The following is a 55755-nucleotide window of genomic DNA, read 5'->3' as shown; positions in this document are numbered from 1 at the left end:
TCTGGATGCGGCGATAACCGATCGGCCGTTACAGCCGCAGTTAAAAAATGTGAGTCAGGCGCGTTTTGCGGTACCGCAAACCCTGGTGCTGGACGGCCTGGATGAAGAGGTCGCTGCGGCGTTTCACTTCAGCCTGCAGCGGCTGGCGCAGGCCGGCGCGCAGATTGAAACCATTCCCTGCACGGAATTCGCCGAACTGGCGGCCATCAATGCCGCCGGCGGTTTTAGCGCGCTGGAGTCCTGGCGCTGGCACCAGGCGCTGATCGCTGAGCATGCCGAGGAATATGACCCACGGGTGCTGTCGCGCATTTGCCGCGGTCAGCCGCTGGGGGAGGAGGATTTGCAGCGGCTACAGCAACTGCGTGCCGATTGGCAACGGCGGGTGACTGCCGCCGTGCAAGCGTTTGACGCGTTGCTGATGCCGACCGTACCGCTGGTCGCGCCGACCATTGCCGAGCTTGAAGCGGATGAAGACGCCTATTTCCGTATCAATGGCGCTGCGCTGCGCAATCCTTCGGTGATCAATTTCCTCGACGGCTGCGCGCTGTCGCTGCCTTGTCAGCGGCCCGGCGGAGCGCCGGTTGGCCTGATGCTGGCTGGGCTACCTATGCATGACGAGGCGTTGCTGGGCTGGGCGCTGGCGATTGAACGCTGTCTCGCCGGTGCGTGATTTTCCGGTGGGGCATAGCCCCGCCATACTTTGAGCTAACAGGAGAGTACCCATGACCGGTTCCCCGAACGGAATGCTGTTTGTCGCAACAGATGTCGCCGCGCAGGACGAGGCGGATTTCAATCAGTGGTACGACCGTGAGCACGTGGAAGAGCGGGTACGTGTTCCCGGTTTCTTGTCGGGCACGCGCTACCAGGCGTTGCAGGGCGGGCGTAAATACCTTGGGTTGTATAAAACCGAATCCCTGGCCAGTTTTACCTCTGCGGCCTACCGCGCCGCCTTTACCCAACAAACCCCCTGGTCGGTGTCGAGCCTCGATAAAATGCGTGATCCGATGCGTCGGGTGTGCGCGGTGGAGGCAGTAACCGGGCAGGGCTGCGGCAGTCATTTGGCCATCATCACCCTTGAGCAGGCAGAGCCTGAGGGGCTTAAGCTCGCCATTACACATCTGGGGAGCATGCTGGCGGAACAACCCGGTTTTGTCTGCAGCAGCCTGCTCTCGCCCGACGTTGAACTCAGCTCGCCGTTGCCAAAAGAATCGCGGGAAAACCGTCGCCTGCTGCCGATGCTGCTGATTGAAAGCAGCAGCGCCGCAGCCGGTCAGCGGCTAAATGAACTGGCCTGTCGCCAGTTGAAAACCGCTGCTGAGACCACTCAACACTATGTCCTTGGCTGGCAACTGACCAAGCAGGAGCTGACATCATGAGCACATCAACCACTGAAACGCCGATCGTCGATTCGTCTGCCGCCGCCTCTGCTGCCCATCCGCCGAAAACCGGCAGGCTGGCGGCTGCCAGTTCGATCGGCACCGCACTGGAGTGGTATGACTTCACCGTTTACAACATTATGGCGGCGCTGATTTTCAACCACGTGTTCTTCCCGTCGTTCGATCCGCTGGTGGGCACCATTCTGGCATTTTCCACCTATGCGGTCGGCTATGTTTCGCGGCCGATCGGCGGCATCGTTTTTGGCCATCTCGGCGACGTATTGGGTCGGCGATTTGTGCTGGTCACCACGCTGGTGATTATGGGTGTCACCACCGCACTGATGGGGCTGCTGCCCGGTTACGCCAGTTGGGGTGTCTGGAGCCCGCTGCTGTTGGTGACGCTGCGCTTTATTCAGGGCATCGCGCTGGGGGGCGAATGGGCGGGTGCGGTCTTGTTGTCGATGGAACACGGTAAATCGCATCAGCGGGGACGCAACGCTTCGTTTGCTCAGGTTGGCCCTTCCTGCGGCACGTTGATCGGCACAGGGTTGATCACGCTGGTGACGGTGGCGATGTCGGCGGATGATTTCCAGCAGTGGGGGTGGCGTATTCCTTTCCTGCTCAGCCTGGTGCTGGTGGTCTTTGGCTTGTGGTTGCGCCGCGGCGTGGGGGAAACGCCGGCATTCCTGAAGCTGGAGGCTTCGAAGGATGTGACTCAGGCTCCTATCCGTGAAGTCTTTACTCAACACAGGCGGCCGTTGCTGATCGCCGGCGGCTCGCGCATCGGTTCCGACGTGCTGTATGCGCTGGTGGTGGTATTTACCCTGACCTATGTCACTACGGTGCTGAATCTGCCGCGCCCGCTGGCGCTGACTGCCACCATGCTGGGGGCGATTGGCAATGCCATTACCGTGCCGATGTTCGGTGCGCTGTCCGATCGCTTTGGCCGTCGGCCGGTGTATATCGGCGGGGCGCTGGCGGCGATGGTTTGGGCGTTCGTGTTCTTTGCGTTGCTGGACAGCAGCCAGCCGGTGCTGATCTGCCTGGCGGTGGTGATCGGCTTGCTGATCCATGCGGCAATGTACGGCCCGCAGGCGGCATTTATCACCGAACAGTTCCCGACCCGGGTACGTTATGCCGGCTCGTCGCTGGCCTACACGCTGGCCGGCATTCTCGGTGGCGGCTTTGCGCCGCTGATTATCGCTACGTTGTTCAAATCCTACGACAGCACGTTGGCGATCTCGGCGTATGTGGTGGTGGCGTTACTGATCACGCTGTGGGCGGTGATTGCCGCGAAGGAGACGGCGCACAAACCGTTGTAAAGGAAGGCCGGGTGAGGGATTCACCCGGCTTGCTGCGGCTGAGGGATTACTTCAGCCAGCCTTTGCGCTGCGCATCCTGCAGGTGTTGCAGCAGGTGCTTCCACAGCTCCGGGTGGACTTCAGCGATCATCGCGTTGCGTGACAGCACTTGCTCCAGGCTGATGCCGTTCTCGACCCAGCTTTGGCCTTCGTTATGCAGATTCATCAGCATCGGCATGGTGCGGTCCAGCACCAGCGCAAAGCGCGCGTCGGCGCTCTCGCCATCTTCATACTCCTGCCATAAAGCGGTGAAAGACTCGCGTTGTGGCGTCGGCAGCATGCCAAACAGCCGCCGCGCCGCCGCCACTTCCTGATCGTGGATTGCTGCGCGCGCCGCCAGATCGTAAACCAGCACGTCGCCGGCGTCGATTTCCACGATGTCATGCAGCAGTGCCATCTGGATCACTCGCTGGATATCAACGCCTTCACCGGCGTATGGCGCCAGGCTGAGAGCGGCAATGGCAAAGTGCCAACTGTGCTCGGCGGAGTTTTCCTGGCGTTGGGTGCCGAGCACTTTGGTGCGGCGTTGCACGCTTTTCAACTTGTCGATTTCCATCAGGAACTGGATGACCTGGGTCATTGAGCCGAAATCTAACGCGGGTACAGCGGATGACATGGTGTAAACCTCAAGGTAGGTGGGTTGAAGCTCGTCGATTGTAGACCAGCGGGCAGGGGATTTCGATGTTTGTGGCGTTACACGCATTCACAGTTTTATTTTAGCGTACACGTGTACACTGGAATTGTTCTCAGTTAAGCTGGTTTGCGGTAATTTCGAACAATATTGTGCGTTTGAGGGTTTGTGATTTATGGGAAATACGGGCGTAGTGATGAAAGCCGAGAACGACAGAAATACCGCTACGGCGTATCCGTGGGCAGAAGAGATAGCCAATAGCATCAGCCACGGTATCGGACTGGTTTTCGGCATTGTCGGGCTGGTGTTGTTGCTGGTACAGGCGGTGGATACCGGCGCCGGTATCACGGCCATCGCCAGTTACAGTCTTTATGGCGGCAGCATGATCCTGCTGTACCTTGCCTCAACTTTGTACCATGCCATTCCGCATCAGAAAGCCAAACACTGGCTGAAGAAGTTTGACCATTGCGCCATTTATCTCTTGATTGCCGGTACCTACACGCCGTTTCTGCTGGTGGGGCTCAACTCGCCGCTGGCCAAAGGGCTGATGGCGGTTATCTGGGGGTTGGCGCTGCTGGGGGTATTGTTCAAACTGGCGTTCGCCCATCGCTTTGAGGCGTTGTCGTTGGTCACCTATCTGACGATGGGCTGGCTGTCATTGATCGTGATTTATCAGTTGGCGACCCGCCTGGCGATCGGCGGCGTAACGTTGCTGGCGGTGGGGGGCGTGGTCTATACCCTGGGGGTGATTTTTTACGCCTCCAAACGGTTCCGCTTCGGTCACGCTATCTGGCATGGCTTCGTGCTCGGCGGCAGCCTGTGCCATTTCATGGCGATTTATCTGTACGTCTGATTCCGCTAAATCTTTCACACTGCAGCGTTGTTGGTTGCGCGTGCGCACCCCAGTCACTTACTTGAATAAGTGACTGGGAATGTACTTGCTTGCTGCAGCGCGAAATCTGTTGCGGATGGGCTAAGACGCTCTGACTGATTCCCGTTTTTATTTTTCTTCTATCAACGAGTATGGCAAGGGTTTGATCGTCAACTGACTGGCGGCATCGTCACGTACCCGCAGCTTGCTGTCGGCATCCAAATCGTTATTCAACACCGCTTGCACCCAAAGCCGGCCATCGGTCAGCTTGCCGGCGGCCAGCACCGTACCGGTCCGGCGCCAGTTTTCGCCCAACTGCAGTTCGAGATCCTCAGCGGCCAGCGGCACCCGCCCGGCGTTGCCTTCCAGCCAGTACAGTGCACGCTTGTTGGCACCGCGGAACTTGGCGCGAGCTACCATCTCCTGGCCGGTATAGCAGCCCTTACTGAAGCTGATGCCCTCCAGCGCCTGCAGGTTGGTGGCCTGCGGAATCAACTGCCCGCTGTTGGCGGCGTCAATCACCGGGTAACCGGCTTCGATATCCAGCGTCAGCCATTGTTGGCTGTCGTTCAGTTCTGCCTGTTCGTTCAGCTTGTCGGCCAACTGTTCGGCGATGGCCGCGGTGGTCACCAGCAGAAAACGTTCCGCCGGCACAGAGAAGTGCAGCAGGGTGGTTTCACCGTCCTGCACCACCTGATGCTCAGCATCCGGCAGGCTGTTGAATACGCCCGCCAACGCTGCGCGTGCCTGAAAACCGGCTACCCCCAGCAGCACCGCTTCGCTATCGACGGCAATGGTGAGTTTGGAGAACACCGCGTATTTCTTGATTTCCGCCAGTTGGCTGTCCAGTACGCTGCGGCGTTCCAGATAGGCAAAGTCTTCACCGCGATGGAACAGACGCAGGTTGCTCCACATTTTGCCTTTGGCATCGCAGTGGGCGCACAGCACGTGACGATCGGCCGCCAGCGCTTCGATGTCTGCAGTCACCTGGCCCTGAAGGTATTTCACCCTGTCCGGGCCGCTCAGCGTCACCAGCGCCCAATCCTCCAAAGAGATCAGGGTCAGGGGCAGATGGGAAGAGGCGGAAGGCTGACGGGGTGGAAATGGAATTTTATACGCCATAGTAAGATCCTGCTTAACGTTTAGCTTACCTGAAGGTGTGTTGGCCCCATGGTAAAAGAGGCGGCGGGCTTTGCAAACTGTTATTCACGCTTGCCGCCTCGGCAGCGCTTTTTTTGACATTTAGCGCTTTATTCCACTTTACGTAGAGAACGTCCTTCCCGGCGAGTATGTCAAATTGTTACTCTATGGGATTACGGCCAAAGGTAACCCTTGCAGACAGATCTTTGGCCGATGGAATTATATCGCGCAGGCGTTGCCATACAGTGTGTCGGTTGAACCCTGCGATGGCTTTTGCCACGCCGAAAAGAGGTTAGTCATAACAACATGGATATTAATAATAAAGCACGTATTCACTGGGCCTGCCGCCGTGGCATGCGTGAGCTGGACATCTCAATCATGCCGTTCTTCGAGCATGAGTACGATCAGTTGAATGACACAGACAAAGCGTTGTTTATCCGCCTGCTTGAGAGCGACGATCCCGATCTGTTCAACTGGTTGATGAATCATGGCGCTCCGCAAGACAGTGAACTGCAGAGAATGGTGACACTGATCCAGACGCGAAATAAAGACCGTGGCCCAGTGGCGATGTAATGTCCGCATTTCCTGGCGCACCCAGTTACTTTCGCTGCTGACCCACGGCGTTCTTATCCTGCTGATCCTGATTTCGCCCTGGCCGGAAGGCTACGGCCCGATCTGGCTGGTGTTGTTGACGCTGGTGGTATTTGAATGCATCCGCAGCCAAAAGCGCATTGCGTCACGGCAGGGCGAGCTGCGTTTGCTGGCGAATAAGCGGTTAAGTTGGCACGGACAGGAATGGTTGCTGGTAAAGCAACCCTGGATGCCGCGTTACGGCATTTTGCTGACGCTGCAGCCGATACAGGGCAAAAAATGCCGCCGGCTGTGGTTGGCCTCCGACAGCATGGGCAAAGCCGAATGGCGGCATCTGCGCCAGTTGTTGCTGCACCCGTCGGCCGATGATGACGAGGAACCCTGATGAAGCCGACGCTCTGGCTGGTGGAAGATGAGCCCAGTATTGCCGATACGCTGATTTACACCCTGGAGAGCGAAGGCTTTCAGGTACGCTGGTTCGAACGTGGCGAACCGGCATTGCTGGCATTGGCGCAAGGAGCGCCCGCGCTGGCCATCCTCGATGTCGGCTTGCCGGACATCAACGGTTTTGAACTGTGCCGCCGTTTGTTGTCGCAGTCGGCGGATTTACCCATTCTGTTTCTGACCGCCCGCAGTGACGAAGTCGATCGCCTGATCGGGCTGGAGATTGGCGCGGACGATTACGTCGCCAAACCTTTTTCTCCCCGCGAAGTCAGCGCCCGCGTGCGTACCATTCTGCGTCGCCTGCAAAAACAGCAGCGTCTGCAACAGCCCGCGCTGTACACCTTTGGCCCTTTTGACCTGGATGAACCTGCGGCGACCCTTTATTACCATCAGCAGCCGCTGCCGCTGACCCGCTACGAATTTCTGCTGTTGAAAACGCTGCTGCTGGCACCTGGTCGGGTGTTTTCACGCCAGCAACTGATGGACAGCGTTTGGACGCAGGCGGAAGAAAGCCTGGATCGCACCGTCGACACCCACATCAAAACGCTGCGCGCCAAGCTGCGAGCGATCGATCCCGGTGAACCGCCTATTCACACCCACCGGGGCATGGGCTACAGCGTGAGCCGCCAATCATGAGAATCGGCCTGCGCCTGCTGCTGGGGTATTTCCTGATTGTGGCGGTGGCGGGCTATTTCGTACTGAGCATTTTCCTACAGGAAGTAAAGCCTGGCGTGCGGCGTGCGACCGAAGGCACCCTGGTGGACACGGCTAACCTGCTGGCGCAAATAGCGCGCCTGGACCTGCAGCGCGACGATGTGGCGCACGGGCAACTGGCGCAGGCATTCATCCAACTGAATCAACGGCCGATTGGCGCCAATATTTCCGGTATCCGCAAGGATCGCAGCGAATATCACGTGTACCTCACCGATGCGAGCGGCACGGTTATTTTTGACTCTGCCGGCCAGGCGGTCGGCCAGAACTACTCACGCTGGAATGATGTTTATCTGACGCTGCGCGGCCAATATGGCGCACGCAGTACGCGCAGCAATCCGCAGGATGAAAACAGCTCGGTGATGTACGTCGCCGCGCCGGTGCTGGAGCAGGGCAAGATTATCGGCGTGCTCAGCGTAGGTAAACCGAACAGCACCATGGCACCGGTGATCAAGCGCAGCGAGCGGCGCATTCTGTGGGCCGGCGCGCTGCTGCTGGGCATCGCCTTGCTGATCGGGCTGGGCTTCGTCTGGTGGATCAACCGCTCGATTGGCCGGCTGGTGCGCTATGCCGATGGCGTAGCGCAGGGTGAAAGCGTGCCGTTGCCAAAAATGGGCAGCCACGAGCTGACGCAACTGGCGCAAGCGCTGGAAAGTATGCGGATGAAGCTGGAAGGTAAAGCTTATATCGAACAGTACGTACATACCCTGACCCACGAGTTGAAAAGCCCATTGGCGGCGATCCGCGGCGCAGCCGAGTTGTTGCAGGAATTGCCGCCGCCGGCGACCGCCCGGCGATTTTTGACCAATATCGAGCAACAAAGCGTCCGTATTCAGCAATTGGTGGATAAATTGCTGGTGCAGGCGCGGCTCGAGAGCCGGCCCGGCCTGGAATTGGCACCACTGGCGATGGCGACATTGGTGCGCCAGGCAGTGGCGGGTAAAGAAGCTCAGGCGGCGCAGTGCGGCGTTGCGTTGCAGGTGGATGCGCTGGAGGAGATCACGCTGATCGGCGATGGGCTGCTGATTAGTCAGGCGCTGACCAATCTGCTCGACAACGCGCTGGATTTCACCCCGCCGGGCGGGGCCGTCAGCGTGTGCGGCGAACGCCAGGAGAGTCACTACCTCATCACCGTCAGTGACAACGGCAGCGGCATCCCGGATTACGCGCTGGACAAAGTGTTTGAGCGTTTCTATTCGCTGGCACGAGCCGATAAGCCCAAAAGCAGCGGGCTGGGCCTGAACTTTGTGCAGGAAGTGGCACGACTGCATCGGGGCGGCATTCAGTTGCACAACCGCCCACCACAGGGCGTGATAGCCGTTTTCACTTTATCGCTCTGACTTCACCGTCCCTTCACATAACCACATCCTGTTTTCACCTGCCGGTTTTATCGTGGTGCCATTACCTACAAGGAGCGCGCAGCGATGATGAAATCGGTACTGTTTTGGAAAATAACCACTCTGCTGGGATTGATGATTTTAATGATTATCCCGGTGACGCAGTTGATGAACGTGATTGAGGAGCGCAGTGGCTATCGCCAGAGCGTGGTTGGGCAGGTGAGCGAAAGCACCAGCCGGGCGCAGCGCATTTTGGGGCCGTTGATTGTCATCCCTTATATCGAGCGGGAAGAGAAGAAGGACGACAAGGGGCAACCGGTAGTGCAGAGAGTGAGACACTATCGTTATCTGCTGCCGGAGAGTTTACAGGTCAGCGGCAAGCCGAATGTAGAGGTACGCAAGCTGGGTATCTATCAAACTCAGGTATATCAGGGGCCGTTAAAGTTTCAGGTGAAATTCGGTCAGCCGGATTTGGCTGATTTGCAGCGCAGCAACGTGACTCTCGAACAGCCCTATTTGCTGGTTGCGCTCAGCGACTCACGCGGCATCAAGAGCATCTCGCCACTTGCCAGCACCCAGCCGCCAACCCCCTTTGAACCGGGCACGCGAGTGGATGCATTGCCGCAGGGCATTCATGCGCCGCTACAGCTTGCCGCGTTGCAAAAAGAGGGGCTGGATGCCGATTTTACCCTGACGCTGGCGGGTACCAGCAGCTTGTCACTGGTGCCGCTCGGCCGCAGCAGCGAATTAACGCTGCAAAGCAACTGGCCGCACCCCAATTTCCTCGGCAATTTCCTGCCGGATGAACGCAAGGTGACGGAAAAAGGCTTCAGCGCCCGCTGGCGTAGCACCTGGTTCGCCAACAACATCAACAGCGCGTTTCACTATGACGATGGGATCATTGACGAAGACAAGCTGCCGGCCTTCAGCGTCAGCCTGATTGAACCCGTGGATCACTATCAACTGACCGAACGTGCGGTGAAATATGCGGTGCTGTTTATCGGGCTGACGTTTATGGCGTTCTTCCTGTTCGAAACCCTGACCGGCTTGCGGGTGCATCCGATCCAGTATTTGCTGGTCGGTGCCGCGCTGGTGCTGTTCTACCTGATCCTGCTGGCGTTCTCCGAACATTTCGGCTTCGCCACCGCCTACCTGTTGGCCAGCGTGGCCTGCAGCGGCCTGATTGCCTTTTATCTCAGCGCGGTGCTGCGCGGTAAGCGGCGCGGGGCGATGTTCGCCGGTAGCCTGCTGATGCTTTATGGCGTGTTGTACCTGCTGTTGCAGTCGGAAGATAATGCGCTGGTGCTCGGAGCCGGGCTGTTGTTCGCTATTCTGGCGGGGATCATGCTGCTGACGCGTAAGCTGGACTGGTATCAGGTGGCTGATCCGGCGCGCTTGAGCGGCGAAACGCCGACCGGTGACGGAGAAAACCGCTTCCGGTTGTGGAAATAAGCAGAGGCGTTGGGCGCGGCAATCGCGCCCATTGGCATTACAGCAGCGGTTCCATCTCCAGCAGGATCTGTTCGCACCACTGTTGCAGGCGATCTTCGCTCATGTCGTATTGGTTCACCTCATCCAGCGCCAGGCCGACGAAGTGTTTGCCATCGGCGCTCAGCGGTTTCGGGCTGGTGAATTCAAAACCTTCAATGGGCCAGAAACCGATAAACTGCACGCCGAGCGGGGCGATGTGATCGTGCAACATACCGAGCGCATCGAGGAACCATTCACCGTAGCCGAGCTGATCGCCCATGCCGTACATGGCGACGATTTTTCCTTTCAGATCCAGCGTCGTCAGTTGCGGCCAAATCGCTTCCCAGTCTTCCTGCAATTCACCGAAGTCCCAGGTAGGAATGCCGAGGATCAGGATGGAATATTCTTCCATCAACTGCGGGGAGACGTCTTTCAGGTTGTGCAGGTCGACCAGGTCTTCGCCCAGAATCTCACGGATTTTTTCTGCCGCCATCTCGGTGTAGCAGGTGCTGGAGCCGTAAAACAGACCAATCTTCATTTTTAAACCGTTATGTTACCGTTCGTGGAATGGCATCGAGTGTACCAGATTTGTACTGGCTTAAGGCATAATGGCGCAGGTGGAAAGCTAACAAAGAGAGGACCGCGTGCAACAGCAAGAGAGTGCGCTGATTGAGCAATTCCTGGATGCGCTGTGGCTCGAACGCAATCTGGCAGAAAATACGCTGGCCTCTTACCGGCTGGATCTGCAGGCGCTGACCGCCTGGCTGAACCATCAAAATACCTCACTGTTACAGGCGCAGGCGCTGGATTTGCAGGCGTTTCTCGCCGAACGGGTGGAGGGGGGCTACAAGGCAACCAGCTCTGCGCGTTTGCTGAGCGCCATGCGCCGCCTGTTCCAGTATCTGTACCGTGAAAAACTGCGGGAAGACGATCCGACCGCGTTGCTCGCGTCGCCGAAGTTGCCGCAGCGGCTGCCGAAAGATTTGAGCGAAGCGCAAGTCGATGCCTTGTTGCAGGCGCCATGCGTCGATCAGCCTCTGGAGCTGCGAGACAAGGCGATGCTGGAGGTGCTGTACGCCACCGGTTTGCGGGTGTCCGAACTGGTCGGGCTGACCATCAGCGACGTCAGCCTGCGCCAGGGCGTGGTGCGGGTGATCGGTAAAGGCAACAAGGAACGGCTGGTGCCGCTGGGCGAGGAGGCGGTGTACTGGATAGAAAATTATCTGGAGCACGGTCGCCCGTGGATGGTCAACGGCCAGGCGCTGGATGTGCTGTTCCCAAGCAACCGCTGCCAGCAAATGACCCGACAGACGTTCTGGCATCGCATCAAACACTATGCGATCCTAGCGGGTATTGATAGCGAGAGGCTGTCACCGCACGTGTTGCGTCACGCATTTGCCACCCATTTGCTGAACCACGGAGCCGATCTCCGTGTCGTACAGATGTTATTGGGGCACAGCGACCTCTCGACCACGCAAATTTACACGCATGTAGCGACCGAACGACTTAAACAGCTACATCAACAGCATCACCCGCGTGCGTGACACGCCGGGCTCAAAAGGATTGGAAGAATGAATAAAGGTTTAATGCTGCTCTCTCTGCTGGTGGCTTCGGTGACCGGCGCGGCCCACGCCGACGATGCGGCAATCAAAAAAGCGCTCGGCAGCCTGGGCATTCAGCAGGCGGAAGTACAGCCTTCCCCGGTTAACGGCCTGAAAACCGTGCTGACCGATAACGGCGTGCTGTACGTGACCGAAGACGGCAAACACATTCTGCAAGGCCCGCTTTACGACGTCAGCGGCAAAGAACCGGTTAACGTCACCAACCAATTGCTTACCGGCAAGCTGGAAGCGCTGAAAGATCAGATGATCGTCTACAAAGCGCCAAAAGAAAAACACGTGATCACCGTGTTTACCGACATCACCTGCGGCTATTGCCACAAGCTGCACCAGCAGATGAAAGAGTATAACGATCTGGGCATTACCGTCCGCTATCTGGCGTTCCCGCGCCAGGGGCTGAACTCCCAGGCCGAGAAAGACATGCAGTCAATCTGGTGCACCGCCGACAAGGCCAAGGCTTTTGATTCCGCCATGAAAGGCGATGCAGTGTCCCCGGCGACCTGTAAAACCGACATCAGCAAACACTATGCGCTTGGCGTGCAGTTCGGCATTCAGGGCACCCCGGCGATCATTCTGGAAAACGGCATGATGATCCCGGGCTATCAGGGGCCGAAAGAGATGGCCGCCATGCTGGATGCGCATCAGACCGCAACCAAAACCGGTGGTTAATCGCCGGTGAGCATCAAAACACAACTACGCCGCCGTGCGGCGACGGACGACAGCCATCTGCCAGCCAGCCTGCACCCGCTACTGCGCCGTTTATACGCGCTGCGCGGCGTTAAGGCTGAGCAGGAACTGGAGCGCAGCGTCAAAGGCATGCTGCCCTGGCAGCAATTGGACGGTATCGACACCGCCGTTGGCATTCTGCAGCAGGCGCTGGCCGCGAGTCGCCGCATCATGGTGGTGGGGGACTTCGACGCCGATGGCGCCACCAGTACCGCATTGACGGTGTTGGCGTTGCGCAGCATGGGCGGCAGTGCGGTTGACTACCTGGTGCCGAACCGCTTCGAGGACGGCTACGGCCTGAGCCCGGAAGTGGTCGAGCAGGCGGCGGCGCGCGGCGCAGAGTTGATCCTGACCGTGGATAACGGCATCTCTTCTCACGCGGGCGTCGACGTGGCGCACGCCAAGGGCATGCAGGTTCTGGTTACCGACCACCACCTGCCGGGGGAAACCTTGCCGGCGGCGGAGGCGATCGTCAACCCGAACCTGCGCGGCTGTGAGTTCCCCTCCAAATCCTTGGCCGGCGTCGGTGTGGCTTTCTATCTGATGCTGGCGTTGCGTGCCCGGCTGCGTGACAGCGGTTGGTTTGAACAACGTGCGTTGGCGATGCCGAACCTGGCAGAGTTGTTGGATCTGGTCGCTCTCGGCACGGTTGCCGACGTAGTGCCGCTTGACGCCAACAACCGCATTATGGTGTATCAGGGCCTGAATCGCATTCGCGCCGGCAAGTGTCGGCCGGGCATCCGGGCGCTGCTGGAAGTGGCCAACCGTGATGCGCGCCAACTGGCGGCCAACGATCTTGGCTTTGCGCTGGGGCCGCGGCTCAATGCCGCCGGGCGGCTGGACGACATGTCGATTGGCGTGGCGCTGTTGCTGAGCGATGACATTGCGCAGGCGCGCATGCTGGCCAACGATCTCGATGCGCTTAACCTGACACGGCGTGAGATTGAGCAGGGCATGCAGGTCGAGGCCTTGCAGCTGTGCGATGAACTGGAGCGCAGCAGTACCGCCTTGCCGTATGGACTGGCGATGTATCATCCGGAATGGCATCAGGGCGTGGTGGGTATTCTGGCCTCGCGCATCAAAGAACGTTTCCACCGCCCGGTGATTGCGTTTGCGCCGGCGGGCGAGGGCATTCTGAAAGGTTCCGGCCGTTCGATAGCCGGCCTGCATATGCGCGACGCGCTGGAGCGGCTGGATACGCTGAATCCGGGCTTGATGATGAAGTTTGGCGGCCATGCGATGGCGGCCGGGTTGTCGCTGGAAGAGGCCAAATTCGACGAGTTTCGTCAGCGCTTTGGCGAACTGGTGGGGGAATGGCTCGATCCGGCGATGCTGGAAGGGGTGATTTGGTCTGACGGCGAACTGGCGATGCAGGAGCTTTCGCTGGAAACGGCGGAGTTGTTGCGCGAGGGGGGGCCCTGGGGGCAGGCGTTCCCGGAACCGACTTTCGACGGTAAGTTCCGTATCCTGCAACAGCGGCTGGTGGGTGAGAAACACCTGAAGCTGATGGTGGAGCCGCTTGGCGGCGGCCCGTTGCTCGACGGCATCGCCTTCAACGTGGACACCACCCTGTGGCCCGACAGCAGCGTGCGTGAAGTTGAGCTGGCCTATAAGCTCGACGTCAATGAGTTCCGTGGTAACCGCAACGTGCAGTTATTGATCCAGCACCTCTGGCCGCGTTGATTTTTCCTGAACGGGCGCGGTGATGCCGCGCTTGCTTCAGATACAGATCCTTCCCCCACAAAAACTGACCAACTCGCTATAAACTGACGCCCGGATCCGATAGAATTACCGGTTCTAATGGCATTTCGCCATCGACGACATCAACGTAAAAGAACGCTAAAAACCATGTTTGAAATTAATCCGGTAAAAAACCGAATTCAGGACCTGTCCGAGCGGACTGCCGTTCTTAGGGGGTATCTTTGACTATGATGCCAAGAAAGAACGCCTAGAAGAAGTCAACGCCGAGCTGGAACAGCCTGATGTTTGGAACGACCCCGAGCGCGCACAGGCGCTGGGTAAAGAGCGCGCGGCGCTTGAAGCCATCGTGGAAACCATCGATCAGCTGGAACAGGGCGGCGAAGACGTCACCGGCCTGCTGGAACTGGCGGTTGAAGCCGACGATGAAGAAACCTTTAACGAAGCCGTAGCCGAACTCGATCAACTGTCTGCCAAGCTGGAACAATTAGAGTTCCGCCGTATGTTCTCCGGTGAATATGACAGCGCGGATTGCTACCTGGACATCCAGGCCGGCTCCGGCGGCACCGAAGCACAGGACTGGGCCAGCATGCTGCTGCGCATGTACCTGCGCTGGGCGGAATCCAAGGGCTTCAAAACGGAAGTGATTGAAGAATCCGACGGCGACGTCGCGGGGCTGAAATCCGCCACCATCAAGATTATCGGCGACTACGCGTTCGGCTGGTTACGCACTGAAACCGGCGTGCATCGCCTGGTGCGCAAGAGCCCGTTCGACTCCGGCGGCCGCCGTCATACCTCGTTCAGCTCGGTGTTTATCTATCCGGAAGTGGACGACGATATCGATATCGACATCAACCCGGCAGACCTGCGTATTGACGTTTACCGCGCCTCCGGTGCGGGTGGTCAGCACGTAAACAAAACCGAGTCGGCGGTACGTATTACCCACTTGCCGACCAACATTGTGGTGCAGTGTCAGAACGACCGTTCTCAGCATAAGAACAAGGATCAAGCGTTTAAACAGCTGCGAGCCAAGCTGTACGAGTTTGAGATGCAAAAGAAAAATGCTGATAAACAGCAGATGGAAGACAACAAGTCCGACATCGGCTGGGGCAGCCAAATCCGTTCTTACGTGCTGGATGATTCCCGTATCAAGGATTTGCGCACCAACGTTGAAACGCGTAACACGCAGGCCGTATTAGATGGCGACCTGGATAAATTCATTGAGGCAAGTTTGAAAGCCGGGTTATGAGGAACAGAAATGTCTGAGCAACAACCACAGGGCGCCGATCAGGCGTTGGAACTCAATAATGAGTTGCAGTCACGCCGTGAAAAACTGGCCGGGCTGCGCGAGAACGGCATTGCGTTCCCAAATGATTTCCGTCGCGACACCACGTCCGACAAACTGCACGCTGCATACGGCGATAAAGATAACGAAGAGCTGGAAGCGCTGGGCGTAGAAGTTACCGTTGCAGGCCGCATGATGACTCGCCGTATCATGGGCAAAGCATCATTCGTTACGCTGCAGGACGTCGGCGGCCGTATCCAGCTGTACGTTGCGCGCGACGATCTGGCGGAAGGTATTTATAACGAGCAGTTCAAGAAGTGGGACCTGGGCGATATCCTTGGCGCTCGCGGCAAGTTGTTCAAAACCAAGACCGGCGAGCTGTCTATTCACTGTACCGAACTGCGCCTGCTGACCAAGGCCCTGCGCCCGTTGCCGGACAAGTTCCACGGCCTGGCCGATCAGGAAACCCGTTACCGCCAGCGTTATCTGGACCTGATCGCCAACGATGAGTCGCGCAACACCTTCAAGGTGCGCTCTCAGGTGATGGCGGGGATCCGTAACTTCATGGTGGAACGCGGCTTCATGGAAGTCGAAACCCCAATGATGCAGGTGATCCCGGGCGGCGCTTCTGCGCGTCCATTCGTGACTCACCACAATGCGCTGGACATCGATATGTACCTGCGTATTGCCCCGGAGCTGTACCTGAAGCGTCTGGTGGTGGGGGGCTTCGAGCGGGTGTTCGAAATCAACCGTAACTTCCGTAACGAAGGCGTTTCTCCGCGTCATAACCCAGAGTTCACCATGATGGAACTCTATATGGCTTACGCGGATTACAAAGACCTCATTGAGCTGACCGAGTCGCTGTTCCGCACCCTGACTCAGGACGTGCTGGGCAAAACTCAGGTGCAGTACGGTGACGAAGTGTTCGACTTCGGCAAGCCGTTTGTAAAACTGACCATGACCGAGGCGATCAAAAAATACCGTCCGGAAACCGAGCTGGCCGATCTGGCTGACATGGGCAAGGCGGTGGCTATCGCTGAATCCATCGGTATCAAGATTGAGAAGAGCTGGGGCCTGGGCCGTGTAGTCACCGAGATCTTCGAAGAAGTGGCGGAAAGCCACCTGATTCAGCCGACCTTCATTACCGAATACCCGGCGGAAGTGTCCCCGCTGGCGCGCCGTAATGATGAGAACCCGGAAATCACCGACCGTTTCGAGTTCTTCATTGGCGGACGTGAAATCGGTAACGGCTTCTCCGAGCTGAACGACGCGGAAGACCAGGCGCAGCGCTTTGCTGATCAGGTGAATGCGAAAGACGCAGGCGATGACGAAGCGATGTTCTACGACGAAGACTACGTCACGGCGCTGGAGCACGGTCTGCCGCCGACGGCTGGCTTGGGTATCGGCATCGATCGCATGGTTATGCTGTTCACCAACAGCCACACCATTCGCGATGTGATTCTGTTCCCGGCAATGCGCCCGCAGAAATAATCTTTTGCGGTGTGAACATCAACCGGTGCAGGCGACTGCGCCGGTTTTTTTTCGCATGTTGGAAAAAACAGGGGACCGATGCGGCTAACTGCTTAAAATATCGGCAATTACGCGCTATCTCCGCTTGCCCGACGTGGATAACCGGTTATAATGCCAGTCGCACACCGATGCGGGTGTAGTTCAATGGTAGAACGGCAGCTTCCCAAGCTGCATACGAGGGTTCGATTCCCTTCACCCGCTCCAAACACACTTCTCTCAACGTCTACCAAAGCCCACTAAACCCAGTAATCACAAGCCTCTCGGTAAAAGCTCGTTATCTCAACGTCTACACACATCTACCCAAATCTATACATCCATGTGTATAGTAATGAGTATAGGACGTTTGATTTACCTCGGAGCTATACACAATGCCCCTCACAGACCTTGAGCTACGGCGCTCTAAGCCGCAAGACAAGCCCTATACACTCAGTGATGGCGGTGGGCTTTCTATACTCATTGAGCCGAACGGTTCCAAAGGCTGGCGCTTTCGCTACCGCTTCGACGGTAAACCCAAAATGCTTTCCCTCGGCACATATCCCACAGTTTCACTAACCGACGCAAGGCAAAAGCGCGATGAGGCTAAAAAGCTGGTGGCATCGGGCATTAACCCCAGCGAAGCCAGGAAGCAGCAGAAACGAGATCGGCAAGATGTGACTGGCAATACCTTCGAGGGGATAGCGCGGGAATGGTACGTCAAGCGGCGAGATCGCTGGTCAGAGTCCTACGCAGAAGAGATGATGAAAACGTTTGAGAGCGATGTTTTCCCATACATCGGCCATCGGCCAATTGCCGAAATAAAGCCAATGGAGCTTATGGGGACGCTTTCTAAACTCGACGAACGTGGCGCAACAGAGAAGTTACGCAAGGTGCGCCAGCGGTGTGGGGAGGTATGGAAATATGCCATCGTCACCGGTAGGGCTGAATATAACCCAGCTCCAGATCTCGCCAGCGCGTTCTCACCGCATAAAAAAGAACACTATGCCTTCTTGTCAGTTGCCGAGCTGCCCGACTTTTTCCGCACCTTTAACACATACACCGGCAGCCTGATCGTTAAGCTGGCTATGCGCTTGCTTATTATCACAGGGACAAGGCCGGGAGAACTGCGTAAGGCTGAATGGTCGGAGTTTGATTTTGATAACCGACTCTGGGAAGTACCGCCCGAACGCATGAAGAAACGCCGCCCTCATTGTGTACCTTTATCCGACCAGGCCATCAGTATCCTGGAACAGCTTAAACCGCTGACCGGTCATTACAGCTACGTGTTTCCGGGCAGGATCCACCACAGCAAGCCAATAAGCGAAATGGCTATGAATGTTCTGGTTCGCCGTATTGGTTACGCTGGGCGTGTAACAGGCCACGGCTTCCGCCACACCATGAGCACCATTCTGCACGAGCAGGGCTATAACACCGCTTGGATTGAAACTCAGTTGGCCCATGTCGATAAAAATTCTATCCGTGGCACATACAACCATGCCCAATACTTGGATGGTCGCCGGGAAATGCTTCAGTGGTATGCCGATTATATAGATGCGCTGGAGCGTGGCGATAATGTTGTGCATGGCACATTTGGGAAAAGTGCATGACTGGACATATAGACAGTGCTGTTATACCGCAGTAGACTTGTGTAGAAGAACAAAGAATAGGCTATGTCTAGGCTGATCCCCGAAAACCCGTACACCTCTACGGGCTGGCATAGCCGCCAAAATTTAGAGGACGCGAGGTGGCGTATGGTAAATAATTTAAATATTCTTGCTGATCTAGAAGCAAAAGAGCAAGAGTTTATTTCAGTCAGAGAATTGTTTGAGCGTATTCGACTTCTTCAACCTCATGTGACTGATATTGAAATAGCTAAGTGGTTAGCTTGGTTGATAAAAAACAAACAACAACCTGAGTTTGTCTGGCGAAATAAGCGTGGAGATATAGAGACAACTAATTGGAATGAAGATCCTGACTTTGATCGCCTTATCGATATTGTTTTGGAGGAAGGGATAGTGCCAATTGTAAAAAGGGCACCTACCAACGTGGTGACAAACATTGCATTAGACGTGCCAATGGATTTTGATGATGATATTCCGTTTTGATTTGGAGGGTTAACTATGGCTGGCGGTTGGGGTAATAACGATAATACAAAGGCTAATTTATTTGATAGCTATGGATTTAGAAGGGATGAGTTGGCGGATTTTCTAGAGGGTACTGGTGTTTTTTTACACATACCTCTAGATGAAATTAAAGAAAGTATACGTCTTGAATATGATGAATCTAACTGTGTTGAAGAGAATGTATTGTTAGAGAAGTTAATGCAAGAGAATAAAACTCTTAAAGAACAAAACGAAAATCTTAAAGCTTCGATTCCTTTATTACTAGGGAAGTATAGGAGTGATGATCCGCTCCTATTAGCCATAGAGATAAGAAATAGCGAATGGAGAAAATACGATCCTGAAAACGATAGAGCTACCAGAGGCAACCAGGACTCCACTATCAAGTATCTACAGGACAAGGGTTACACGAAAAGACAAGCGGAGTCTATTGAATTGGTTGCTTGTCCGATCAAGCGATAACAGGTCTGTCTAGGGGTGAAGATCTTCAAATAATCTCTCACCCTAATAGTTAAGTTGGCCCCAATTAGGCTTACCCTCAGGGTGACTACTCAAGTTTCCTGCCATCACACCCTTAACCCTAAGGGTAAAGTGAACACAAAAACCCTCAAGCTTGAGCCTTTGAATTTTTTCGTTTTTTCTGTGCGACGATATCCCTTGTAAACGATAATAAACTTTATGAGGTATACATGAATCAATCTTTAATTCGTCTACCAGATGTCCAGCGCCGCACTGGCTACAGCAAGGCATGGATCTATCGCCTCATGTCGGAGGGAAAATTTCCTGCATCAGTAAAAATTGGCACTCGTGCCATTGCCTTCGTTGAAAGTGAAGTTGATGAATGGGTCAATCAGCGCATTATTGAAGCCCGTAGGGAGGTCATCTGATAAAAATATCATGTGCTCATGTTTTGCGGGTGTTTGCGATAAATTGAATCCAATATTCATCGGCAGAAAAATTTTTAACGAGGAATAACCAATGAAACTAAAAAATACGGCCAACACTGGCCGGGGCCAAACTCACCCCAAAGAAAGCCATAGTGCCATTAACGGCAATGACTTCGCCACCTTGGTGCCGGTTATTTCCGGTCAGATCGGTGGGCGTGAAAGCAATATTGTGAGCGCGAAGTCGTTACATAAAGCTCTGGGTGTGGGCAATGACTTCTCTACATGGATAAAGCTCCGCATTGATGAATATGGCTTCGTATTGGGAACGGATTACGCAGTTTTTGATTCCTTAGATTTCAGGAATCAAAGCGCAAATATTGACCAGCAGGAGGGCGGATGGGTATCGAAGCGTGGTGGTGATCGGCGTAGCAAGGATTACGGCTTATCGCTGGGAATGAGTAAAGAACTGGCGATGGTAGAACGCAACGACCAGGGTCGCGCCGTTCGCCGCTATTTCATCCAGTGTGAGGAAGCATTAAACCGCAGCGTGCCGGAAATTGCCGCACAGTATCGCCGTCAGCTCAAGGCCCGCATAGGGGCCGCCAACCTGTTTAAACCAATGTGCGCTGCACTGGATGCGGCCCGCGCCGAACAGGGTAAGCAGACGCTACAGCGCCACTACAGCAACGAAAGCAACATGATAGCTAAGATTGTGCTGTGCGGGCTGACGAGCAAGCAATGGGCTCAGGTGAACGGCGTAGCTGGCGATCCACGTGACGGTATGGACGCGGATCAACTGGATCACCTCACCTATCTGGAAAGCACCAATATCACGCTGATCGAGCTGGGGCAGGAATACCATCAGCGCAAAGCTGAGCTGATACGCCTGTCACAGCGCTGGCTGGCTAAACGTCTGGGAGGGCTGGAATGAGGGAGCATAAAACAAAAGCGGCCTTGCAGGGCCGCCAGTGTCATTACATGAAATCGAAACAAAGCCAGACTATCACACCGATCGATCAGGTCAACTCAACAGAAGGCGGTTTTAATTATAGGCCAGGCATACATTTTAATTATGTGGCCGGCACACATTTAGCGTTCCATCAACCTTTTGGCTCAATGCCCCGTTGCTGTAGTTCTTTACGTGCCAGCTCCTTTAGCCAGTTGGCTAGGCTAACCCCATCCTTTTGCGCTTCACTTTCCATCTGTTCTTTCAGATCCGGATTGATCCGCATGTGGAATGGAGGGGATTTTCCGGCCCCTCGAGATTGGCTATCTCGTATTGACATGTGTACACCTATAGGGATATGGTTTATATCGTTAGGTGTACACCTTAGCATGGTGGGGCCTGATAAAGAAACGCCCCCAAACAGTATTACCAGTACTGAATGGAGGCTCACCAAACCGTTAATTGAGGTAACGATTATGGCTGATACCCAGTCTACCCAAACTCGTCCAAAATATCACTTCCGCTTCCTGGCTCTCGATCGCGCCAATCGGAAAGCCGCCCCTTGCTGCATATCTGTTGACGCCAGTTCTGAGTGTGAGGCCCGCCGCGTTCTGGCACCGTATTTCATCCTATCGCTAGCTGCCCGACTACCGGTATATGGTGAAAGTCATCAGACTGCATCAACTGTTACGGAAATCGAAATGGTTGGAGGAATGGTCAAAATGCCCACACCTTCAGCCATAGAGAAAATCTCTACCCCTTCAGTCTGCATTTCGGAAATCGAAACAGAGGTGCGTAATGCATAGCATATCCCACGAACTCACTTCTTCGATCCTGTTGGTACGCCAATGCAAGGCTTTGAACTGGGTGCTCACCTCCGATATGGAGCCGGACATTGAAGACTTTGCAGCGCTAGGCATGCTTATGACTGAGAAATTGGCGGCCCTTGATTCCTTGCTTTGTCAGGCTGAAGCGGCCCAGATGAGGGGGAAATGATGGATCAGATGAAATATAGAGAGCTGGAAAAACGCGTAGAAGCGCTTGAGCTGGCATTAGTGACGATGCAGCGTAAAGGTGACGTGCCGGATGGCATGGCTCCATTAACCACGTTGGCGGCTGAGATGGGTTTATCCACCAGCAAGGCGGAAGAGCTGGCACGTAACTGCGGTGTGATGATTGTTCGCCAGGGGAACGGCTACCTTGCCCACGCGGGTAAATTCCGCGAGGCCGCTTCGCTGGTGATCCGTGGCGCCAAGCGTAAATACGGCAGCAAGTACTGGTATCACCCGACGCTCGGGAAATTCATCATGATTAAGGCGGCTCAAGCATGAGAAATGCCCCGAACGTCAAGCAACTGCCAAAGGATAAGCTCACCGAGGCCGTTATTTTTGCTGGCGCTGATGCATACGCCCACGCTCAACACTGGATAGAGAGCGAGGGGAAAAGGCACGGTGATAATGTTCCGCCTGTTTATCTGGACGGCAAGCAACTGGCTGAACTGGGTAACCTGCGCATTATCGACAAAGGGCGGCAATCTGCCCGCGTGTATCTGGCCGGTGATATTGAACAAATCCAGATTAATGCCATTGGCGAAAAGTTGGCGCTGGCGGGTGTGATGGAGGCGAAACTCTACAAGGGTATTCCCGACCGGGAGCCGGAGAACTGGCGAGAGTATTTAGCCAGGGTGCGAGAGCAGGCTGCACAGGGGGAAAGCCTGGTTGAAGATATGCGCAAAGCGAGTGGAAATCGTGCGCCAGCAGATGAGCTGGCCCCCCGCATAGAATCCCGCGCTGGCGGCCTGTATTGGGTTACGCCCAAAATCGATAAGCAATCTGGAGAAGTGATCCGCCCGGGCCAATGGCTGTGTGGACCGGTAGAAGTGCTGGGAATCGGTGAGGGAGATAACAGCGATTTTGTGATTCTGCGCTGGCAGCCGACAGGCGGCCGGCCTGAACGAATAGAAGCTATTCCGCCTGGCGATATTGGTAATCGTGAAGGTTGGACGCGACTGAATAACCGGGGATTGCGCGTCACGGCAAATCCCCGGCTGCGTGCCATCCTTGCCGACCATCTGACAGACAGTGATACCGGGGAGCTGTGGAGCGTGGCACAGGCTACCGGCTGGCAGTGCGGTGCATACATTATGCCGGACGGTGAGGTTATCGGGGAACCGAAAACCCCGGTTCTATTCAACGGTAGATCGGCAGCGGCGAAAGGTTACACCGTCAAGGGTACGGCAGAGAGTTGGCGCGGAAGTGTGGCGATGCTGGCGCAGGGGAACCCGTCAATGATGCTTGGCATTGCCTGTGCGCTTGCCGCGCCTTTGATTGGTGTTGCTGGCGCTGATGGTTTCGGCGTCCATCTCTTTGGCGGATCGTCCGCAGGTAAAACTACCACCGGCAACGCGGCCAGTACGGTCTATGGTGAACCAGACGCCCTAAAACTCACCTGGTACTCCACTGCACTTGGCTTGGTTAATGAGGCTGCAGCCCACAATGATGGCTTTATGCCGCTGGATGAGATCGGGCAGGGGAGTAACCGACGCGCTGTGGCTGATGCGGCCTATGCGCTGTTTAACGGTGTAGGCAAGATCCAAGGTGCTAAAGAAGGTGGCAACCGTGATATTAAGCGCTGGAGGGCTATGGCATTCAGCACCGGCGAGATCGACATGGAAAGCTATATTCGGGCCGATGGTGGCAAGGTGAATGCGGGTCAACTGGTGCGCCTGCTGAACGTGCCGATCAGTAAAGCAACGGTGTATCACGGCCATGCCGATGGTAAGGCCCATGCTGATGCAATGCGTGATGCCTGCAAAGACAACTATGGCGCAGTAGGTCGGGAGTGGATCAAGCAGTTGGCCAGCCAGAAAGAAGCCTCAGCCGAAGCTGTACGCAGTGCAGAACGTCGTTGGCTTGGTTTGCTACCAGATGAGGCCAGCGAGCAGGTACGGCGCGTTGCATCCCGCTTTGCTGTTCTTGAGGCCGCCCTTGTACTTTCTCTGCACCTCACCGGATGGTCAGAACAGGAAAGCCGAGACGCGTTACAGCATAGTTTCAATGCCTGGGTGAATGAGTTCGGTTTGGGAAACCGTGAGGCTAAAGCATGGGTAGAGCAAGCTGAGGCATTTCTGCAGCGTTTTGGCTATAGCCGTTACTTACCTCATCCTCAGACGGATCCACGCGACTTGCCGATCAAAGATCTCGCAGGGTACCGAGTAAAGCGAGTTAATGATGATTTGCTGGTGTTTCACACTTTCCCAGCAGTATTCCGGGATGAGATTGCCAGTGGCGCCAATGCGACCGCATTCGCACAGGTATTAGCAGATGCGGGTATGTTGGACAAACCCAACAAGGGGATTACAAAGAAAAATCTACGGATTGATGGTAAGCAGCTTCACCTTGTAGCTTTAATGCTTCCTGAGGATGAAGAGGGATAACTCTCACATGTAGAAAAAATAGGTCGGGTCGGTAGGGTCAGTCGGGGCAGTTTTTTATTGTAATGATTTTATTGGTTTTTAATGAGGTTACTGACCCGACTTTGACCCGACTTTATACAGTCTGACCCGACTTGGATTTGAGAAGTTTTTTCTGGCTGGCGATTTGACCCGACTTTGATGTGGTTGACCCGAACTGCAGGTCGGGTCAGCAAGACAGAGTTAACTATTAAATATCAAATAATTATGTAGATGACCCGACTAACCCGAACAACCCGACGCACTTTTGTTTATATAGAAGGAAAATCACTTTTTCATGGCAATTCAATATGTAGGGTAGTTTGTTAGTTGGCGGGTCTAGTGTCTATACTGTTCCACATAATTGATGGTCAGGAAAAAGGGATGAGCCCTTGTTTTTGGATGGTTTGAAAATTTATTTTAAGATGTATTTATTAGTTCGATTTAAAATAATTACATTAAGAAATTAATTTAAATGATATTTTATGGGTGAGGTAATGTTTAAATATTTCCCGCAATCACGTTTTGATGTGTTATTAAATAATCTTATTTGCTTCAGTAATCCTATTAACTTCAATGATCCGTTTGAGTTTTATTCAATATTTGAATTTAGTAAAATGCAAGAGTTTATTGAAGGTGAGTTTAATAATCTTGATTTTGTTAGTATCCTTGATAACCTCACAGAAGAACAACGGTTTTTTTATAATTCCTTAAGTGATGATGATAAACTTAAATTCTTAGAGTTGGTAAAGCCGGCAGCTAAGATACAATCATATTTTCTAAAAGATAATGTTGATGCCTTAGCCAATCAGTTATTCAAAAAATTCAATGAGTCATTAATTGATGTGGTAAGGGTTCTCTGCCTTAGTGAGAAGCCAGATAATCTACTTATGTGGGGGCATTATGCAGAGTCACATACAGGGTTTGTCATCGAGTTTGACGAAACCCATAGTTTTTTCAATCAACGTAGAAGCTTAAAGGATGAGTTTGGATTTCTCCGGAAGGTAAAATATCAGAAGGATATTAATGTAATAGATCCAACAAAAGAAGATAGTGCGGTTGAGCATTTTATCTTGAAAAGTGAGGAGTGGAAATATGAGAGTGAATGGCGAATGCTAATGCCTGTAAACATGGCTAGTGAAAGTAAAGTTTATAATAATATAGTCTATGATCTTTTTAGTTTTCCAAGTAACAGTATTAAATGTATTATTTTAGGCTGTAGGTCGGGGGATGAGTTCGACAGCAAAGTAAAGGATTTGATTAACAATGATGATAGGTACTCTCACGTTAAGTTATTTAAGTGTAAGCGTTCCGATGCTCGGTACGAGGTTTTAATCAACCCTATTGATGTTTAGATGCTAAATATTGATTGTGATTTTATCATTTCTGACGTGAATGAAATTTGGTCATAAAGGAGATAACGATGTTTGAAGAAGAAGCAAAAGCAGTACAAGAAGCATCGAAAGCTGTGGTGAAAGTAACGGATGCTGCTCAACAGTCAGGCTCTTTCATTGCAAAATTTATTTCAGGCTCTTTAGAACAAGGGGTTGGGATATTTGAGGATAAATTGAAATATATCCGTTTTGAAAGACAAATGCGGTTAATGAAAAAAACTCAGAGCTTGTTAGTTGAGTATGGCCTGCATGCACCAGATAAAGCGATACCACTTAAAATAGCTATACCGATATTTCAGGCTGCAACTATGGAGGAAGATGATTTTCTTCAAGATCAGTGGGCGAATTTACTGATTAATGCTTCCAGTAGCCAATTCGAACAAGAAGTAAAGAGGGTGCACATATCAATTCTTGAAAATCTATCCTCCCTAGACGCCCATATTTTAAATTTAATATATTCAATTCCTCTCGATGAGGGTTCTGCTACCAGAATCGCCACTACATCCTTGCCGGAACGGGTCTTCATTGCGAATGATAACAACAGATATGAAAAAAAGTTACCCAAAGAAATTATTCTGTCTTTGTCTAATTTAACTAGATTGGGATGTATAGAACCTTTATCGACATATGGCGGCGGAGCTTACTTTTATGAAGTATTGCCCACAGAGTTAGGGCGCGACTTTGTTAGGGCTTGCCAGTTGCAACAAAAAAATTAGGTGGCTGTCTGAATTTCGACAAATTTTGTACTCACAAATCATAAACACTAATAAAGTGCAGTAAAAGCAAAAAGAACTAGCCACCAACGTTAGTACGCGCTAAATTTCCGAATGATGCCGGAGTGAGCCTAAAAGCTGCTCCGGTTTTTTATTGCCCGCAATCCAGCCCTGACAGGTTCGCCTGTTGGGGCTTTTTTATGGAGATTTTTCATGTCAGAACACGAAACAGCGCTGGAGTCTTTAAGGCAGGAAGAAGAGTTCGCTGATGAGTATCAGAGGATTTTTGGCGGTGCCGATGAGGATGTGGTTTACATCGGTGATAAACCCAAGAAAGTAATAAATTATAAAGGTGGCAAGTTTACCTTCTTCAGGCTTGCTCCCATATCTGTACCTGCCACGGTTGCTACCTATCTGCTCGGATTCAAAGGGGTATTCTCAAGCGTTGGCGAGATGAAAGTTGAGCTGGAGCGCTGCCGGCAAGTTAAGCAACACAGTGAGTTAATCGGTGAATCGCAGCGCCTGGCCGCCCAGCAGCATCGACAGCAACAGGAAGAACGGCAACGAACAACGGTTCGCATCGGTAGTGACAAGATTGATCTGGCAAAAATGACCAGTGCCCGGATGCGTGATTTAGCCGAAGATAACGGTATTAATCCGTACCTCCTCCCGTCAGCGCCCGCCGACATGCGTACTTATCTCATCAATCATTTCAAACGTCAGGAGAAAAACCTATGAGCGAACAAATTCTGCGTGAAAAGGATGTGATTAGAAAGCTAAGTGTAAGTCGCGATTTGTTCCGCTATCTGTTGGAGAGCGATCAGTTTCCTGCCCCCTTTGATATTTCCGGTCGCGGTGCTATCGGATGGCGTGAGGCTGAGGTTGATGAATGGATCATCAAACAGTCCAAGGCAAAGCGCCGGGCAGCAGTTATAGCCAACAGAGCGTTCCAGAAAGGTGACGCTAAAGAACATGAAGGTGGGATCAGTTCAGCGCTGGCCTTGCTCTCTGACAACATGATTTAAGGGGCATGATATGGGTGTTCAAGGTTTAGCGGATGGTTTTCTGGCAGGCTTCAATACTGCCGATGCAGCCATTTCTCGCAAAAAAGAGCTGGGGCTGCGTGATGCGATGCTCCAACAGCAAGTTAAAGACTCAGATCGAAATTATGGCCTAGCGCAAGCAGGTTTTGATTGGAAAAAAGACACTGATAACCGTGACTTTGACAATTTGAAACAACAGCAGGCTCTCAGCCAACAAAATGCCGATCGCAATTTCTCCCTGGATGCACGACGGGTCAATATCAGTGCAGCCGGCGAGGCCAGACAATCCAGTCAGCAGCAAATGGATATCATGGAAAAGCGTTTCGGTGGCTCAGTTTCAGGGATCATGAATGCCGTAAGGGCTGGAGATTCTGAGACAGCTAATGCCTTATGGTCGCGGTTACCGAAAGAGGCTCAGCAGTTTTATAACATTGCCAACCCTGGCTACATTATGAATCCTAAAGCGGCCCAAGGCTCTGCTTATCTGGCAAGTATGGGATCCGCATTGATGAGCGGTCAGGTAAATCCCGATGATCCGAAAGTTATCTCTGCCGCCAATGAAGTGCTAGCCCCTGAACTGTCGGTTAAGCCTGGAGAGCTTGCCGATGATGGGAAGCCGATGAAAGCCAGGCGTTTGACGCATATCATGCCGGCAGGTCAGGCGGGAAATTATCATTTTGGCGTTGAGATAACGCGAGCGGATGGTTCCATCTACTCTGCGCCGATCACCAAAAACCGCTCCACCGACCCAAAGGATGAGGTCCTCTCGCTTTCCAGTGAAAAGGTAATGCAGACATTAGCCCAAAGGGCCGCAGCATTCCGTATGCTAAACCCTGCTGGTGCACAAGGCGGTGAAACATATACACCCCCGGATGAAAATCAACCGTTCATGCCGGTGCAGGATTTTATGCAGGTCCCCCAGCATATTCGCTTTCAGCAGATCAATGCCGGAAAAACTGCCGATGAGATTATGTCCGCTTACAACAATAGTGGAATGGAACGGCAGAAATATATCAATGACCTGAAGAAGAATGGCCAGCTTGAAAACCCTGATCCTAATGCTGAATTAAAGGGAGCTACCCAGGGCCAGCTAAAAACGGCGGGGTTTGCTTACCGATTACAAAACTCCCTCAATATGATGGATCAATTAGCGACCGATGGCGCTAGCCCGCGTACCGTTGGTACTGCTTTTGGCGCCGTAGGTGGGGGAGCTGTGTCCTCGATGTTACTTGGAAACAAAAACCAGCAGTGGCAATCAGCGGCACGAGATGCCATTGCTGCTGTATTGCGTCACGAGTCTGGCGCAGCCATTCCTGATTCTGAAGTTAAGACATATATGCAAATGTACTTTCCACAGGCCGGTGACACCGATGAAACGTCACAAGCCAAACGTGGGCTGCTACAAGCACAATTGAATCAACTTATCGCCCAATCTGGCGGTGCCTATGATGCGATGAGCCAGTCGATTGCGCAGCGTCAGGATGTTGCGGGTGTGGGCAAAGCCCCTTCAGCAGCAGGTGAACTAAGGCTGTTTGGCGACAAGCCATTTTCTACCGAGAGAATGGCCAGAGCATCGCGTTCAGGGAAAACACCAGGTGCCAAGATCGAGGCTGTTGAGGACGGTTTCGCCATTCGAATGCCACCAGCCGGCGAAGAGATTCAATCGACACCTAGTGATATTCAGCCCTCAGCAGCTCCGCAGTCAGCCTTACAGCCTGATGTACCTCAAAACAAACCACTGCAAGCGAGACAATTGATGGGCTCGGCTGGGGTACCGATTGTGCCTGAGGCCGTACAAATGTTAAGAAATAACCCTGCATCTGCAGCGCAATTCGATCAGACCTTCGGCGAGGGAATGAGTGAATATTTCCTTGGAGGGCAGCCAGGCCCAAAAGCTGAAGGGCTGACTGTTACCGATCAGCCCGCCCAAACGCCTTCTCCACAGCAATATGCCCAAAGCGCCAAGGTTGGTACTGGCATCGGTGGTGCACCTCAATCTGCGCCGGGGCTGCCTGCCCAAAGTACCCAGATTTCCATGCCCGCCTCGGCAAACCGTGCTTATGTCATGGATCAGGCCAGGCAATCGGGGTGGCACCCGGAATTAGGTGCCGCCCATGAGTTCACGTCAGTGGACCAGGAATCATGGGATGCGATGAGGACCAATATCCGCCGTCTGCCACCGGCGGATCAAATGCGCGTGGCTGGGATGATCACGGCCAAATTTGGCGGTAGTGCACGGCAGGACGAACAGGGGCGAATTTACGTTACAGTGCCCAGTGGTGAATATCTTCTCAATGCCCCGGGAATGACACGGCAAGCGGTGGATAATCTTTCGCAAGTGCAGCCCGCGCCGGCGCCTCAATCAGATAATTCGATAGTAGCTCCTGTATCCCCTGCAGATCCGAATCCGTATGCCCAATTTGCCCCTCGAGGTATTGCGGGGCAGGCGGAAGAACAAGACAGTGAAACTGAGAGCAACCCTTATGCGCGGTTTGCTACACAGCAGGCGGATCCGCAGCAACAAGGTGTAATGGGCGATATTGCTCTCGGGATGAGCGAGGCGGGCAAATCCATTGCCCAAGCCGGTGTTAATACGGCGAATATCATTCCCGAAGTCGGTGATGCCGTACAGAGTGCGGCTGCATGGACAGGTAAGCAGATGGGGATCGGTGATGGTACCTACACGCCGGCGACAAGGTTTGAGCTGCCTGAAAATCTGCGGCCACAAACCAATGAGGGGCAGATCGCTGCTGAAGCTCTCCCTTACCTGGTTAACCCGGCCTCATCGTTGGCGCGGAATGCAACGGGCGCTGGCGCGAAAATTGCCGGATTAGCTGCTGAGAATGCAACGGGGGTGCTGGCCGCCAACAGCAATCAGCATGATGCGGGTAAGTTGGCTCAGGATATGGGCACCTCGATGGCCGTTAGCGGTGCCACTCGCGTGGCAGCCAATGCTATCGGGACTGGATATCGGGCACTCAAAGGCCAGATCGCACCGGAATCCAAGGCTGCGATAGACTTCGCAGATCAGCATAACGCGCCGTTGATGACGAGCGATATAAAACAGCCACAAACTTTCGTGGGCCGCTCTGCCCAGCAGTTGGGTGAGAAGATCCCCTTGGTTGGGACGGGGCAAATGCGGGCCAATCAGCAACAGGCCCGTTCTCGCCTGGTCGATGACTTCTCGCAGCGATATGGTACCTATTCCGCCGATGATGTGGTCAACAGCCTGAAGAGCAAAACGGATGCGGTCAAAAAGGCTGCCGGCGCACGTTTCAATGAAATCCGCACCAGAATGGATAGCGTAGGCAATATCGAACCGCAAAAGGCTATTTCTGCCATCGATAGTGAAATTTCGCACCTTTCCAGATTAGGTAAGGTCAGTGATACCGACACGATCGCCCGACTGAAGGATTATCGTGAGGAGCTGTCGAACGGCAAGATCACCTTCAGCTTGCTGGATGACCTGCGAACGCAATTCAGGACGGATGTGAAAGGAGAGCGCATGGTGATGCCTGATCGCTCAACCGTTGCGCTCAATCGGGTCTACGACGGAATGACCAACGATCTCAACGCGGCAGTACGAAAAGGGCTTGGGAGTCGTGATGTAGGGCGCTGGGCCAACGCGAAAGCGGTATACGCGGAGGAAGCGCAAAAGGTTAAAAACACCCGGATAAAGAATATTCTGTTGAAGGGACACCTGACACCGGAAAGCGTCAATACCATGCTGTTTAGCAATAAGCCCAGTGATGTAAAAATTCTCTACGAGTCGCTGGATACTAAAGGGCGGCAATCTGCGCGCGCTGGGTTGATAGCCAAGGCTATGGACGGAGAAGCCTCTCCCGATCGGTTCCTGATGCGACTGAACAAGCTCTCCGCCCAAACCGGGATACTTTTCAAGGGTGAGGAACGGCAGTATCTCACAGGGCTTAAAAAGTATCTGGAGAGCACTAGGCGTGCTTCCCAATCATCGCTGACATTGCCCAACGGTCAGGTTGTTGCCCAGGGGGCTGCAGTGATTGGCCCTGGACTGGTTGGTATTTTTGCAGGTCCAGTGGCTGCTGCTAAAACAGTGACTGCTGGTCTGGCATATGCCGGCATGGCTCGTGCCTATGAAAGCACCGCGGTTCGTAACGCGATGTTGAAGTTGGCCAATAAGCCGAGGGGCAGTAGTGCGTTTGAACGAGATGCTGATGCTGTGAACCGAGTGCTTACCGCCACCCTGCAAGGGATGAAGGAATGATTGGGTGCCAAGGATGCTGAGGTATGGTCATTTTGACCATACCTGCGTGATACCAATGACAAGGTGCTAAAAAAACCTTGGAACAAAAATCAAATGGTTAACGATGTCACTTGTGGTAAACGATTAACCAATAAAACCCCCTCTAAACAGCAGCCCGGCGCAATTTTGCGCCCGCTGATTTGATTGATAAAAACGAATTGGCAAAGGTCGATATATGGCTTGGGAGAAGAGGCGTTTATAGGGAGTATAAAATTGCGCAGATCTGCGAATTGCGCACTGTGCAAGGATGGGACGGCCTAGTCTGCGCAAAGTGCCGCCGAGCTCTTAACTACAGTGGCTCTCAGCCATTCTCGACTCGGTGCGCAAATTTGCGAATAGTATATTTTTTCGTATTCATTCGAGGGGGAGAAATTGCGCAAGCAAACACGCCGCTATACCACATCATTACCTTACATTGGCCCCGAGAGCCTCGCATTTCTGAGGGGGTATATACCGAATGGAAATGCGCTAAAATATGAGGCTCTGCACGGTATCCTGGTCATTACCCGCCGCGGTGGTAACCTCATGGTGAGTATTGGCGGCCACAGCTTCCCACTGTTACTGACCACTACACAAGTGGGCTTCGGTGTACGCTATTGGTATCAATGCCCTCAATGCTGCAGGCGCGCCTCAAAGCTGTACATTAACCCTGATATTCTTGCTTGCCGAGAATGCTCTGGTCTTCACTACGCCAGTCAGAGCAAAAGCCCATTGCAACGCTGTCTGCAGTTGGGGCAAAGAGCAAACGCAAGGTCGCTGGCATTGTGGCCGGATTACTGGAACCAAATGGCACGTGTGAGATTTAAGCTTTCTCGGCTGCCTAAACCCGCTGGAATGAGATGGGACACGTTCAACCGGCGGCGCTTGGATATTCTCCGGCTTAGGGCGAAGCATTGCGAATTCAGGCAAAAACTTAGCCACCAGTATCACCTCCGTTAGGTGCGTTTTTTTCTTGCTGGAATTGGCATTTCGCTCATGATTTTAGCGAGCAATGGGTTTGCATTTTCCTGCTGAGTTTCGGCATAAAGCTTCCTTGCCAGAGTGAATGAATGCGGCTTGATGTAAATGGCATCCTCTCTGACCCGGTAGGATCGGCCATGCTTTTCTGGTGCCGGATAGATATTCCCGCTGTTAGCCCAACGCCGGAGTGTTTTCACCGCGGGTATGTTATCGGCGTAGGTTCTGTTTGCCCATTCTTCCAAAGTCAGTAATTTCACGTTATTGCCCATCCATCAGGATTCGCCTCGCTAGCGGGGAAATCTTCCTGCTTATCTCCGGTTTTGCCAGCATTCCGACATATCTTGCATTTGCTTCGACCATCCAATGTCTTCCAACTCTCACGGCTGGCGGATAAATCATATTTAACTTGGCGTATTTCTTTAGCGTTTGGGGTGATGGTTTGGCATCGCCAAACTCTTCAACTGCCCATTTGTGTAGTGTTTGCAACCTGGCCATTGAACCTCCTTATGCGTTCCTGATCAGTCTGTTAATTTCCGGGTGGTTATACCAAATAATACCGCGCCGAGCTCTTTCCCCACCGGGTGATATCCGCTTGAAATGGATACCCTCTATCCAGCACTCTTGGCGGTATCGCTCAATCTGCCTGGCACTAAGTCCAGTCTTTGCCGTCAGTGCATCTTCGACAATCCATTCATGATCAAAAACCAGCTGTTCTTTTAACACTCAAGTGGCTCACTTTTCATTCGATGTGGTTTGTTCATTCGGTGTTCAATGTTTTGGCCGGGATGTCCGGCTAACTGGAACAAACTTTAAGAGGTATCAAGAATGTCTACTATGAGCTGTAAAAAATGTGTAATGGCAGGGGCTAAGGTTGCTTCGAGGCAGCGTTCCACGCTAATGGCGAGAAAGCGGACGGGGAAAAATGGATTGCATTTCTATATGTTGCGCGAAGATCAGATCAAAACCAGATGGACGGAAAGTGAAGCGATGGCTATCAAGATTACAGCAGACGCGATGGCGTCCAACCCCGCAGTCGAAACCAACGTTGCCGCGATCCGGGGCTTCCTGGTTATGTTTGCCGAAGCTCCCGAAATGTTGGTGCACGTCCATAGCAAACTGAAGGCCGCCAGCCTTCCCATACCGGAATGGTTACCTGGTATTTCTGATGAATAAGTGATTCTTTACCTATATCTGACTTTTTGTCGGAAAGTCAGGCATGGGCCATCAAGCTTTTGCCTGACCTTTTGAGTAAAATACATACGTTTTGTATTTGATGCAGCCTCCCCTTTACCATATGGGAGAATAGACACAAAGTTACAGGGTCTTTACGTCAGTGGTGGAATCCTAGGCATGGTGGTTAGCATGATTGGTGCAAACCAAACATAGTATCGGGGATGCTGGCAAGTCGATGGATTGTTTTTCGGTGCGCTGAGCTTGACCTTTAATTTGGGTAGCATGCCGGATTGGCAGAATGAGAAGGTGGGCTTAACCCCACCACGCCCTTCTTGGGGCTTAATCCATATCTATAACTTTATTTTCAAAAGCGCGAATAGCCTCTTTTGATTTTTCATATGAGCGCTTTGCTGTAATTTGAAGTGCTAAATTAATTATGGTGTAGTTAGGTGACATCCCTTGAATCTCTCTCAGTTTCTTAATGTCATTATTAAAAAATAATGATATTACATCCAGTGATTCTGATAGCTCACTTTTGAGATTTGGGAAGTATATGTTTATACTCATATGTATTACACTTAGTGTTCTCCACCAAATCTCATCAATTTCCTCTATTTCATTTTCTTTTATATATTCTTTTTCAAATAAATTAATATATCTATTTATAGTCAAATCCAGTTCATAAATTGAAAGGTATAAGTTCTCTTTTTTTTGTTTTAAAATCTTTAGGTTGTCGTGTTTCTTATTGGCAAAATAAGTGATTGTAGATGTAGCAACCGCACCAGCTATCGCACATCCGCCACCGAAAAGAGCCCCGAGAAGTGTGCTGTCCATTTTAATACCTTATTATATATCTAGGGATATTATGTTTTTTTTGTAATTGCTTATTAAGTCTTTTGCCTCTGTATATCGTTCTTTTACCTTGAAGGTATCATAGTGCTTATTTGACTCCTCATGGTTAAATATGCTGATTACTGACTTCATAGATGCAACTGAGGAATAAAAAACCATTACCTTTCTTGTCATGTTTTCACAATCAACTTGTGTTTTCGGAAAGTAAATTGAATTAATTGTTATTATTTTGTTGGCTTTTCTTTCAATTGATGCTAGCGATCTAATGTCTTTTATTGCGTTGTCAACTGTTACTGCTGAGATGGCGTAGGAGTCACCAAGCGTATCAAAATGCTTCAATGAAATTATTTCATTCATTTCTTCGCAAAGTGATAGCACTTCCTCTCTTTTTGCCTGCAACAACTTCGTTCTTTCTAAATTACTATTTGATATTACCGTCCATATTACTGTTGTACATGCAGTAATAATCGCTGTTACTGCACCTATAACTGCTCCAATTAAAGTGCTATCAATGGTTATTGCTGTAGTCATTAATTAATCCTGCTGTAACACAATAATTCATTAAGCCCCTCGTGAGGCCTGTCTTTTATATCTTTTTATACCTGGCCCTATGCTTTTTTCAGGTTTCTGTATTGCAGAACCGTTTGTTTCCATGAACAAAGGGAAGTCAAACCAAGATATGCTGGATATTTCTTCTGATGAAATTATTAAGTCCATGTCATTTATTTGTTTTTTCTTCATCGTTCTTGTTGATAGGGCTGATTTTGTTTTAAATTCACTGGGGTAATTATTAGTGAATTCAATTGATAATGTAGAGCTATCTCTATAGCCTGACATTATTGGGAAAAGAGAAATATATTGGTTAGGTTTTTCATTCTCAGTTGGTTCATCAAGACCGTTAACTATTCCAATATAAACTTTTCTTGACGAAAGACTAATTAGTACAGGTCTTTTTGGTGTTTCTTCCATAGCATCCAGAAGCATGGCATCGAAAGTGCCGTGATTAACTGTCATTCTTAAAACACGCAACTTCATTGCGTGTGGAATGCTATAGTGGCATTGTTTTTCATACATAAATCCTAAGAATAGGTTTTTAATGAAAACAATTAAAACCCAAAGTAAAGATATAGCTATTGACCCAATTGATAGCATGGCCATCCAGGCATATATTCTATCGGTAGACTTGTTTTTAGTTACCTGGAATCCACTTGCTACATCAGTTATTAGATGGAAGTCAGGAAAGAAAAACTTAATTATTGCAGCAGATATTGCTGCACCAATAACACAAAAAGCACCAAAGCTTGCTACTTTTAAATACAAAAGCTGGCCATCATATCGGTGAAGTTTGTAATAGTGGAATAAGTTAGCGGTTACCATGATGTAACCGCTAACTAAAATTGGTATTAAAAGCAGAGCAATCAAATTTTACTTCCTGGCAGAAGCAGCTTTACCGCTGACGATCATTGCAGCCCAACGCTGCATCTCTTTTACTTCCGGAAGCTGTGCAATCTCTTCGGATGGTATGTAGGCAGCTCCGCGTCCAACAATGCGCATCTGAGCGACTTGACGCTCAGCATTGTCGGGCAAAGAGCTTACCTGCCCATAACGCTTTGTTTCTGCTTTTGAGTTACCCCAGAACCTTTTCATACACCCTCCTTTGGATTACCAAAAAGGTAATCTGTATGGTCAGTATACAACGTCCCTCACTTTTTTATCAAATGTGAGCTTCGTTTTTAGATGCGAAATAGAACTAAAAATTTATCGGGTTTCTAATCGGTTTAAATCATTGGTATGAGCGATCGTTATCGGTGTAAAAGGCCAACTCAAAACTGAGTTGGCCCTGCCTTTCCCGAACGCGTGCTCGATGCCGCGGGCGTGGGATACGTCCAGATTTGGATGCATCTTCAATCGGCGGACTTTTCCGTCGATTACTGCACCTTCGTCTGCTGTGCGATGAACGCTGGCAACGTTGTGGCTATTGTCTGCCAGTTCTTCAACCAGCGCGGTGATCTGCAAGTCGCGCTCGTTGCTGAGCAGGGCGGGAATCACCTTTTACCGTGGCTTAATCGCAATCACTTTGGCACAGAGTGCGTCTTGCGTTGCCTAACATCTAGCATGTTTACTGGTTGCTTTCCGGTGCTAGTCTCTTGACGGGCATCAAGCAAAATAACTATTTCATCGCTATTCCACGCGACGCGACTCTCTGTGAGGGCTAGTCGTTTAGGGAATTCTCCGGCTTTCTCCAGCGCGTTGATGGTGGACCAACTCAATGGCCCTCATTGCCAGGAGTTGTTGTTTTCCAATTGTTGCCCCCGCAGAGTCTCCTCCCTAAGATTGTATGGCTGAAAATTATACGAAACCGCAGCAAGCGGAAACAAATGTGTATAGGAATGTGTGTAGTTTCATTTTTATAAAGCCAGTAACTACCATATCTACTGGCTTTAAGTGCTTGTGTTCTACTCCCTTCACCTCTCAAACCTTCTTTTGTCGTGTCATGCTTACCTGCCGGTCAGCGTTATGAAATGGCGACCAAAAAAACGATAATTGCGATCGCCACGACCCAAAACCATTTAGAGGTTTTTTCCGGCTTCCATTCTTCGCCATATTCAACCCGATAATCGGGGCTGACATCCTTTCTTTTCATCACATTCCCTGGAAATTAACATCCCTAAATTCCTGTGGGTATATTTTAAGATGAATCTTAATGCTATTAAATTTAATGCGTATTTTTGGGTAAAAATCTTAATAAAACATAAGGGGTGGCCGATAAAATACCAACAAAAACAATGATTTTAATATGGTTTCGTTGGGTTGCTATCTTTCGCCGGTTTTGGTTGGAACCTAAAGTTCAATGGCATTTTCCTTCCTGTGCCTGCTCACCCTCTGCGCTGCCGGCTTGCATACAGGTTTTTGCGGCATATTGGAATGAACATAAAGCATTATCAATCTGACAGGAGAGCAGGTGAACTTATGGCAGGGGATTGGTCTATTGTTTCCTGCGATGACTGGCTTTGCGCTTTGGGTTTCTGGTTCGCTTTTCAACGGGAAAAGTGAAACACCGCGTTCCATTTTATGGGTTTAGAAGCATTTTTCTACATTACAGAAATGCAAAAACCCGCCATAAGCGGGTTTTTGATCACTAATACTTAACTGCTCAGGCTGTTGCCTTCATCGCGATTGTAAGTTTTAGCGAGATTATCGGCGATTAAAGCGCGATAACGTTTACAGCAGAAGGGCCTTTAGCGCCGCTCTCAACAGAGAACTCCACTTTCTGACCTTCGTCTAAGGTTTTAAAATCGCTGCTCTGGATAGCGGAGAAATGTACGAATACATCTTTACTGCCATCTTGTGGAGTGATAAAACCGAAGCCTTTATCTGCGTTAAACCATTTTACTAAACCAGTCATTTTAGTAGACATAGATAGATCCTTTTTCATTTTTGAGCCACTCATCGTGGCGAACATGGCCTGTTTTGCAGAATTTTACTTATGGGGCACTTAGGAGGAGGCTCATGAAGAAGGGGTATCTAGAGATAACGCTTGGACTGAGGACTGCTTTACTAAAACTGCTTTCATAAGGTCTGTGTTCCAAACCGATGACGTCATAGTAGGCTTGGTTTGATTTATTAAGCAAGGATTAATTTTATTAATGTCGTGGGTTGGCTATCACATTCCTGATGCTGTGTGATGATTGTCCGAGGGATTGGAGCGTGGGACAGGCATTTCTTGCCGTAATGTGGTTGATGCATAAAAGATAAAAGCCCTGACCGTTGCAGCCAGGGCTTTTATGGTACTATTGACTTCAGATTTAACATTAATGAACTTAATATTTCTTACTGCTAAGGTACTACTTTTAAATGTACACGTTTATCACAGATAATATTGGGTGCTAATACTAACTAAAACCTCCCCTCTATTTACCAGTTCACATTATCCGCCAACCTGAGTGAATATTCCAAGGTATGGCATTTTAAACAAGTACATCTCCCCTCGCGATATAGACTCTTGATGCGTAGCCTCACTTCCATTGCGATCTTGTTGCACTGTTTTCTACACTATCTTGAAAATCAATCGCAAACAAAAAACAATTAAATCATGGCCTTACATCATCGCGCTTTGGTCCACACCCTGCGATTGTAGATACTGACTACGTGGCCTTAAAGCGTCATCAAGCAAGGGTGTAAATTTTCCTCGGCATTGATGCCCATACAAAAAATACTTCGTGGCCTTTATCGCAAAATAAATTCAAATCAACTTGATTAACACTTTTGGTAATAACAGCTAGCTACCATTTCGCTGCTGCTGATAACCAATCTACGGGTTTTTAAAAGGGTGTCAATACTGTTTTTAATGACATGTTTTTAATAACATGTTTTTATTTACAGTGTTTATATGAAATAATTTATCCAGCGATAACGATCCTGGAATGCTTCATGATGAGTGTGCCCACAATGTGAATTCTGCTTTAACTTTTTCTATCTACCAACGAACCTGTTTAGTTAAGTTGTATGATTCTTCATGAGTCTCCTCGCCGAAAACAATGTTCAGGCGTTAGCCATAAAATTATTATAAACCAGTAACTTAATTAGCGTTCGGTGCTGGCAGCTTCAGGCCTGTACCTCGAGTAATGGCGGCTGCAAGTTCATGTGGATAAACCAGCGATATCATGTGAGGAGCATTTGCGATCATCTCGAAACTTGCTTTGGGTATGTCCAAAAAACCTTTCATCAATTCGGGGGGAGTTGACGCATCAAGCTCACCAGCGACGATATGTGTTGGGACCGTGATCTCATTCAGTCGTTTTCCTGTCTCGATAGTGGCAAGAGCCATCCAACCGGCTTGCCAGTCGGAAACGAAAACTCGCTGAACGTTATCGCGCGCATAGCGAACGCCCCAGCCATTCTCGGCCAGGTCTTCCGGCCTGAACCAACGGGTCAAGCTTGGAATGATCTGGGCATCCATACCGGTAAAAATGGCCGCGTCAGCGCGTTGTGCGAAAGCCTCGAATGGCCAAGCTGTCGTGGCGATAATTGTCAGCGAATGGAATCTGGAGGGGGCCTTCAGTGCCAAATGTTGAGCTATTGAACCACCCAATGACAAGCCTGCAATATGTGCCTTAGCTACACCAAGTTTATTCAGCAAGCTAGAGAGATCAAGCGCATAGGTTTCAAGACCCTGAGCAGGCGGCGCTCCAGCCGCGCAGCCAAAGCCGCGAATATCATAGGCTATCACCCGAAAGTTTGTGGTGAGATTTGGGATGACTTCTCGCCACATTCTCCAGTCCATTGCGAGAGCATGGATTAGCACCAAGGCAGGTTTGACGCCGCCACTGTCGAAAACGCGAGTGTTATGATCATTGAGGCTGACCTTACGCGTTTCCTTTAGAGTGCATAGATTTTTATCTGCCAAGATGGATCGAGTCTCACGCAATAGGTTCAATGCTCGTGGATAGCCAGCATAAACAGAAAGGTGTTCAGCAAGTGCAATAAGCTCATCTGGATCGGCACCGACGCGCAATGCGGCCTCAAGGTGTGTGCGCAGTTGCGGCTCTGCGCCGCCCATAGCACCGAGCAAACCGATGGTGACAAGTTCTCGCTCGCGGCGTGGCAGCGTTGATGCAGCTAATATGTTGCCAAAGGCATGTTCAACAAGGCTTTCCGCTAATAGAGGAGATATTTCTCTCATTTTCTTCACACTATTTTTACCCAGTGGGCCAGTGATTGCCGTCAATTCTTTCCGTCCGATCTGCTTATAAGTCATTGTTGCCTCTGTTCTGCTGGAAACTAGTAGAAGAACACTCTATCTTTCTATATATCGAAAGCGAACAGGCAGTTATTGATTATGGGTTTCGAAAAATCGAAAACGATCGGATGGGAAGGTGTTCCCATTTTTTTGATACTTGCCCGTCTTGGCACGCTCACTGCGACAGCTCAAAAACTAAAGATGGCTCCATCTTCGGTTGCTCGTCATATTGAACATCTTGAAGCTGAGCTTGGAACAATATTGTTTCAGCGTACCCCTCAAGGTTATACCCTTACTGATGCTGCAAGGATGATTCTCCAGCATGCTGAAACGGCCGAGTCGGCTATTGATGATTTCATCAGGAAAAGCTCCGGTTTTTCCCTCAATGTTGCGGGAAGTGTTCGCATTGCTCTCCCGGAAAACTTTGCCACAGAGCTGGTCATTCCATCCTTATCTCCTTTTCAGGAAAAATACCCAGACCTTCGAATTGAAATCGTGACACATGTTCGAATGGAGAATCTCACTCGCCGTGATGCCGATATGGCTATCCGTTTGTCGAGGCCGATCCAGGGTAATTTCTTTATGTTACGCGTCGGACAGATGGAGAGTAGGCTCTATGCGAGCCAAGCTTACCTGGCCGCCCATGCGGAAGCCCTGGCCGATGATGGTGCTGGCCATTTACGTATCGGTTGGGATGACACACTTCAGGATTTACCGCTTGCCCAATGGCTCGAAGAGGTCATTCCTGCGAGTAAAACATGTTTCACGGCTTCGTCACTGCGTAGTCAGATTGAGGCGGCAGCAGCAGGCATGGGGATTGCTGCATTGCCTTCATTTCTTGCTGACGGTCTTGTCCCGGTGGGGCAGGCACGATTGCTTCAGAACATATATCTGATTTCACATCGTGATATACGCCGAGTTCCACGCATTCATGCCACCATTGAATTTCTGCGCGGTGTTTTTTCGGATGCTCAACAGAAGTTGAGTGGCAGTGCTGATTTGTCTGACTAGATAATGGGCTGTCAGTATGCATTACGACCTTGAGTTGCTCAGAATTGCGAAGTACGGGGCGGGGAGACGTTAATGCGTCGATTTTATGTTGCCGCAGAAACCGCTATTCGGCGCCTGGCGTAGCCCGCTGCTGGCGCAACGGGCCGATCCCAGGATATCAGGGCCTGCTGACGAACCGTGCAAGCTGCTGGTGCAATTGGCTGTTTTCTTTACGTAAGTGCTCAATTTCCTCCAGCAGCGTCAAGGTGACCGCAATGCCGGGCCAGTCCAGCGCTAATTCGCGATGCAGCTGTTGAGCGCGATGAAAAATGGTCAGCGCATGATCGTCAAATACCCAGTCTGTAGCCGCCGGGTTACGAGGTTCGATCACCCCCAGCCCGACAATTTCCGTTAACTCATCCTCTGAAACACCGGTATGCAGGCAAAATTCGGTAATGGTTAAAGTGACTTGTACGTTAGCCATTTTGCTTACTCCACTCTTTGCGTGGGTCAAAAGCGGGTTGAGCCTCCGCCAGTTGTTGCCACAGCGCCGCATTTTTTTCGTCTGGTTTCGGTGGCATCACGACCTTGATCACCGCATATAAATCCCCGGTTTCTTTCTTGCCGACCAGGCCTTTCCCCTTGATACGCAGCCGCTGGCCGGTCTGGCTGCCGGCGGGAATGGTCAGCAGAATAGCGTCTTTCAGGGTCGGAACCGGTACCTTGGCGCCGAGCGCCGCTTCCCATGGCGCTACCGGCAAGACGATCTCCAGATTATGGCCGACGATGTCGAACAGCGGGTGCGGCGCGATGCGGATGATCAGATAGAGGTCGCCGTTGGCGCCGCCGTCAGTACCCGGCGCACCCTGGCCTTTCAGGCGGATGCGTTCGCCATCTCCCACGCCGACGGGGATCTTCACATTAAGGGTTTTGGGTATTTCCTGCTCCACCATGCCGAAAGCGTTATAAACCGGCAGGCTATAACGGATGGTCCGGGTTTGCTCGGCCAGGGTTTCCTCAAGGAAAACCGCCACTTCCATCTCGATATCTTGCCCGCGCATGGCGCGGCTTTGGCGCCGGTGTTGCGAACGCGTGCGCTCGCCAAACATGGAGGAAAAGATATCGGAAAAATCTTCGGGGTTATTGGCGTTGCCGTGCTGTGTCTGGCGGCCATAATTGGGGTCGTTGCGGTGTTGCACCAATTGATCGTATTCGGCGCGACGTTCATCGTCTTTTAACACCTCATAGGCTTCCGCGACCTCCTTGAACTGCGCTTCGGCATTCGATTCGGTGCTGACGTCGGGGTGATATTTTCGCGCCAGACGACGATAGGCCGTTTTGATAGCCTTGAGATCGTCCGAGGGCTTAACCCCTAAAATGGCATAATAATCCTTGAATTCCATAACGTTATCATCTCATTTCAATCTTTCATCTGAGGGAATGGCTGAGCCTGCATTGCATGAAACCTTACTCATGGCGGGGCACTTGCCACCGGGACGTCGACATAATTGTGCGGTTGGGCGCCAATGAGCGAAAAAGCCGGGACGATAACTCCCCCCTTATGCCGGCTAATGGACTGGTGATGAACCGGTAGCCGATAATCAGATAAGCCTCGCCCAGTAATATGCCGCCGATCAGCGGCCAGGCGTTTTGCGCCCAATTGGCTATCATGCCTGCCACCAACGTTGTGCCGCTCAGCAGCAGTAATACGCCGACCAGAATGCTCAGCACTGTGCCGGATGCCTGGGGGATAATCAGGCGCAGAATACCGCCCACCAAGAGCAGGAAGGCAATGATCAGCAGGGCAGTGCGTTGCTTTTTGAGACGTTCTTCACTCAGGAGGGGCAGATTTTTATAGTCAACACTTAACATGACAGTCCTCCATTTGTCGTCTGGCACTCAGTAATCCCTACTTGTTTAGCATAGTCCTTTTGGCGCTTTTTGACTGCCCCGGTGCAAATGTTACTATTGACGGCTGACGCGTATCAGCGCCCGGAAATATGATTGAGGACAGGATTTGAGCACAGGAAGCAAACTTGCGTGGTGGCGCCGCGCCGCAGTGTGTCTGACATTGAGCCTGCTGTTGGCCGGTTGTTCGGGCAAAAACAGCTATAACCGCGACTACGACAAACTGCCGAAGGGCAGCTACAGCGGCAAATCCTATACCGTCAAACGTGGCGATACGCTGTATTACATCGCCTGGATCACTGACAGCGAAGTCAGCGAACTGGCCCGAATCAACAAGATACGCCCGCCTTACGGGCTGGAAGTCGGGCAAAAGCTGCGCCTGAGCGGCAGCGCGCCAACCAAAACTGCGTCAAACCGGCGTAAAAATACCTCGTCCGGTGCGGTGTTGGCTAAATCGACGCCGCCGCCGGGGGCTTCCCGCTGCTGGCGCTGGCCGGCTACCGGCAAGATTGCCCAAAAATATTCCACAGCAGACGGCGGCAATAAAGGCATAGATATCGCCGGCGCTCGCGGCCAGCCGATCTTCGCTTCCGCCAAGGGCAAAGTGGTGTACGTCGGTAACCAGCTGCGCGGCTACGGCAACCTGATCATGATTAAGCACGGCGAAGACTTCATCACCGCCTATGCGCATAACGACACCACGCTGGTGCGCAATGGTCAGGATGTGAAGGCAGGGCAAAAGATTGGCACCATGGGTAGCACGGGTACCGACTCGGTGTTCCTGCATTTCCAGATCCGCTATCGCGCCTCCGCACTCGATCCACAGCGCTATCTGCCGCCGCAGGGCTCTTCGCCATCTTGTTAAGCGTGGAGATAACGGCCCGTTCCCTCAGGGAGCGTGCCGTTATCGCGGGCTATTTCCGCTTCCTTCCACATAGCCAGATCAACGCCAACAGCACCACGACTGCAACTCCGATGGCCGGAGCCATATAAGGCTGCAGCTTCGCCAGCAGCGGTACCGGGCCGCCGGTGCGCAGCATCGCCACGTCCTCCTCGCTTACCGTCACCTCCGGGTTGCCGTAGTTTTTCAGCACATAATTGCTGATGGCGGCGATTTGCCGATCGGTTAATGGATTGACGTAGGATTGCGGGCCAAAGTTCGGCATCAGCACGTCCTCGCTGCCTGCTTTGCGCTGCACGCCGAATAAAATGGCGGAGATCAGGTTGGCCGGGTTGCCGGAACCGGTGGCGGTATTGTTGAACAGCGAAGGATAGGCCTGGTTTTTGCTGCCGCTGCCGTCCGGTTGGTGGCAACTGGCGCAGTTGCCGCTGAATAAGGCCGCACCGTCGCTGACGGTATTATTGGCATTGGACGGATGCAGGCCGCGTAGCGTCGGTTCGACGTTCAGCGGTTGACCAAAGCGGTCCGCCGCCTGCTTATCCTGAGCATCGCGGATCGGTACGGTACTTTTCAGGTAGACGGCAATGGCCATCAGATCCTGTTCAGGCAGGTATTGCAGGCTGTTTTCCACCGCCTCTGCCATGCCGCCAGCGGCCTGATTTTTCCCGGCGACCCGCCCGGTTTTGAGATATTGCACCAGTTCTTCATTGCTCCAGCCGCCGATGCCGCTGACGGCGTCCGACGTAATGTTCGGTGCATACCAACTTCCCACCATGCCCCCCGCCAGCGGTTTATCGGCGCTTTCCGCCATCAGCAGGTTGCGTGGCGTATGGCAGGTATCGCAATGCCCAGGGCCGTTGACCAGATAGGCGCCGCGGTTCCACTGCTCGGTTTTCTCGGCATTGGGCTGAAAGCGGTTCTTATCCAGAAACAGCAAGTTCCAGCCGGCCATACTGAAGCGCATATTGAACGGGAAGGGCAGTGCGGTCGGCGTATTCTTCTGCTCTACCGGCTTCACTCCCTGCATAAAGTAGGTGTAGAGCGCGTGGATGTCCGCATCACTCAATTTGCTGTAGGAGGTATAGGGCATTGCCGGGTAGAGATAGCTGCCGTCGGCGCGTACCCCATCGCGCAGTGCACGAGCGAACTGTTGTTCCGTGTAGCCACCGATGCCGTCTTGCGCCGAAGGGGTGATATTGGTGGAGTAAATTACGCCCATCGGCGAGTTGATGCCGTAGCCGCCGGCAAAGGGCTTGCCGCCGCCAGGTTGGGTGTGGCAGGCCTGGCAGTCCGACGCTACGGCAAGCTGCTCACCCTGTTTAAGTAACGCGGCGCCATTGTCGGTCGCCAGGGCGGCGCCGCTCAACCCCAGCAACAGGGCCAATCCAAGCTGTATCTTCATGATTTTACCGCCAGCGATTGGGCGATGTCGTCGGCGGCCTTGATGCCCAACGCCGCCATGGTTAGCGTGCTGTTGACTACGCTGGCGGAAGGAATGGCGCCGCCACCCGGCAGCCAGAGGTTGGCATGGTCATGGGTGCGGCAGTTGCCGTCCACCACCGAGTCATGCGGATCGCGGCCCATAATGGTGCCGCCCATGATGTGATTATTGGCGTTCAGGCTGGTGGTGATTTTGAACTCATCGGCATCGAACAGGCGTCCAATATGCTCCAACTGTTTATGTGCGGCCTCGGCGCCCTTGCGCACGTAATCGCCTACATCGTAATGAATATCCGGACACGGCAGGCCGTGAGCGTCCTTGCGGTTGGCGCTCAGCGTCAGGCGGTTGTTCGGGTCTGGTAACGGTTCCAGGCTAATCGACAAATCAACGCCATAGGCCGCGCGCCGGCGGATCTCTTCATCCAGCACTTTACCTACCAGACCCTGCGCCAGCGCTTTTTGCGTTGCGGGAACTATCTGATTGATATTATTAAGTATCATCTTGTTGGCAGAATAGTCCTTACGGAACTCGCCGTCGCGCGGTCCCACCAGGCAGCTGCTCTGCGCCGGGCCGCGGCCGAGCCACAGTGGCTCCTTAGCCAGGAAGGTGCAGTGAAAGCCGGAGTGATCCATCATATTGCGCCCAACCTGATCGGAAGAGTTGGCGATGCCGTTGGGGTTCTGCTTATTGGCGGCAAGCAGCAGCAAGCGCGGCGTTTCGATACCGTTGCAGGCCAGCGCGAAGGCGTTGGCGCTGGCTTTATGCGAGCGTTTTTGATTATCCAACCAGTGCACGGCGGTAACGCGATTCTGGTCGTCGGTATCAATTTTGTAGACCACCGACTCTGCCAGCACCACTGCGCCTTTCATTTCCGCACGTTCGACATGATGGATGCCGTTATACATGGCGCCAATGGGGCAAATCGGCTGGCAGTTGTTGTTGCCGCAGCAGGTCGGGCGGCCTTTCCACGGGCGGATGCTGCGACCCTGCGGGATTGGCACCGATCGGTAGCCGTGCGGGTTGACCACTTCGGCGAAGCGGGTGTCGCCATAGGCCCAGGGCACCATGTCCATCGGATAAGGTTTGCTGCGCTCCACCGGCGATTGCTGCGCCGGATCGTTGGGGCCTGCGACACCGATTTCCTCTTCCGCACGGCAGTAGTAGGGTTCGAGATCGTTATACGAAATTGGCCAGTCGCGACCGACGCCGTACAAGGTTTTCATCTGAAAATCGCTCGGCAAATGGCGCCAGCAAGATGCTGCCCAGTGCCAGGTGGTACCGCCGACGGTGCGTAGATAGCCCTGTTTGAAGCTGCCGGCGCTGGGGCCACTAAGGGCTACGTAGTTGTTTTCCGGGAAGTAGAGCGGTGCGGTGGCGTATTCAGATTGCGGATACAGCCCTTGGAAATCTGAGCCCGCCCGGTTATCGAACGGCATGTTGCGCCAGTTTTCCACCGCTTGGGCGCGATCGATGCGCAGGCCAGCCTCCAACACCAGGACGGAATAGCCGAGGCTGACCAGTTGGTCGGCCATGATGCCGCCGACAATGCCGGAGCCGACGATCACGATATCGGCCGATGCGTCGCCATTGGCGGTAAATTCAGGTTTTTTCATCAGGATAATCTCAGCGAACGGGTGTCATGGTCATCGGCGGAGCGGCGGTCCACCACAGTGGGCCGTTGCCGCAATAGGTCGGTACGATCAGCGCATCGCTGGCGGGGCGGTACATCAGCGCATCCTTGTAGGCGATCAGCACAGCTTGCTGGCCATGCCCGACGGTGCCGGTATACCAGGCGCTGATAATGGCGGTGAGCAAATCCTGCAGGCCGGCCTGGATTGCCAGCGTTTGCAGCTGTTTGGCACTTTGCTCCGGCTGCAGCAAGGCGCTTAGCTGCTTAATCTGAGCAGAGAAATTGGGGATGCTGTCGCTCAAGGCGGTGAATATTCGCGCCGACATGCCCTGATCGATGTCCTGATGTTCGGTAATAGTCCGCGACAGAGTGAAGAAACGTGCAAAGACAAGTGGGTTGGCTGCTGCGGTTTGCTGCTCAGCCTGGGTCAGAAATGGATAGCCAAGCAGGGAGGTGGCGACAAGGACGGAAGCCATGCCGAACAACACATCTCTTCTTCTGAAACCGGTTCCATTGTTATCCGAACGCAAATTTTCGCTGGGTAATGCAGTGCTCATGGTGAATTTCTCGCAACGGGTGTTAAAGCCTGAGTAGGCGAAGGTAGGGCAGATACTGAATACAAGATGATGAAATAAAATACTTTTTATTATTGATCGATAGCCAATAATTCATTTTATAATAATTTTTTCGGATATTAACGTGGTGATAACTTCTCAACAACAAGTTTTAACGGTGAGCCTGAAAGATCGCACTTTAAGAATAAATGGGGCGAAGGAAAGCGGCAAAATCGCCGAGCTATGGGGGCTTGCTCCAGCGATACAAAAAAGGCGGCGATAGCGGATTTCATAAGGGTTTCGCCGCCATACGTGCCAAAATGGATCACTAGCCGACGTCGCCACTTTGACTAAGAAGATAAATATTACCTTATGGATCGCTCCCGTTTACTGACTTTTCTGCTGCCTTATCTCTGGCCTAAAGATAATCCCAAACTGCGCTATTACTTGGTGATCGCTTTTATTTTCATGGTGATATCCAAGGTCAGTACCACATTGGTACCGCTGGCGTATAAGGCCATGGTCGACGGGCTGAGCGGTGAAAGCGCCAAAGTGTTGGCCATTCCCATCGTGTTTATCGTGGCTTACGGCGTCGCGCGTGTCGGTGCCGCGCTATTTGAAGAATTACGCAACGTGATGTTTGTGCACGTCAGCCAGAATGCCACCCGATTGCTGGGGTTGCGCGTATTCAGGCAGTTGCACTCTCTGAGCCTGCGCTTTCATCTGGAACGCCAGACTGGCGGGCTGTCGCTGTCGATCGAACGCGGCACCCAAGCGGTGGCGACGGTGCTTTCACGGTTGCTGTTCTCTATTTTTCCTATTCTGTTCGAAATCACCTTGGTGTCGGTGATTATGTGGCACCTGTTAAACGGCTGGTTTGCCTTGGCAATTGTGGCAACGGTCGGCTGTTATATCCTGTTTACCGTGATGGCGGTCAGTTGGCGAACCCGATTCAGGCGTGAGCTTAACCAGGCTAACGCCGATGCGAACACCAAATCTATCGACAGCTTGCTGAACTATGAAACGGTAAAATACTTCGGTAACGAAGATTTTGAAGCCGAGCGTTTCAATATGTCACGCCGATTGTACGAATATGCCGCCATCAAAAATCAGTTCAGTTTTACCGCGCTCAACCTCGGGCAAACCGCCATTATTTCCATCGGATTAATAGTGATGATGGCAATGGCGGCGCAAGGCATTGTGCAGGGGCGCTTGACGGTGGGTGACTTTGTGCTGGTGAATGCTTATCTGCTTCAGCTGTATCAGCCGCTGAATTTTTTCGGTTTCATTTATGCCGAAGTCCGGCAAGCGTTGATCGACATGGAAAACATGTTCGATTTGCTGCAGGAAGAGCAGGAAATTGTCGATAGTCCTGATGCGGCAGCCCTGGCATTGACCCATGGCGAAGTGCGTTTTGACTCGGTCAGCTTTGGCTATGATGCGCGTCGGCCGATTTTGAAAGACGTCAGCCTCACCATTCCGGCCGGTCACACCGTGGCGGTGGTCGGCGCTTCCGGTGCCGGCAAATCCACGCTGTCCCGGCTGCTGTTCCGTTTCTACGAGGTAAATGGCGGCTCGGTGTCTATTGACGGCCAGGACATTCGCCAACTGACCCAGGCTAGCCTACGACAGGCGATCGGCATCGTGCCGCAGGATACGGTGCTGTTTAACGATACTCTGGGCTATAACATCGGTTATGGTAAAACCGGCGCCAGTAAAGAAGAGATCGAACGGGCGGCGAAGCTGGCGCATATCCACGAGTTTATTGCCAGCCTGCCTGACGGCTATGAAACTCGGGTGGGCGAGCGGGGGCTTAAGCTGTCCGGGGGCGAGAAGCAGCGGGTGGCGATCGCCCGCACCATTTTGAAAAACCCGGCGATCCTGGTGTTCGACGAAGCCACCAGCGCACTGGATACCCAAACCGAACGCGAGATCCAGGCACATCTGCGTGAAGTGAGCCGTGATCATACGACTCTGGTGATTGCCCATCGCCTGTCCACGGTAGTGGACGCCGATGAAATCATTGTGCTGGAGGCGGGAGAAATCGTCGAGCGTGGGCGTCATGAGGATCTGCTGCAGCGAAATGGCCGTTACGCCGCGATGTGGCAAAACCAGTACAGCGAGGAGTCATAATTTCATTGGCTAACGTCCGGGCACTAACGAACCGGGCGTTAGCCGCAGGCATCACAATTCGCCTGTCAGATACTGCGCTACGCCGTTGCCAAAACTCCAATCGCCCTTGCTGTTGGTGGTGATAGACACCATCAGGTCACTGCTTTCGATTCCACAGCTTTCTTTCAGCTCACGGCTAAGATCGGCGTAAAACCGCTGTTTCTGCTCTTCGGCGCGCGGGCTGGTGATCACCCGCACCACCACCAGATCGCGGGTGCGCGTCAGGTTAAGGCCGGTGTCTTCGATCACCATATGGTGAGCCTTGTTTTCATGAACAATCTGATAGCGATCGCGCTGCGGCACCTCAAAAGCGCTGAGCACGGCACGGTGGGCGACATCGAGCAGGGTTTTCAGTTCGGCTTCGCTGCGGCCCTCGATAACTTCGAAGATAAGTAATGGCATTTGGATAATCCTGTCAATGAGTTAAAAAAATTTCAGATGCGTAGGGCAGCGTTTTTGCATCGCTTCCGATAACCCATCTTAGCCAAGCCGCAGCAGGGGAAGAAGCGCTATACTTGAACTCATTGTTTATATAAATGAACAGTTGGCGATGAAAAATCCAAAAATAGACACCCTGTGGACCCATTTGCACTGGTTTACCGTACTGGCCGAACAGGGCAGTTTCACCCGTGCAGCGGAGCGGCTGGACGTCAGTAAAGCGGCCATGAGCCAGAAAATAAAAGAGATCGAAATGCTGGCCGGGGTACCGCTGGTGCAGCGTACAACCCGCAGCGTCCGGCTGACCGATGCCGGGCTGAGGTTGGTAGAGGAACTGCGTCAGCCTTTCGCGCAGATTAAACAGAGTTTCTCCGGCATCTGCGACTCCACCGGGCCGTTGCGCGGTTCGGTGCGGGTAACGGCGCCGGTGGCGTTTGCCCGCCAGCAGTTGGTACCACGGATCACCGGCTTTCTGCGCGCCAACCCGGAGGTGCGGGTACAGCTCGAGGTGTCGGACCGGCTGGTATCGTTAACCACCGAAGGTTTCGATCTGGCGATCCGCCATAGCGATAACCTGCCGGATACGCACGTCGCCTGGCGGCTGTGCCCGACGGAAACGCTGGCGGTGGCGTCGGCGGACTATATTAAACGGCACGGCATGCCGGCATCCCCCGCCGAGCTGCAACGGCATCAGTGCCTTTACTATCCGCGGGGGAGTGAGCAGCCAGGCTGGAGTTTTGTCGCCAGACACTCGCCTGAGGGGAAAGTGGACAAGGTTCGCGTGCCGGTCAGCGGCCCGTTTGCCACTAACAACAGCGAATCGATACGCGATGCGGCGGCGGAAGGGCTGGGCATTGCTCTGCTACCGGATTTCAGCGCGCAGCAGGCGCTGGCGGACGGGCGGTTGATTGAAGTACTGCCGGCCTGGCACCCGATTGGCGCCTTTGCCGACAGTCTTTACGTAGTGCGGCCCTATGCACCGCAGGTGTCGCGTGCGGTAACGGAGTTCAGCAGCTACTTGCGCGGCGCTTTTGCCGAAGGGTTTTCCGCCGGCTGACCTTCGTTCAGGATGTGCACCACATAGTCGCAGGCAATGCGACAGTCCTGCCTGAGATCCGCTTCGCCACCGGCCAGGCTGCCACGTAGCCACAATCCATCGATCATCGCCGCCAGCCCGCGAGCGGCATCGCGCGCCTGTTGTTGCGGCAGTTCACGGCGGAACTGGCTGCAGATATTGGAATAGAGCCGGCGATCGTTGGCGCGCTGCAAGCGGCGCAGCGGCGGCTGGTGCATGCTGGCCGCCCAGAAATCGAGCCAGGCGCGCATCGAGATCGCATTGGTTTGGCTGGGATGAAAGTTACCCTGAATAATGGCAAATAGCTGTGATTGGCTGTCGGCGGCCGCCTGGCTGCGGCACTCGGCGACCGCGTCGCGCAGATCGCGCAAGATCTTGCGCATGGTGGCGCTCAGTAATCCCTCTTTATCGCCAAAGTAGTGGCTGACGATACCGGTAGACAGCCCCGCTTCTTTTGCCACCTGCGACAGAGTGACGCCGGCCAGGCCGACGACGTTAATGGCAGCGAAGGCGGCATGAATCAACTGCTCCTTACGCTGCTCCGGAATGTCTTTACGGTACATTTTTTCCCCGACTGATAGGCAAATCACAGTTTTAATTTGATTGATTGAATGGTCAATCAATACTCTATATGCTGCAAAAATGTCAAATAAATGGCGATTAAATGTTAATTAAAAGTTTCATTTAAATCGTCTGTCTTTTGCATCATGGAACCCTGCCAATGACAGTGAATAGTCTCCCATCGCACGGTGAACAACCGATTAGGTTAAATGCACCGGTATTTTTCAGCTCGGCGGCGGTGATCCTGCTGCTGGGCGTATTGATCGTGCTGTTCCCGGCCGGCAGCAAGCAGTGGCTTAACCTGGCTCAGAGCTGGGTAGCCGATGCGTTCGGCTGGTACTACATGTTATTGATGGTTGCCTGTATGGCGTTTGTTTTTTGGCTGGCGTTGTCGCGCTTCGGCCATATCCGCCTTGGGCCGGACGACGAGCAACCGCAGTTCAGTTATCCCTCTTGGGTGGCGATGCTGTTTTCATCGGGTATCGGCATTGCGCTGGTTTATTACGGTGCTTACGAGCCGCTGGATCACTTCCTGTCGCCGCCGGAAGGCAGCGGTGGCAGCGTGCAGGCCGCGCGTCAGGCAATGGCGCTCACTTTTCTGCACTGGGGGTTGCACGGCTGGGCGCTGTATGCGCTGATCGCCACCGCGTTGGCGTATTTCGCCTATTGTCGCGGCCTGCCGCTGGCGTTGCGCTCGGCGCTGTATCCGATTTTCGGCGAGCGCATTCACGGTGGTATCGGCCATCTGGTGGACAGCTTCGGCATTTTGGTCACGGTGATCTCGATGGTGACCAATCTGGGGATCGGTGCCTTACTGGTTAACTCCGGGCTGTTTTACCTGTTCGATATTCCGCAAAGCAACGGCGTGTTGTTGGTGCTGATCGTGGTGATGATGGTGGTGGCCACGCTGGCGGCGGTAACCGGCGTAGAAAAGGGCATCGCGATACTGTCCAATATCAACGTCGGCTTTTTGTGCCTGCTGCTGCTGTTCGTGTTTCTGGCCGGCCCGACGCTAAACCTGGTCAACGGCATGTTGCAGAACGTGGGGGACTATCTGACCTCGATTGTCAGCAGAAGCTTTGACATGTACCTGTACGGCAAGGCGCGCCAGTGGCAGGGCGCCTGGACGCTGTTCTACTGGGCCTGGTGGGTGGCGTGGGCGCCGTTTGTCGGCCTGTTTATCGCGCGCATCTCCAAAGGGCGCACTATCCGTGAATTGATCTTCGGCGTGTTGCTGATCCCGCTGGGCTTTACCCTGGCGTGGCTGTCGATCTTCGGTAACACCGCTATCAGTCTGGTGCTGGAAGGCGGGCAGGCGATCCTCGGCCAGGTGGCGGTGAGCGATCCGCCGATGGCGGTGTTCAAGCTGTTCGAATACCTGCCTTATACCCAACTCGCCGCCGGTTTCACCGTGTTGATCAGCTTTGTACTTTTCCTGACGCCGGTCGATTCCGGCACGCTGATGATCGCCAACCTGTCTTGCCAAGGCGGCTCGGCGCAGGATGATGCGCCGGCCTGGCTGCGCATTTTCTGGGCCGCGGTGACCACCGTGGTGTGCATTGGCCTGTTGTATGCAGGCAGCTTCAGTGCGATGCAGACCGCCGTAGTGCTGTGCGGCCTGCCGTTCTCGGCGGTGATCGTGCTGTATATGGTCAGTCTGCATAAGGATCTGCATCGCTACGCCATGAAGCCGGTGACGACATGATAATACGTAGCTTTCATCGACAAGATGAGCTTCGGCGCTGATCCTTAAGGGGGCACCGCCGTGATTCAGCGCCCGGCGACCAGCGATCCGGCGCCGATATCCGCGATGGTTTTCGCGCCGGTGAGCGTCATGGCGACGCGCATTTCCTTGTCGATCAGTTCCAGCAGATTACTGACGCCGGCACCGCCGGCGGCGGCCAGCGCATAGACGAAGGCGCGCCCCAGCAACACGCTGTCGGCGCCCAGCGCGATCATGCGCACTACATCCAGACCGCTGCGGATCCCGGAGTCGGCCAGCAGGGTAATCTCCCCTTTTACCGCATCGGCGATCGCCGGCAGCGCGCGGGCGGTCGATAGCACGCCGTCCAACTGGCGGCCACCGTGGTTGGAAACGATAATGCCATCTGCGCCGAAACGCACCGCATCTTTGGCATCTTCCGGATCGAGAATGCCTTTGATGATCATCGGTCCCTCCCAGAATTCGCGGATCCATTCCAAATCTTTCCAGGAGATGGAGGGATCGAAGTTCGTCCCCAGCCAGCCAATGTAATCCTCCAGGCTGGTGGGTTGGCCGCGATAGGCCGATACGTTGCCCAGATCGTGCGGCTTGCCGCGCAGGCCGACATCCCAGGCCCATTGCGGATGAGTAAATGCCTGCAACATGCGGCGCAGGGCGGCGTTAGGGCCGCTCATACCAGAATGGGCGTCACGGTAGCGCGCGCCTGGCACCGGCATATCGACGGTGAACACCAGCGTTTTCACGCCGGCGGCTTTGGCACGCTCCAGCGCGTTGCGCATAAAGCCACGGTCCTTCAGGACGTATAGCTGGAACCACATCGGCCGATCGATAGCCGGCGCCACTTCTTCGATTGGGCAGACCGACACGGTGGAGAGAGTGAAGGGAATGCCCTTCTGCGCCGCAGCTCGGGCGGCCTGTACCTCACCGCGACGGGCGTACATGCCGGTTAACCCGACGGGCCCCAGTATCACCGGCATCGCCAGTTTTTCGCCGAACAGGCGGGTTTCCAGACTAAGATCCGACATATTGCGCAGCACGCGCTGGCGCAGGGCGATGTCGGCCAGATCCTCGGTATTACGCCGTAGCGTATGTTCGGCGTAAGCCCCTCCGTCAATATAGTGGAACAGAAAAGGGGGAAGCTTGGCCTGTGCAGCGGCCCGGTAATCGGTTGACGCGGAAATAATCATGTTTTTACTCTCTGCGATGGAGGCCGCTGATTACGGCGTGCGGGGGTAATGTCGACCTAAAATGTAGCGAAAGTGTTAATAATTATGCTGTGTTTATTCTAAGCGCAATAGGTAACGGGGTTCTAGGCCGGATTTTTGGCCGGCCTGGCAAGGGTAAGAAACAAGGGGGTTGGGGTAATGAAATCTCTAATTAAAGATGTTTTTAATCAGTTGGTTATATTTTATGGGAATACGCAGCTGCATTCATTAGACGTGAATTTGCCACAGTTTATGTCTGAAAGTGCTCTAATCCCTGTTACCGACGGTGAAAGTTAAATGCCGATAATGTGAGCCGTTTCAAAAAAAGTGGCGGATATTTTGGTAGGACGTAATGATATGTTCGATCAGCAGGCGGGTTTTTAACGGCAAATTGCGGGTGTAGGGATAGACCGCGTAAACGCCTAATACTTTTGCGCAATGGCCGGCTAAAATTTCCACCAGTTTACCGTCCTGCAAATCCTCGTACACCATGCAGCGCGGCACCATGGCTATGCCATAGCCACCGATGACCGCTTTGCGGATCGCGCGGGCGTTATTGGCGGACAGGTTGCCGTTGACCTGCAGTTCGTAAATGTCGTTGCCGCCCGGTTGCTTCATTAGCCAGTTATCGGTACCGCTTTCCTGATAGGTATACGTCAGGCAATTATGCTCAAGCAGATCAGCGGCCGACAGGGGCTGAGGATGGCGCTCAAGATAGCCAGGCGAGCAGACGATCACCCAGCGGGAGTCCAGAATTGGGCGTGCGATAAGGCTGGAGTCGGGCAGGGTACCGGTACGGATCGCCAGATCTACGCCTTCCTCGACCAAAT

At 52.9% G+C, this 55755-nt stretch carries 58 protein-coding genes and 1 tRNA gene (2 of these 59 cut by a window edge); 34 read left to right on the top strand and 25 right to left on the bottom strand.

The features are described 5' to 3' along the window. The 3 genes in view from SERAS12_RS20545 to SERAS12_RS20535 are tightly spaced (at most 52 nt apart) and all read left to right on the top strand, a layout consistent with a single transcriptional unit that may run on beyond the window. Positions 1-670: the 3' portion of an amidase gene (locus SERAS12_RS20545; RefSeq protein WP_013814386.1), read on the top strand. It extends 680 nt beyond the left edge of the window; 670 of the gene's 1350 nt are visible here — the last part of the coding sequence; the start codon falls outside the window, past its left edge; its stop codon occupies positions 668-670. A gap of 52 nt (positions 671-722) precedes the next feature. Then, positions 723-1376 (top strand): antibiotic biosynthesis monooxygenase, encoded by a 654-nt coding sequence (locus SERAS12_RS20540; RefSeq protein ID WP_013814385.1) that lies wholly within the window; start codon positions 723-725, stop codon positions 1374-1376. Then, on the top strand, positions 1373-2698 hold the full coding sequence (locus SERAS12_RS20535; protein WP_013814384.1) for an MFS transporter: 1326 nt from the start codon (positions 1373-1375) through the stop codon (positions 2696-2698). Before SERAS12_RS20540 ends, SERAS12_RS20535 begins: the two co-directional genes overlap by 4 nt. A 46-nt stretch (positions 2699-2744) precedes the next feature. Here the strand turns inward: SERAS12_RS20535 and SERAS12_RS20530 are convergent, their stop codons facing one another. Next, positions 2745-3353 carry an HD family hydrolase gene (locus SERAS12_RS20530; RefSeq protein ID WP_013814383.1) on the bottom strand — a complete coding sequence of 203 codons (609 nt, stop codon included), beginning with the start codon at positions 3351-3353 and terminating at the stop codon, positions 2745-2747. Positions 3354-3543: 190 nt separating this feature from the next. On the opposite strand from SERAS12_RS20530, the gene SERAS12_RS20525 reads away from it, so the two are divergent. Further along, positions 3544-4221, top strand: coding sequence for a hemolysin III family protein (locus SERAS12_RS20525; RefSeq protein ID WP_004952439.1), 678 nt, complete (start codon positions 3544-3546; stop codon positions 4219-4221). Between the two features lie 147 nt (positions 4222-4368). Here the strand turns inward: SERAS12_RS20525 and ygfZ are convergent, their stop codons facing one another. After that, a complete protein-coding gene (gene ygfZ, locus SERAS12_RS20520) occupies positions 4369-5361 on the bottom strand; it encodes a tRNA-modifying protein YgfZ (protein ID WP_013814382.1) in 993 nt (330 codons plus the stop codon). Between the two features lie 324 nt (positions 5362-5685). Here ygfZ and sdhE point away from each other — a divergent pair, with 324 nt between their 5' ends. From sdhE to creD, 5 genes are all read left to right on the top strand, one after another. After that, positions 5686-5952: an FAD assembly factor SdhE gene (gene sdhE / locus SERAS12_RS20515; RefSeq protein ID WP_004952428.1), complete on the top strand. Its 267-nt coding sequence runs from the start codon at positions 5686-5688 to the stop codon at positions 5950-5952. Further along, positions 5933-6355 carry a protein YgfX gene (locus SERAS12_RS20510; protein ID WP_013814381.1) on the top strand — a complete coding sequence of 141 codons (423 nt, stop codon included), beginning with the start codon at positions 5933-5935 and terminating at the stop codon, positions 6353-6355. The genes sdhE and SERAS12_RS20510 overlap by 20 nt, the downstream gene beginning before the upstream one ends. Beyond that, complete coding sequence (gene creB, locus SERAS12_RS20505; RefSeq protein WP_013814380.1) at positions 6355-7050, top strand: two-component system response regulator CreB; 696 nt, start codon at positions 6355-6357, stop codon at positions 7048-7050. Before SERAS12_RS20510 ends, creB begins: the two co-directional genes overlap by 1 nt. Beyond that, complete coding sequence (creC, locus tag SERAS12_RS20500) at positions 7047-8465, top strand: two-component system sensor histidine kinase CreC (RefSeq protein ID WP_013814379.1); 1419 nt, start codon at positions 7047-7049, stop codon at positions 8463-8465. The genes creB and creC overlap by 4 nt, the downstream gene beginning before the upstream one ends. A gap of 84 nt (positions 8466-8549) precedes the next feature. Beyond that, positions 8550-9914, top strand: a complete 1365-nt coding sequence (gene creD, locus SERAS12_RS20495) for a cell envelope integrity protein CreD (protein WP_013814378.1) — start codon at positions 8550-8552, stop codon at positions 9912-9914. 37 nt (positions 9915-9951) lie between these two features. Here creD and fldB read toward each other — a convergent pair whose 3' ends face one another. Further along, positions 9952-10470 (bottom strand): flavodoxin FldB, encoded by a 519-nt coding sequence (fldB, locus tag SERAS12_RS20490; RefSeq protein ID WP_004952413.1) that lies wholly within the window; start codon positions 10468-10470, stop codon positions 9952-9954. Between the two features lie 106 nt (positions 10471-10576). Between fldB and xerD the strand changes: the two genes are divergently transcribed. The 19 genes from xerD to SERAS12_RS20390 all read left to right on the top strand — a co-directional run bounded on the left by xerD (position 10577) and on the right by SERAS12_RS20390 (position 31563). Then, positions 10577-11476, top strand: coding sequence for a site-specific tyrosine recombinase XerD (xerD, locus tag SERAS12_RS20485; RefSeq protein WP_013814377.1), 900 nt, complete (start codon positions 10577-10579; stop codon positions 11474-11476). 27 nt (positions 11477-11503) lie between these two features. Further along, a complete protein-coding gene (gene dsbC, locus SERAS12_RS20480; protein ID WP_004952410.1) occupies positions 11504-12220 on the top strand; it encodes a bifunctional protein-disulfide isomerase/oxidoreductase DsbC in 717 nt (238 codons plus the stop codon). A gap of 6 nt (positions 12221-12226) precedes the next feature. Continuing rightward, positions 12227-13960 carry a single-stranded-DNA-specific exonuclease RecJ gene (gene recJ, locus SERAS12_RS20475; protein WP_013814376.1) on the top strand — a complete coding sequence of 578 codons (1734 nt, stop codon included), beginning with the start codon at positions 12227-12229 and terminating at the stop codon, positions 13958-13960. Between the two features lie 165 nt (positions 13961-14125). Further along, positions 14126-15224 (top strand): peptide chain release factor 2 gene (prfB, locus tag SERAS12_RS20470; protein WP_013814375.1). Its coding sequence is split into 2 segments (ribosomal slippage): positions 14126-14200 and positions 14202-15224, totalling 1098 coding nucleotides; the frame shifts between segments, so codons are not numbered across the junction. Positions 15225-15233: 9 nt separating this feature from the next. Beyond that, on the top strand, positions 15234-16751 hold the full coding sequence (gene lysS / locus SERAS12_RS20465) for a lysine--tRNA ligase (RefSeq protein WP_013814374.1): 1518 nt from the start codon (positions 15234-15236) through the stop codon (positions 16749-16751). Positions 16752-16920: 169 nt separating this feature from the next. Beyond that, positions 16921-16994: transfer RNA gene (locus tag SERAS12_RS20460), tRNA-Gly, on the top strand. A 164-nt stretch (positions 16995-17158) separates the two neighbouring features. Then, positions 17159-18373, top strand: coding sequence for an integrase arm-type DNA-binding domain-containing protein (locus tag SERAS12_RS20455; protein ID WP_013814373.1), 1215 nt, complete (start codon positions 17159-17161; stop codon positions 18371-18373). A 144-nt stretch (positions 18374-18517) separates the two neighbouring features. Beyond that, the gene (locus SERAS12_RS20450) at positions 18518-18871 is read left to right on the top strand and encodes a hypothetical protein (protein WP_013814372.1); all 354 of its coding nucleotides are present in this window, start codon (positions 18518-18520) and stop codon (positions 18869-18871) included. A gap of 15 nt (positions 18872-18886) precedes the next feature. After that, a complete protein-coding gene (locus tag SERAS12_RS20445) occupies positions 18887-19348 on the top strand; it encodes a hypothetical protein (protein ID WP_013814371.1) in 462 nt (153 codons plus the stop codon). Positions 19349-19575: 227 nt separating this feature from the next. Further along, positions 19576-19773: an AlpA family transcriptional regulator gene (locus tag SERAS12_RS25855; RefSeq protein WP_013814370.1), complete on the top strand. Its 198-nt coding sequence runs from the start codon at positions 19576-19578 to the stop codon at positions 19771-19773. A 91-nt stretch (positions 19774-19864) separates the two neighbouring features. Continuing rightward, a complete protein-coding gene (locus SERAS12_RS20435) occupies positions 19865-20704 on the top strand; it encodes an antA/AntB antirepressor family protein (protein WP_013814369.1) in 840 nt (279 codons plus the stop codon). Positions 20705-21195: 491 nt separating this feature from the next. After that, positions 21196-21525, top strand: a complete 330-nt coding sequence (locus tag SERAS12_RS26665) for a host cell division inhibitor Icd-like protein (protein WP_239440960.1) — start codon at positions 21196-21198, stop codon at positions 21523-21525. A gap of 186 nt (positions 21526-21711) precedes the next feature. Then, a complete protein-coding gene (locus SERAS12_RS20420; RefSeq protein ID WP_013814366.1) occupies positions 21712-22050 on the top strand; it encodes a hypothetical protein in 339 nt (112 codons plus the stop codon). Then, complete coding sequence (locus tag SERAS12_RS20415) at positions 22047-24155, top strand: DUF927 domain-containing protein (RefSeq protein ID WP_013814365.1); 2109 nt, start codon at positions 22047-22049, stop codon at positions 24153-24155. The genes SERAS12_RS20420 and SERAS12_RS20415 overlap by 4 nt, the downstream gene beginning before the upstream one ends. Before the next feature lie 500 nt (positions 24156-24655). Further along, positions 24656-25525, top strand: coding sequence for a DUF2971 domain-containing protein (locus SERAS12_RS20410; RefSeq protein ID WP_013814364.1), 870 nt, complete (start codon positions 24656-24658; stop codon positions 25523-25525). 68 nt (positions 25526-25593) lie between these two features. Beyond that, entirely contained in the window at positions 25594-26280 is a 687-nt protein-coding gene (locus SERAS12_RS20405) for an Abi-alpha family protein (protein WP_013814363.1), read from the top strand. 210 nt (positions 26281-26490) lie between these two features. Beyond that, entirely contained in the window at positions 26491-27015 is a 525-nt protein-coding gene (locus tag SERAS12_RS20400; RefSeq protein ID WP_013814362.1) for a hypothetical protein, read from the top strand. After that, positions 27012-27302 carry an AlpA family transcriptional regulator gene (locus SERAS12_RS20395; RefSeq protein WP_013814361.1) on the top strand — a complete coding sequence of 97 codons (291 nt, stop codon included), beginning with the start codon at positions 27012-27014 and terminating at the stop codon, positions 27300-27302. Before SERAS12_RS20400 ends, SERAS12_RS20395 begins: the two co-directional genes overlap by 4 nt. 10 nt (positions 27303-27312) lie before the next feature. Next, positions 27313-31563 (top strand): hypothetical protein, encoded by a 4251-nt coding sequence (locus SERAS12_RS20390; RefSeq protein ID WP_013814360.1) that lies wholly within the window; start codon positions 27313-27315, stop codon positions 31561-31563. A 974-nt stretch (positions 31564-32537) separates the two neighbouring features. On the opposite strand, the gene SERAS12_RS20385 is transcribed toward SERAS12_RS20390, so the two are convergent. Genes SERAS12_RS20385 through xisR form a run of 3 tightly spaced genes read right to left on the bottom strand, consistent with a single transcriptional unit; the run spans position 32538 to position 33285 of the window. Beyond that, positions 32538-32819, bottom strand: a complete 282-nt coding sequence (locus SERAS12_RS20385) for an excisionase (protein ID WP_013814358.1) — start codon at positions 32817-32819, stop codon at positions 32538-32540. A gap of 1 nt (position 32820) precedes the next feature. Then, a complete protein-coding gene (locus SERAS12_RS20380) occupies positions 32821-33057 on the bottom strand; it encodes an excisionase (RefSeq protein ID WP_013814357.1) in 237 nt (78 codons plus the stop codon). A 9-nt stretch (positions 33058-33066) separates the two neighbouring features. After that, positions 33067-33285 carry an excisionase family protein gene (gene xisR / locus SERAS12_RS25845; RefSeq protein ID WP_013814356.1) on the bottom strand — a complete coding sequence of 73 codons (219 nt, stop codon included), beginning with the start codon at positions 33283-33285 and terminating at the stop codon, positions 33067-33069. 102 nt (positions 33286-33387) lie between these two features. Here xisR and SERAS12_RS20375 point away from each other — a divergent pair, with 102 nt between their 5' ends. Continuing rightward, positions 33388-33735: a hypothetical protein gene (locus SERAS12_RS20375; RefSeq protein ID WP_013814355.1), complete on the top strand. Its 348-nt coding sequence runs from the start codon at positions 33388-33390 to the stop codon at positions 33733-33735. A 339-nt stretch (positions 33736-34074) separates the two neighbouring features. Here SERAS12_RS20375 and SERAS12_RS20370 read toward each other — a convergent pair whose 3' ends face one another. The 9 genes from SERAS12_RS20370 to SERAS12_RS20340 form a co-directional block, all read right to left on the bottom strand. Continuing rightward, on the bottom strand, positions 34075-34569 hold the full coding sequence (locus SERAS12_RS20370; protein ID WP_013814354.1) for a hypothetical protein: 495 nt from the start codon (positions 34567-34569) through the stop codon (positions 34075-34077). Positions 34570-34581: 12 nt separating this feature from the next. Beyond that, positions 34582-35118, bottom strand: coding sequence for a hypothetical protein (locus tag SERAS12_RS20365; RefSeq protein WP_013814353.1), 537 nt, complete (start codon positions 35116-35118; stop codon positions 34582-34584). A 30-nt stretch (positions 35119-35148) separates the two neighbouring features. Continuing rightward, a complete protein-coding gene (locus SERAS12_RS20360) occupies positions 35149-36009 on the bottom strand; it encodes a hypothetical protein (RefSeq protein ID WP_239440959.1) in 861 nt (286 codons plus the stop codon). A gap of 3 nt (positions 36010-36012) precedes the next feature. Continuing rightward, entirely contained in the window at positions 36013-36234 is a 222-nt protein-coding gene (locus SERAS12_RS20355; protein ID WP_013814351.1) for a hypothetical protein, read from the bottom strand. Positions 36235-36345: 111 nt separating this feature from the next. Then, on the bottom strand, positions 36346-36636 hold the full coding sequence (locus SERAS12_RS20350) for a hypothetical protein (RefSeq protein ID WP_041416341.1): 291 nt from the start codon (positions 36634-36636) through the stop codon (positions 36346-36348). Positions 36637-36659: 23 nt separating this feature from the next. Further along, positions 36660-36857, bottom strand: a complete 198-nt coding sequence (locus tag SERAS12_RS25840; protein ID WP_071880465.1) for an AlpA family transcriptional regulator — start codon at positions 36855-36857, stop codon at positions 36660-36662. A gap of 245 nt (positions 36858-37102) precedes the next feature. Then, entirely contained in the window at positions 37103-37231 is a 129-nt protein-coding gene (locus SERAS12_RS26710) for a hypothetical protein (RefSeq protein ID WP_013814350.1), read from the bottom strand. Between the two features lie 561 nt (positions 37232-37792). Continuing rightward, positions 37793-38005 carry an RNA chaperone/antiterminator CspA gene (cspA, locus tag SERAS12_RS20345; RefSeq protein WP_004952373.1) on the bottom strand — a complete coding sequence of 71 codons (213 nt, stop codon included), beginning with the start codon at positions 38003-38005 and terminating at the stop codon, positions 37793-37795. Positions 38006-39166: 1161 nt separating this feature from the next. Next, on the bottom strand, positions 39167-40345 hold the full coding sequence (locus tag SERAS12_RS20340) for an alpha/beta fold hydrolase (protein WP_013814349.1): 1179 nt from the start codon (positions 40343-40345) through the stop codon (positions 39167-39169). An 81-nt stretch (positions 40346-40426) separates the two neighbouring features. On the opposite strand from SERAS12_RS20340, the gene SERAS12_RS20335 reads away from it, so the two are divergent. Then, on the top strand, positions 40427-41338 hold the full coding sequence (locus SERAS12_RS20335) for a LysR family transcriptional regulator (RefSeq protein ID WP_013814348.1): 912 nt from the start codon (positions 40427-40429) through the stop codon (positions 41336-41338). A 157-nt stretch (positions 41339-41495) separates the two neighbouring features. On the opposite strand, the gene cbpM is transcribed toward SERAS12_RS20335, so the two are convergent. The 3 genes from cbpM to SERAS12_RS20320 form a co-directional block, all read right to left on the bottom strand. After that, positions 41496-41801, bottom strand: coding sequence for a chaperone modulator CbpM (cbpM, locus tag SERAS12_RS20330; protein WP_013814347.1), 306 nt, complete (start codon positions 41799-41801; stop codon positions 41496-41498). Beyond that, positions 41794-42720 carry a curved DNA-binding protein gene (gene cbpA / locus SERAS12_RS20325; RefSeq protein ID WP_013814346.1) on the bottom strand — a complete coding sequence of 309 codons (927 nt, stop codon included), beginning with the start codon at positions 42718-42720 and terminating at the stop codon, positions 41794-41796. Before cbpA ends, cbpM begins: the two co-directional genes overlap by 8 nt. Positions 42721-42784: 64 nt before the next feature. Next, positions 42785-43189, bottom strand: a complete 405-nt coding sequence (locus SERAS12_RS20320) for a DUF308 domain-containing protein (RefSeq protein WP_013814345.1) — start codon at positions 43187-43189, stop codon at positions 42785-42787. A 145-nt stretch (positions 43190-43334) separates the two neighbouring features. On the opposite strand from SERAS12_RS20320, the gene actS reads away from it, so the two are divergent. Beyond that, positions 43335-44090 carry an amidase activator ActS gene (gene actS / locus SERAS12_RS20315; protein ID WP_013814344.1) on the top strand — a complete coding sequence of 252 codons (756 nt, stop codon included), beginning with the start codon at positions 43335-43337 and terminating at the stop codon, positions 44088-44090. Between the two features lie 49 nt (positions 44091-44139). On the opposite strand, the gene SERAS12_RS20310 is transcribed toward actS, so the two are convergent. From SERAS12_RS20310 to SERAS12_RS20300, 3 genes are read right to left on the bottom strand one after another with little or no spacing between them, the layout of a single operon-like run. Beyond that, positions 44140-45528, bottom strand: coding sequence for a c-type cytochrome (locus tag SERAS12_RS20310; protein WP_013814343.1), 1389 nt, complete (start codon positions 45526-45528; stop codon positions 44140-44142). Further along, positions 45525-47180, bottom strand: a complete 1656-nt coding sequence (locus tag SERAS12_RS20305; RefSeq protein ID WP_013814342.1) for a GMC family oxidoreductase — start codon at positions 47178-47180, stop codon at positions 45525-45527. Before SERAS12_RS20305 ends, SERAS12_RS20310 begins: the two co-directional genes overlap by 4 nt. Positions 47181-47190: 10 nt before the next feature. Then, on the bottom strand, positions 47191-47754 hold the full coding sequence (locus SERAS12_RS20300) for a sorbitol dehydrogenase family protein (protein ID WP_013814341.1): 564 nt from the start codon (positions 47752-47754) through the stop codon (positions 47191-47193). Positions 47755-48123: 369 nt separating this feature from the next. On the opposite strand from SERAS12_RS20300, the gene SERAS12_RS20295 reads away from it, so the two are divergent. Continuing rightward, the gene (locus SERAS12_RS20295; RefSeq protein ID WP_013814340.1) at positions 48124-49884 is read left to right on the top strand and encodes an ABC transporter ATP-binding protein/permease; all 1761 of its coding nucleotides are present in this window, start codon (positions 48124-48126) and stop codon (positions 49882-49884) included. A 51-nt stretch (positions 49885-49935) separates the two neighbouring features. Here SERAS12_RS20295 and SERAS12_RS20290 read toward each other — a convergent pair whose 3' ends face one another. Beyond that, positions 49936-50325 (bottom strand): tautomerase family protein, encoded by a 390-nt coding sequence (locus SERAS12_RS20290; protein ID WP_013814339.1) that lies wholly within the window; start codon positions 50323-50325, stop codon positions 49936-49938. Between the two features lie 148 nt (positions 50326-50473). Here SERAS12_RS20290 and SERAS12_RS20285 point away from each other — a divergent pair, with 148 nt between their 5' ends. Continuing rightward, positions 50474-51418, top strand: a complete 945-nt coding sequence (locus SERAS12_RS20285) for a LysR family transcriptional regulator (RefSeq protein WP_013814338.1) — start codon at positions 50474-50476, stop codon at positions 51416-51418. Here the strand turns inward: SERAS12_RS20285 and betI are convergent. Then, complete coding sequence (gene betI, locus SERAS12_RS20280) at positions 51376-51999, bottom strand: transcriptional regulator BetI (RefSeq protein ID WP_013814337.1); 624 nt, start codon at positions 51997-51999, stop codon at positions 51376-51378. The two genes, SERAS12_RS20285 and betI, sit on opposite strands and share 43 nt — an antisense overlap. 158 nt (positions 52000-52157) lie before the next feature. Between betI and SERAS12_RS20275 the strand changes: the two genes are divergently transcribed. After that, positions 52158-53702, top strand: a complete 1545-nt coding sequence (locus SERAS12_RS20275; RefSeq protein WP_013814336.1) for a BCCT family transporter — start codon at positions 52158-52160, stop codon at positions 53700-53702. Between the two features lie 65 nt (positions 53703-53767). Here the strand turns inward: SERAS12_RS20275 and lldD are convergent, their stop codons facing one another. After that, on the bottom strand, positions 53768-54907 hold the full coding sequence (lldD, locus tag SERAS12_RS20270; RefSeq protein WP_013814335.1) for an FMN-dependent L-lactate dehydrogenase LldD: 1140 nt from the start codon (positions 54905-54907) through the stop codon (positions 53768-53770). Between the two features lie 336 nt (positions 54908-55243). Then, on the bottom strand, positions 55244-55755 hold the 3' portion of the coding sequence (locus tag SERAS12_RS20265; protein WP_013814334.1) for a LysR family transcriptional regulator. It continues 409 nt past the right edge of the window; only the last 512 of its 921 coding nucleotides appear in the window; the start codon falls outside the window, past its right edge — the gene reads right to left on this strand; its stop codon occupies positions 55244-55246.

The sequence above is a fragment of the Serratia sp. AS12 genome, from assembly GCF_000214195.1.
Taxonomy (GTDB): Bacteria; Pseudomonadota; Gammaproteobacteria; order Enterobacterales; family Enterobacteriaceae; genus Serratia; species Serratia plymuthica.
Note: the sequence above shows the minus strand (reverse complement) of the source record. Positions and strands in the feature narration are given on the sequence as shown.

What these genes read in the sequence shown, in the direction of transcription:
- SERAS12_RS20540 (WP_013814385.1), top strand. Translation starts at nt 723, where the DNA reads ATGACCGGTTCCCCGAACGGAATGCTGTTTGTCGCAACAGATGTCGCC.
- SERAS12_RS20535 (WP_013814384.1), top strand. Translation starts at nt 1,373, where the DNA reads ATGAGCACATCAACCACTGAAACGCCGATCGTCGATTCGTCTGCCGCC.
- SERAS12_RS20530 (WP_013814383.1), bottom strand. Translation starts at nt 3,353, where the DNA reads ATGTCATCCGCTGTACCCGCGTTAGATTTCGGCTCAATGACCCAGGTC.
- SERAS12_RS20525 (WP_004952439.1), top strand. Translation starts at nt 3,544, where the DNA reads ATGGGAAATACGGGCGTAGTGATGAAAGCCGAGAACGACAGAAATACC.
- ygfZ (WP_013814382.1), bottom strand. Translation starts at nt 5,361, where the DNA reads ATGGCGTATAAAATTCCATTTCCACCCCGTCAGCCTTCCGCCTCTTCC.
- sdhE (WP_004952428.1), top strand. Translation starts at nt 5,686, where the DNA reads ATGGATATTAATAATAAAGCACGTATTCACTGGGCCTGCCGCCGTGGC.
- creB (WP_013814380.1), top strand. Translation starts at nt 6,355, where the DNA reads ATGAAGCCGACGCTCTGGCTGGTGGAAGATGAGCCCAGTATTGCCGAT.
- creC (WP_013814379.1), top strand. Translation starts at nt 7,047, where the DNA reads ATGAGAATCGGCCTGCGCCTGCTGCTGGGGTATTTCCTGATTGTGGCG.
- creD (WP_013814378.1), top strand. Translation starts at nt 8,550, where the DNA reads ATGATGAAATCGGTACTGTTTTGGAAAATAACCACTCTGCTGGGATTG.
- fldB (WP_004952413.1), bottom strand. Translation starts at nt 10,470, where the DNA reads ATGAAGATTGGTCTGTTTTACGGCTCCAGCACCTGCTACACCGAGATG.
- dsbC (WP_004952410.1), top strand. Translation starts at nt 11,504, where the DNA reads ATGAATAAAGGTTTAATGCTGCTCTCTCTGCTGGTGGCTTCGGTGACC.
- lysS (WP_013814374.1), top strand. Translation starts at nt 15,234, where the DNA reads ATGTCTGAGCAACAACCACAGGGCGCCGATCAGGCGTTGGAACTCAAT.
- SERAS12_RS20455 (WP_013814373.1), top strand. Translation starts at nt 17,159, where the DNA reads ATGCCCCTCACAGACCTTGAGCTACGGCGCTCTAAGCCGCAAGACAAG.
- SERAS12_RS20450 (WP_013814372.1), top strand. Translation starts at nt 18,518, where the DNA reads ATGGTAAATAATTTAAATATTCTTGCTGATCTAGAAGCAAAAGAGCAA.
- SERAS12_RS20445 (WP_013814371.1), top strand. Translation starts at nt 18,887, where the DNA reads ATGGCTGGCGGTTGGGGTAATAACGATAATACAAAGGCTAATTTATTT.
- SERAS12_RS25855 (WP_013814370.1), top strand. Translation starts at nt 19,576, where the DNA reads ATGAATCAATCTTTAATTCGTCTACCAGATGTCCAGCGCCGCACTGGC.
- SERAS12_RS20435 (WP_013814369.1), top strand. Translation starts at nt 19,865, where the DNA reads ATGAAACTAAAAAATACGGCCAACACTGGCCGGGGCCAAACTCACCCC.
- SERAS12_RS26665 (WP_239440960.1), top strand. Translation starts at nt 21,196, where the DNA reads ATGGCTGATACCCAGTCTACCCAAACTCGTCCAAAATATCACTTCCGC.
- SERAS12_RS20420 (WP_013814366.1), top strand. Translation starts at nt 21,712, where the DNA reads ATGATGGATCAGATGAAATATAGAGAGCTGGAAAAACGCGTAGAAGCG.
- SERAS12_RS20415 (WP_013814365.1), top strand. Translation starts at nt 22,047, where the DNA reads ATGAGAAATGCCCCGAACGTCAAGCAACTGCCAAAGGATAAGCTCACC.
- SERAS12_RS20410 (WP_013814364.1), top strand. Translation starts at nt 24,656, where the DNA reads ATGGGTGAGGTAATGTTTAAATATTTCCCGCAATCACGTTTTGATGTG.
- SERAS12_RS20405 (WP_013814363.1), top strand. Translation starts at nt 25,594, where the DNA reads ATGTTTGAAGAAGAAGCAAAAGCAGTACAAGAAGCATCGAAAGCTGTG.
- SERAS12_RS20400 (WP_013814362.1), top strand. Translation starts at nt 26,491, where the DNA reads ATGTCAGAACACGAAACAGCGCTGGAGTCTTTAAGGCAGGAAGAAGAG.
- SERAS12_RS20395 (WP_013814361.1), top strand. Translation starts at nt 27,012, where the DNA reads ATGAGCGAACAAATTCTGCGTGAAAAGGATGTGATTAGAAAGCTAAGT.
- SERAS12_RS20390 (WP_013814360.1), top strand. Translation starts at nt 27,313, where the DNA reads ATGGGTGTTCAAGGTTTAGCGGATGGTTTTCTGGCAGGCTTCAATACT.
- SERAS12_RS20380 (WP_013814357.1), bottom strand. Translation starts at nt 33,057, where the DNA reads ATGGCCAGGTTGCAAACACTACACAAATGGGCAGTTGAAGAGTTTGGC.
- SERAS12_RS20375 (WP_013814355.1), top strand. Translation starts at nt 33,388, where the DNA reads ATGTCTACTATGAGCTGTAAAAAATGTGTAATGGCAGGGGCTAAGGTT.
- SERAS12_RS20370 (WP_013814354.1), bottom strand. Translation starts at nt 34,569, where the DNA reads ATGGACAGCACACTTCTCGGGGCTCTTTTCGGTGGCGGATGTGCGATA.
- SERAS12_RS20365 (WP_013814353.1), bottom strand. Translation starts at nt 35,118, where the DNA reads ATGACTACAGCAATAACCATTGATAGCACTTTAATTGGAGCAGTTATA.
- SERAS12_RS20355 (WP_013814351.1), bottom strand. Translation starts at nt 36,234, where the DNA reads ATGAAAAGGTTCTGGGGTAACTCAAAAGCAGAAACAAAGCGTTATGGG.
- SERAS12_RS26710 (WP_013814350.1), bottom strand. Translation starts at nt 37,231, where the DNA reads ATGAAAAGAAAGGATGTCAGCCCCGATTATCGGGTTGAATATGGCGAA.
- cspA (WP_004952373.1), bottom strand. Translation starts at nt 38,005, where the DNA reads ATGTCTACTAAAATGACTGGTTTAGTAAAATGGTTTAACGCAGATAAA.
- SERAS12_RS20340 (WP_013814349.1), bottom strand. Translation starts at nt 40,345, where the DNA reads ATGACTTATAAGCAGATCGGACGGAAAGAATTGACGGCAATCACTGGC.
- SERAS12_RS20335 (WP_013814348.1), top strand. Translation starts at nt 40,427, where the DNA reads ATGGGTTTCGAAAAATCGAAAACGATCGGATGGGAAGGTGTTCCCATT.
- cbpM (WP_013814347.1), bottom strand. Translation starts at nt 41,801, where the DNA reads ATGGCTAACGTACAAGTCACTTTAACCATTACCGAATTTTGCCTGCAT.
- cbpA (WP_013814346.1), bottom strand. Translation starts at nt 42,720, where the DNA reads ATGGAATTCAAGGATTATTATGCCATTTTAGGGGTTAAGCCCTCGGAC.
- SERAS12_RS20320 (WP_013814345.1), bottom strand. Translation starts at nt 43,189, where the DNA reads ATGTTAAGTGTTGACTATAAAAATCTGCCCCTCCTGAGTGAAGAACGT.
- SERAS12_RS20310 (WP_013814343.1), bottom strand. Translation starts at nt 45,528, where the DNA reads ATGAAGATACAGCTTGGATTGGCCCTGTTGCTGGGGTTGAGCGGCGCC.
- SERAS12_RS20305 (WP_013814342.1), bottom strand. Translation starts at nt 47,180, where the DNA reads ATGAAAAAACCTGAATTTACCGCCAATGGCGACGCATCGGCCGATATC.
- SERAS12_RS20300 (WP_013814341.1), bottom strand. Translation starts at nt 47,754, where the DNA reads ATGAGCACTGCATTACCCAGCGAAAATTTGCGTTCGGATAACAATGGA.
- SERAS12_RS20295 (WP_013814340.1), top strand. Translation starts at nt 48,124, where the DNA reads ATGGATCGCTCCCGTTTACTGACTTTTCTGCTGCCTTATCTCTGGCCT.
- SERAS12_RS20290 (WP_013814339.1), bottom strand. Translation starts at nt 50,325, where the DNA reads ATGCCATTACTTATCTTCGAAGTTATCGAGGGCCGCAGCGAAGCCGAA.
- SERAS12_RS20285 (WP_013814338.1), top strand. Translation starts at nt 50,474, where the DNA reads ATGAAAAATCCAAAAATAGACACCCTGTGGACCCATTTGCACTGGTTT.
- betI (WP_013814337.1), bottom strand. Translation starts at nt 51,999, where the DNA reads ATGTACCGTAAAGACATTCCGGAGCAGCGTAAGGAGCAGTTGATTCAT.
- SERAS12_RS20275 (WP_013814336.1), top strand. Translation starts at nt 52,158, where the DNA reads ATGACAGTGAATAGTCTCCCATCGCACGGTGAACAACCGATTAGGTTA.
- lldD (WP_013814335.1), bottom strand. Translation starts at nt 54,907, where the DNA reads ATGATTATTTCCGCGTCAACCGATTACCGGGCCGCTGCACAGGCCAAG.